This is a genomic window from Massilia sp., from assembly GCF_031995545.1.
GTDB lineage: Bacteria > Pseudomonadota > Gammaproteobacteria > Burkholderiales > Burkholderiaceae_D > Telluria.
The window spans coordinates 1-55609 of record NZ_DAMAGA010000001.1 but is presented as its reverse complement, the minus strand read 5'-3'; the positions used below and the strand labels follow the sequence as shown (position 1 = coordinate 55609).

Genomic DNA, 55609 nt, shown 5'->3' with positions numbered 1-55609 from the left:
GCGCTCCAGCCAGTTGCCGCGATTGGCACTGTCGGGCGCGGCGTGGCCGGTGGCCAGCAGCAAGGTGTCGGCCGCTGCCTGGTCGCCGGCATAGACCGAGACGATCACGTCGTCGCTGTCGAGCAGGCCGGCGCCGCCCAGCGAGGCGCGCACCAGTTCCTGGCCGCGGATCACGACTCCCGTGTCGCCCACCAGCTTGCCTTGCTTGTCGAGCACCGGCATCACCAGTTCGAAGCCGGGGCCGGCGCTTGCACCGTCCGCTCCCGGCGCCAGTGCGAACAAGGTGCTGGCGGCGGGCTGGCGCGAACTGCGCGCCAGCGCCAGGGCGCTCAGCACCGCTTCATGGTGGGACGGACCGACGCGCGGGATGGCGCTGCTAACGGCCAGCGGCTCGAAGAAATCGGCGTCATGGTGCTGCGCGGCCGCGTTCGGTCCCTGGGACGTGACGCGGTGGAAGCTGAACGACTGGATGAAACCGTGGCGCTGGCCGAGCGCGCGCGTGAAATCGGCGAAGCGTTCGCGTCCCACCGGCTCGCTGGCGGCGAACAGCTGGTTGGTCACGCTCAGCACTTCGACCGCCTGGTTCATGCCCTGGCTGACGGCGGCCACGCGCGCGTCGGCGCGCTGGGCAAAGGCGAGTGCCAGGTTACGGTATTCGAGGCTGCTGACGCCGAGGAACAGGGCGCAGGAAGCGACCAGCCCGCCCCCGAGCGTCAGGAATGCCGCGCGAGTCAGGTGTCTAGGCAGGCGGCTCGGCATCGTGTTCGGTCGTCCAGTGGGAAGGTAGCGCAAATAATGTCGGTTCGACTACCGGTCCCAGTATTGCTGGCATGAACAAGCTTGCCGGTAGGCATTAATGCGCGCCAGTGTGTCACAAACCAGGGGTTGCCGCAAATAAATCCTATCGTGCGCGCCGCGCCGGCGGCACGCTGTGGCATGCCTCAGACAGCGCGCGATGCCAGCCAGACAAGCAGGGCGCGTACCAGCAGGCGGTTGCTCCAGCCCCAGCCGAAGGCGCCGGGCCGCGCCAGGCCGGGCCGTGTCAACATTCTCCGGGTCCGCTCCGGAGCCGGGCCGGGGCGCCGTGCAAACAGGATGCGGTTGTTGCCGGCCACCGCGCGCGGCCAGATAACCTGTCCGTCGAATGCATCGTTCAGGCGCTGCAGCGCACCCGCGTAGTCGGGGTCATAGGTGAAGATGTTCGCCACCATGATCCCGCCCGGACGCAGCGCGCGCCGGCAGTCGGCGTAGAACGCGCGGCTGGACAGGGCGGACGGCAGGCCGGCGCTGTCGAAGCCGTCGGACAGCAGCACGTCGGCATCGTTGCGGTTGTGCGCCAGATAATCGGCGGCATCGACGTGCAGCACGCGCAGGCGCGCGTCGTCGGGCGGCACCAGGAAAACGTCGCGCAGGGCGATCACGTCGGCGCGCACCTCCAGCACGGTGATGCGCGCCCGGGGAAAGCAGCGGTGGCAGAACTTCACCAGCGACCCGCCACCCAGGCCGACCATGACGATGTGGCGCGGATCCGGGTTTACCAGCGCGAAGCCCATCATGGCGCGCGCGTAATCCAGCACCAGCGCGTGCGGGCGCGACAGCAGCATCTCGCTCTGGATGTCGCCGGGCGTGAATTCGAGCGTGCGGCGGTCGCCCACGGTGCGTACCAGCGGCGCCGCATCCGTAGTAGTGGCGTCGGACTGGTCGGCATTAGTGGTCGGGGCGGGCATGCGCAGAGTATATAGCGAGGCCGCTACGCTCCCGCGCCGGTTGCCGCTGCTTGTTCCAAAGCATCTCTTTCTGATAAGCTGGCTCCTTGGATGCAGACCCCCAGTGGCCCGGGCGTCGACGACCAGTTGATTCACCCGCCCAAGCCGGCAAGGTCGGCCATCTCGAACGTCGAACATGAATACTGAACTGACTATGCTGCTGGACGCGTCGACCATGGTGGTGGTACTGGCCCTTGGTAATCTGGCGCTGTGCGCACTGCTGACTTTTTTTGACCACGGCCCGGCCCGTCCGGCGGCGCTGAGCGTCTGGAGCCTGTCGAAACAGATCCAGGGCGGCGCCTGGTTGCTGCTGGCCCTGGGCGACGCCGGCGTGGTGCCGGCCCCGCTGGCGGTGCCGGGCGGTTACGCGCTGCTGTTCGCCGGCGTCGCGATCGAAGCCGGCGCCTCGTGGGAACTGGCGCGTCGCCCCGGCTGGCGCCGTCCGACCCTGGTAGCCGGCAGCCTGGCGATCCTGGCGTTCTTCCTGTGCTATCTGGTCGATGAGGAAGGCTTGCGCGGCCTGGCCGCCTCGCTGCTGCTCGGCGCCTTTTATCTGTCGGGTTCGGTGGCGCTGGCCTGGCGCTGGGCCGAGGCCAGCCTGCTGCGCCGCTTCCTAGCCGTGGCCAGTGCCGCGCTGGCCCTGCTGGTGGCCTCGCGCGGACTGTCGGTGCTGTTCCTGCAGGGCGGCTGGGGCTGGATGTCGAGCGAGCTGCTGGCCCAGCTCTCCAGCGGCGCGCTGTATCTGCTGATGCTGGGTAACGGTTTCGGCATGCTGCTGCTGGCGCGCGAACGCCTGCAGGAAGCGCTGGCGCGGCTGGAGACGGTCGATCCGCTGACCGACGTGCCCAACCGGCGCGGCTTCTTCCAGACCTTGGCGCCATGGATGGCGCTGGCGCGCCGTCCCGGCCTGCCGACCGCATTGGTGGTGCTGGACCTGGACCAGTTCAAGCGCATCAACGACGGCTACGGCCACCCGGCCGGCGACGCCGTGCTGCGCCACGTGGTCGAACTGACCCGGCGCCAGCTGCGCGACAGCGATCAACTGGGACGCCTGGTCGGAGTCGAGTTCGCGATCCTGCTGCCGCGCACCAACCTCGACGAAGCCACGCTGGTGGCCGAGCGCATCCGCGCCGCGATCGAGGCCACTCCGGTCAAGAGCGAGCGCGCCCTGATCAAGATGACGGCCAGCTTCGGCGTCACCACCATCCGCCCCGAGGACAGCACCACCACGCTGTTCGGGCGCGCCGACGAGGCGCTGCTGCGGGCCAAGAAGGAAGGCCGCAACCGCGTGGCCCAGGCGGGGGCAGCGCCGGCCGAGGTCTGATCGCTGCCGCGCTGGCGGCCTGCTGTCATCCGCCAGTCATCCAGCGAGCTTATGCTGCGTGCAGTTTTCGCAAGATTCACCCCCATGCCTGCATTCGTTGAACCACCCGTCTACGCCGCCATCGAACTCGGTTCCGACAGCTTCCGCCTGCACGTCGGGCGCTTTGAAAGCGGCTGCCTGCAGCTGGTCGCCAGCATGACCGAGCCGGTACGCCTGGCCGCCAGCATCGACGAAGACGGCATGTTGTGCCCGTCCGCGATGCGGCGCGCGCTGGCCTGCCTGGCTCAATTTCGCGCCGCGCTCGACGCCTGGCAGCCGCACGCCACGCGGGTGGTGGCCACCAGCGCGCTGCGCATGGCGCGCAATGCGTCGCTGTTCCTGCCGGCGGCCGGCCAGGCGCTCGGGCGTCCGGTCGAGATCATCGCCGGCGACGAGGCCGGGCGCCTGGTCTACCTGGGCGTGGCCAGCACGCTCGACGCCGGCGATGCGGCGCCGCGCCTGGTGCTCGACATCGGCAGCGGCGCCACCGAACTGGTCGCGGGGCAGGGCGCGGAGATTCGCCGCATCGAAACCTTTGCCGTCGGCGCGGTGCGCAAGAGCCTGACCTTCTTCCCCGGCGGCCGCATCGACGAGATCAGTTTCGAGGCCGCGGTGCGTTCGAGCCGTAGCCGCTTTGCCGAGGCCGCACTCGGGGCGCCAGGCTGGCCGCTGGCCTACGGCGCCTGCGGCACGGTGCGTGCGCTGGCCGAGATCGTACGGCAGGAAGAAGGCGAGGATGCGCGCCTGACCCGGCCCGCACTGGCGCGGCTGCGGCGGGCGTTCGTGGCCAGCGGCCATGTGGCGCGCTGCGCCTGGCGTGGGAACCGGCGGCGCGCGTGTCGCACCTGCCGGGCGGGCTGGCGATCCTGGTCGCCCTGATGGAGGAACTCGATATCGCCGAGGTGGCGCCGGTGCACGCCGGCCTGCGCGTCGGCGCGCTGTGGGACCTGCACCGGCGCACGGCGCTTGCCGCGTCAGTCGATCCGCTTGGCGTCGTCTGACGGGATCACCGGTGCTACGACCAGCGGCACCAGCTGCGGCTGACCGTCGCGCAGCCAGCCAAACAGGATCGCCATCATCAGCGGGCCGACGAACAGGCCGATCACGCCCAGGGTGGACACGCCGCCCAGCAGGCCGAACAACACCGCCAGGAACGGCAGATTGACCGCATGGCCGATCAGCTTCGGGCGGATGAATTTATCGACCAGGAACAGCTCCACCGCGCCCCAGGTGAACAGGCCCAGCGCCTCGGCCGAATGGCCCTGGCCGAACAGCAGCAGCGACACCATCGTGAACGACAGCGGCGCGCCGCCCGGGATCAGGGCCATGTAGCCGGTGATCACACCCAGCAGGGCCGGCGCCGGCGCACCGGCGATCCAGTAGGCAATGCCCAGCACGATCCCTTCCAGCACCGCGATCGAACCCAGGCCGAGCGCGGTGCCGCGTACCGACAGCGGCAGCACGCGGCGCAGCTTGGCGTACTGGCGCGGCAACAGGCGCGCGCCGGCGCGGTCCAGGTAATGCATCACCGCCGGGCCGTGCAGGTACAGCACGAACAGCGTCAGCAGGGTCAGGAACAGGTACAGGGCATTGGCCAGGATGGTCGAGCCCCAGACGCGCGCGGCGTCGGTCAGGTGCGGCATGAAGTCGCCCACCGTGGTGCGGATCAGGGCATTCAGGCCGCCCGGCACCGCCAGGTGCTCTTCCCACCATTTGACGGCCGGTTCGGCCACCATCGGCAGCCCGGCCAGCCAGGCCGGCACCGGCACCCCGGTTTCGTTGAAGGTGACCAGCATGCGCTGCAGCGCGGCCAGCTCGTAGCTCAGGGTATGGAACAGCAGCACCGAAGGGCCGACGAAGCTGACGATCAGCAGGACCAGCATGAAGCTGGCGCTGGCCAGCGGCGGCCAGCCGCGCGCCACCAGGCGCGCGTGCAGCGGCCAGGTGATCACCGCCAGCAGGCCGGCCCAGGCGATCGAACCGAGGAAATGCTGCAGCAGCAGGGCCAGCGCGGCTGCGAACAGCAACGGCAAAATCAGTTGAACATTCTTGCGCATGCCAGCCCGTTCTTCTTTCCTAAAATGGTTGCGCGCTCGAACGCGCCGCAGGAGTTTACAGCAGAGTTGTTCCTTTCGAAGAATAATTCAAGACGCATTCCTATAAAAGAGGAGTTTGCGGAAGAATTACTTCGTAAAAACGGAAGACGGGCAGAATGCGGGAACGGTGTGTGCATGGACCGTGCAAATCGTTTATATTGTTCGCCATTTTCACGACGGAGTTGCAGATGCCCCGCAAGATTGCCGCAGCAGAGCCGGCCAAGACAGCCCGCGCGCCGCGCGCGGCAGCCAGTGCCGCCAAGACCGCAACCAAACCCGCACCGAAACCGGTGGTCAAGGCAGCAGCCAAGGCGCCGGCCGGTCCCGCGACCACGAGTTCGGCCAAGGCCGGCGTAAAGACCGGCGCCAGGGCGGGTGCCAAGCCCGCTGCGAAGCCGGCCTCCGGCAGCGCAGCGAAAGTCGTGGCCAAACCCGCAGCCAAGCCCGCGGCGAAATCCGCCGCCCCGGGCAAGAGCGGCGTCGCCGCCGTCGCCAGGAGCGCCGCGCGCACGCTGACCGCGCAGGCCGCTCCACAGCCGGCCGCCAAGCGCGCCGGCCGCAAGGCGCCGGCCGCCGCGGCGCAACGCGCTCCGGTGCAGGACGCGCGTCCGGTGCTGGTACGCGACAGTTTTACCATGCCGGAAGGGGAGTATGCGGTGCTGGCCGACGTGAAGGCGGCTTGTCTGCGCGCCGGTGTGGACGTCAAGAAGAGCGAACTGCTGCGCATCGGCGTGGCCCTGCTGGGCCAGCTCGATGTTCCTACCCTGCAGGCCGTGCTGGCGGCGCTGCCCCAGCTCAAGACCGGACGGCCGCCGGCGCAATCCTGACTCGCGGTGCTGACTAGTGAATCGCCGAGGCGCTGGTCAGTTCCTTCAGTTCGCGGATCGGGATGTTCGACTTCTCGTGCATCCGCAGCAGGATAGTGGCGCCGACGTTCAGCTTGCGGTGCCGGATCTTGCTGATGATCGGCGGCTGCACTTCCAGCACGCGGCACAGCTCGGCATCGTTCTTCAGCTGCATGCGCTCGATCAGCGTGTCGAGCAGTTTGTTGGGCACGAAACTCGAGGGCTCCAGTGCGCGGGCGCGATGCATCGCCTCGAGCATTTCCTGTTTTTTCTGTCGTACGCTCATGTTGAATTCTCCAAAAATAATGCATGAATTCAAGACAGATCGACTGTTCTGGAGAATACCCGCCTGTTGTGTTGGCTTATCCGTGGCGGTCGTTGTGATATTACTACGACTGTGTTGCGCACGATTAGGGTTATTTAACTAAATCCGTGCTAAATGAGCGTTTCTTCTGGGAATTTACGCTAATTTCAATCCGGAATTAGTGAGTAGAAGAACTTTGTCGGCCATAGCGGCCGCGGCGTGGGAGTGGGTGACCATGATCGCGCCGGCGCCATGCTGGCGGGTTTCGGCGCGCAGCAGCTGCAGGATGCCGTCGGCAGTGTCGGGGTCGAGGTTGCCGGTCGGTTCATCGGCCAGCAGCAGGGCCGGGCGGTGCACCAGGGCGCGTGCAATGGCCACCCGCTGCAGTTCGCCGCCCGACAGCTGGCGCGGGAAGTCGCCGCCGCGCCCCTGCAGGCCGACCGCAGCGAGCATGGCGTCAGCGCGTGTGCCGGCATCGCCATTGAGCAGCAGCGGCAGCGCGACGTTCTGGCGCAGCGTCAGGTGCGGCAGCACGTGGAATGCCTGGAAGATGAAGCCCATGCGGGTGCGGCGCAGGCGGGTGGCGGCATCGTCGTCGAGCGCCGACATCGGCACGCCGTCGACCAGCACCCGCCCGCTGTCGGGCGCGTCCAGGCCCGCGATCAGGTTCAGCAGGGTCGACTTGCCGACCCCGGATTCGCCCATGATGGCGACGAACTCGCCCGGCTGGAACACATGCGACAGCTGCGACAGCACGCGGCGGCCGCCGTAAATCTTGGTGAGCTGGTCGAGTTCGAGCATCCGGTCCTGTGAGATCAAGTCAGTGGGGTCATCGGGTGAGCGCGCGCCGCAGCGCATAGCTGACCGCGTCGACCAGTGCCACCAGCACCAGCATCGCGATCACCACCGTCGCCGCGCTCGGCATCTGGAACAGCGACAGGTGGTACTTCAGCATCTGGCCCAGGCCACCGGCGCCGACCACGCCCAGCACGGCGGCGGCGCGGATATTGTTCTCCCAGCGGTACAGCGTGTACGACAGCATCTGCGGCAGCGCCTGCGGCAGGGTAGCGTACAGGAAGGCCGCCAGCGGCCGCGCGCCATTGGTGCGCAGGCTCTGCTCGGCCAGTGGCTCGACGTTTTCCAGCGCATCGGCGAACAGGCGACCGAGCACGCCGGCGGTGTGCGCGGCCAGGGCCAGCGTGCCGGCCATCGGCCCCAGGCCGGCCAGCACCAGCAGCACCGCAGCCCACACCAGTTCCGGAATCGAACGCAGCACGTTCAGTACCAGGCGCACCGCGGCGCGCGCCACGCGGCCCATGCGGCCGGCGCCGGCCAGCGCCAGCGGCAGGCCGAGGACAGCCGCCAGCAGGGTGCCGAGCGCCGACATCGCCAGTGTTTCGCCCAGCGCGCCCAGCGTCTTTTGCAGGAAGGCGGGGCCCGTCTCGGGCGGCGCGAAACCTTCCAGGAATTCGCGCGCCGAGGTCACCGCTTCGGCGGTGAAAAAGGCGCTCCAGGCCAGCGGCAGCGAGGCGAAGCTGGCCACCACCAGCGCCACGATGCCGGTCAACAGCAGCCAGGTGCCGAGGGAGCGGCGCGGCGGCGCGGGTATCGTGCTCACCGGCCGCGTCATCCGAGCCTGCCGCGCAGGAATTTCGACACCAGGTCGGCCGCGGCCACCAGCAGCACGAACATGATCAGCATGGTGGCCACTTCGCCGCCGGCCATCATCCTGGTCGACTCATCCAGGCGCTGGCCCAGGCCGCCGGCGCCGACGAAGCCCATCACCGCCGAGCCGCGGATCGCGCACTCCCAGCGGTACACGGTGTACGACACCAGTTCGGCGCTCGACTCGGGCAGGGCGCCGTACAGCAGCGCCGGCAGGCGTCCGCCGCCATTGGCCAGCAGGACGTCGGTGGCGTGGGCGTCGCCCGACTCGAGAATCTCGGCATACACCTTGGCCAGCATGCCGCTGTACGACAGGGCGATCGCCAGCACGCCGGCGGTCGGCCCCAGGCCGACGATGCGCACGAACAGCAGCGCCCACACCAGCTCGGGCACCGAGCGCAGCACCACCAGCACCCAGCGCAGCAGCTGGCGCACGCCGGCCGCCAATGGATGCATGCGGCCGGTGCCCAGGCGCGAGATCGACAGCCGTTCGCTGATGACGAAGGTGGCGGGAATCGCGGCCAGCAAGGCCAAGGTGAGGCCGGCGCTGGCGATGGCGACGGTCTGCCAGGTCTCGCGCAGCACCATCGCCAGGAATTCGGGTTCGATCGACGGGGTGAGGAAGTCGCGCAGGAACATCCAGGCGGCGCGCAGGCTCTGGGCGTCGAACAGCGTCCACGGCTTGAATTCGCTCGCCACCAGCATCGGGTACAGCAGCAGCAGGAACACGACGGCTGCGGTGACGCGCGTGCGCCAGGCCGGATCGGGATGCAGGACTTTCGTCATCGGTAAAACAGGGCGGCGCAGATCAGAAGCAGGCGCCGACCGCGATCCGCTCGGGCGAATCGTGCAGGACCTCGGGCTGCGGCTGCACCGTTTCGTTGGCGTACAGGTCGGCGATCATGGCGTCGGTCACCTGTTCGCGCGGCGCGTCGAACACGATGCGGCCGTCGCGCAGGCCGATCAGGCGCCCGAATCCTTCGCGCGCCAGTTCGACCTGGTGCAGGCTGCAGATCAGCGTCGCATTGCGCCTGGCCGCTTCCTGGCGCAGCGTGGCCAGCGTGTGGCGCGCCAGTGCCGGGTCGAGGGCGGAAATCGGCTCGTCCACCAGCAGTGCCTCGGCATAGGATAACAATAGGCGTGCCAGGCCGCAGCGCTGGCGCTCGCCGCCCGACAGGCGGTCGACGCGCGCATACAGCTTGTCGCCCAGGCCGAAGCGCGCCAGGGCCGCGTGGGCTGCATCGGGATCCTGGGGGCGGATCAGCGAAGCGATCGCCTGCCACAGGCTCCAGTGCGGCAGGCGCGCGGCCAGCACCGCCGTCACCACGCGCTGGCGCGGCGGCAGCGGCGGCGTCTGCGGCGCCAGGAACAGGTGGCTGCGCAGGCGGTGGCGCTGGCCCTGGGGCAGGACCCAGGGATCGCGCCCGAACACTTCCAGACTGCCCGCGGCCGGGCGATGGGCGCAGGCCAGTGTCGCCAGCAGCGTGGTCTTGCCGGCGCCCGATGGACCAATGAGTGCCACCTGCTCGCCGGCCTTGACGTCGAGATCGAGCGCATGCAGCGCGGGTGCGCGGCTGCCCGTCAAATGACGCACGGTCAGCTGGCGCAGGCGGTAGGTCGGCATCGGGCGCTTCAGCCGGTAATTACTTCAGCAGGCCGGCGTTGCGTGCGGCGGCTTCGATCGCGCCGTAATTGGCGGTCTTGGTCGGCACGAACCTGGTGGCGCGCTGCAGTTCCAGGATTTCCTTGCCCTGCGGGGTCGATTCGTCCAGCGCCAGGAAGGCATCGGTAATCTTCTTCTTCAGCGCCGGGTCCATGTCGCTGCGCACGGTCCAGTTGTAGTCGAAGTAGCCCGGGGTGGTGTAGAACACGCGCACCTGCTTCGGATCGACCTTCTTGCCTTCGACCAGCTTTTCCCAGACCGAGATGTTCAGCGCGCCGGCATCGACCTTGCCGCCGGCCACGGCCGCCACGGTGGCGTCGTGCGCGCCCGAGAAGGCGATGCGCTTGAGGTCGGTGTCAGGATTGATCTTGGCCTGCAGCAGGAACGAGCGCGGCATCAGGTGGCCCGAGGTCGACGATTCCGAACCGAACGCCAGGGTCTTGCCCTTCAGGTCTTCCAGCTTGTTGATCGATGGCGAGGTGGTGACGAACACCGAACGGAATTTTTCGTCTTCGGCGCGCTGTACCAGCGGGGTGACCTGGCCCTTGCTTCGCACATTGGCCTGGACGAAGGTGAAGCCGCCAAACCAGACCATGTCGATCTTGCGGTTGATCAGGCCTTCCACCGAAGCGGCGTAGTCGGTCACCGGGGTGAACTCGACCTTCAGTCCGGTCTGCTTGGCCAGGTACTCGCCCAGCGGCTTGAACTTGCGCTGCAGTTCGGTCGGGGCTTCGTCGGGGATGGCCGAGACGCGCAGCACGCCGGCGCTCGATTGCGCGTGGGCGGCGCCTGCGATCGTCAAGGTGCCGACGGCGGCGGCGATCAGGTGCTTGAGGATTTGGCGGCGGAAGGACTGGGTCATGGGGGCTCTTAGAAAAAGTTGAAAACGGGCATTGCTGGGGCGTGCACGCTTGAAGCGAAGCGAAAGCGGCGTTTCGCGCTAATCCGCTATGATAGCAAAAACGGCAACAGAATCAGGCGCCTGGCCTGGCCATCTCGCATGGTGCGGTGTGGCGGCACGAATGATAAACCTTATGCTGACCTCCTGTACATCCGAAATGACGCCCGCCGGTGTATCCGCATCGCACGGCAATGCCCACGTGGCCGATGAGCTGCACGCTTCGCTCGGCGCTGTCGAAGCCTGGATTTCGCCCAAGTTCCTCTACGATTCGCTCGGCTCCAAGCTGTTCGAAGCCATCTGCGAGCTGCCCGAATACTATCCGACCCGCACCGAGGCGGCCATCTTCGAGCGCCACGGCGCCGAGATCGCGCGCGTGGCGGGCAAGGGCGCGACCCTGATCGACCTCGGCGCCGGCAACTGCGCCAAGGCGGCTTCGCTGTTCCCGCTGCTGCAGCCGGCACAGTATGTGGCGATCGACATCTCGAGCGAATTCCTGCACGACGCCCTGGGCCGCCTGCGCCAGCGTTTCCCGCAGATCGCGATGGAAGCGCTGGGCATGGACTTCTCGCAGCAGTTCGCATTGCCGCAGCAGGTACGCGCAGCGCGCCGCCTCTTCTTCTATCCCGGTTCGTCGATCGGCAACTTCACGCCGGACGAAGCCGAAGCTTTCCTGCGCCGCCTGCGCGCGCAGTGCGGCAACGACGGCGGCATCCTGATCGGCATCGACCTGGCCAAGGACAAGGCCGTGCTCGACGCCGCTTACGACGACGCGTTGGGCGTGACCGCCGCCTTCAACCTGAACATCCTGCGCCACGTGAACACGCTGCTGGGCGCCGACTTCGACATCCGCGCCTGGCGCCATCACGGCTTCTACAACGCCGCGCGCAGCCGCGTCGAGATGCACCTGGAAGCCGTGCGCGACCAGGAAGTGCGCTGGCCGGGCGGGGCGCGCCGTTTCGAGGCGGGCGACTGCATCCACACCGAGAACAGCTACAAGTACCAGCAGGCCGACGCCGTCAAGCTGCTGGAGCGCTCGGGCTTCGAAGCGACGCGGATCTGGACCGATCCGCAGTGCCCGTTCGCCGTGATCCACGCCCAGGCGATTGCGCAATGAACATGCTGCGCGACGACAGCCTGCAGCGCCGCTTCGGCGCGGTGCGCGCCCGTTCGCTGCAGCTGGCCGCGTCCCTGTCGAACGAGGATTGCTGCGCCCAGTCGATGCCGGACGCCAGCCCGATCAAGTGGCACCTGGCGCACACCACCTGGTTCTTCGAAACCTTCATCCTCGAGCCGCGCGAGGAGGGCTTCACGCCTTTCCATAGCGCCTTCCGGGTGCTGTTCAATTCCTATTACAACGGCGTCGGCGCCAAGCATCCGCGGCCGCAGCGCGGGCTGCTCACGCGGCCCTCGCTGGACGAGGTCAAGGCGTACCGCGCCGACGTCGACCGGCGCATGGCGCTGCTGCTCGGCCACGCGGTGGACGAAACGCTGGCCGCGCTGGTCGAGCTCGGCCTGCAGCACGAGCAGCAGCACCAGGAGCTGATGCTCACCGACATCAAGCACCTGCTGTCGTGCAATCCGCTGTATCCCGCGTATGCCCATGACGCGCTTATCGACGGCGCGCCGGCGCCGGCCCTGGCGTGGCTGGACTTCGACGGCGGACTGGCCGAGATCGGCTACAACGGGCGCGGCTTCTGCTTCGACAACGAACTGCCGCGCCACCGCACCTACGTGGCGCCGTTCGCGCTGGCCTCGCGCCTGGTGACCAACGGCGAGTATCTCGCCTTCATCGAGGCCGGTGGCTACCGCGATCCGGCGCTGTGGCTGGCCGAGGGCTGGGACAAGGTCTGCGCAGGCGAGATCGTTCATCCGCTGTACTGGTTCGAGGACGGGGGCGGCTGGCACGAATTCACCCTGCACGGCGCGCGTCCGCTCGACCGCGAGCGCCCGGTGACCCATGTTTCGCTGTACGAGGCCGACGCCTATGCGCGCTGGGCCGGGGCGCGCCTGCCGACCGAGGCGGAATGGGAATTCGCCGCGCGTCAGGCCAGCCTGGGCGGCAAGCCGGCGCACCATCCGGCCGCCGCCAACGGCCACGGCCTGCAGCAGATGTTCGGCGCCTGCTGGCAGTGGACCAGCAGCAGCTACGCGCCGTATCCGGGCTATGCCCCGGCGCCGGGCGCCATCGGCGAATACAACGGCAAGTTCATGGTCAACCAGTACGTTCTGCGCGGCTCGTCCTGCGCTACGCCGGATGGCCACGCGCGTGCGAGCTATCGCAACTTCTTCCCGTCCGGCGCGCGCTGGCAATTCAGCGGCATCCGGCTGGCAAGATGAGCCGCCGGCGTGACTGGCGCGCGCGCCTGCTGGACCAGCGCGCCAACCTCTACATCCTGTCGCACCCGCTGGCGTTCGCACTGCAGGTGATCAAGGGCTTCCGCGCCAACCAGGGCCTGCTGCTGGCCGGCGCCGTCGCCTATTACGCGCTGCTGTCGATCGTGCCGTTCCTGATGCTGGTAGTGGTGGTGCTGTCGCACTTCATCGACCAGGCCGAGCTGCTCGACACGCTGCGCCGCTACCTCGAACTGCTGGTGCCAGGCCAGTCGCGCCCGATCGTCACCGAGGTCGCCACTTTCCTGGAGGACCGCCAATTGATCACCTGGGTGCTGGCGGTCACCATGCTGTTCTTCAGTTCGCTCGCGTTCACGGTGCTGGAAAACGCGATGAGCGTGATCTTCGTGCACCGGGTGGCGGTGCGGCGGCGCCACTTCGCGGTGTCGGCGCTGCTGCCGTACTGCTACATCGTGGCGCTCGGCTTCGGGATCATGATCGTGACCCTAGTGGCGGGCGCGCTGCAGGTGATGGGCACCGAGAGCGTGTGGCTGTTTAACTATCACTGGTCGCTGGGCGGCGTCTCGGGCGCGCTGCTGTATCTGCTGGGGCTGGTCGGCGAGATCCTGGTGCTGACCTCGATCTACCTGGTGATGCCGGTCGGGCGCCTGTCGCTGTGGCACGCCACCATCGGCGGCGTCACCGCGGCCCTGCTGTGGGAACTGGCGCGCCACGTGCTGGTCTGGTATTTCTCGACCCTGTCGCAGGTGAACCTGGTGTACGGCTCGATGACCACCGCCATCGTGGTCATGTTCAGCCTCGAGATCGCGGCCACGCTGCTGCTGCTCGGGGCCCAGGTGATCGCCGAATACGAGCGGGTCGGGCAGGCCGGTGCCGGCGTGCCGCCGACGGACACCGGGGTGCCGCCGCTGGCGCAACATGGCTGAACGCGGCTGAACGCGGCGCCGCTGCAACGCCGGGCCGGCACCCGGCGACCGGATTGCGGCCGGTCAAATTAACCGGTTTGAGGCGGTGGCACAGTACGGTCTTGCGCGAAACCAATCTAGCGCGCCATGTAACTGACCGGGAGATGTCATGAGCCAAGATCTCGCTGTCGTATTCCCATTGCCGGTTGCGCTGGCGCTGGTGGCGGTATTGCTGCTGTTGCTGGTGGTGGCGCCGCTGCTGCTGGCGCTGCGGCGGCCGGTCACGGTGCGCCATCCGGCCGACGAGCACGCGCTGCATCCCGGCGCCGACCGGGCCTGAGGGGGAAATGATGGGCACGCTGAAGGGATTCGACACGCCGCTCGACATGGGCCGGCATGCGCCGGTGCTGCGCCGGCGCGGCTACGATTTCGTGATACGCAGCTATAGCCGCGACCCGGGCCGCAATCTGAGCCCGCTGGAGGCGCGCCAGCTGTCCGACGCCGGGTTGCGCATCGGCGCGCTGTGGGAGCACGGCGCTACCCATGCCGGCTACTTCACCCGCCAGCAGGGCTTGCTCGACGGCGCCGACGCGCTGCGCTGCGCGCGTGCGGTGGGCCAGCCGGCGGGCAGCGCGATCTATATCGCGGTCGGGCACGATGCCACGCGCGACGAAGTCGACGGCCCGATCGCCGCGTATTTCATGGGCATCCGCGCCACCCTGGGCGGTCCGGCCGGCTACCGTGTCGGCGTGCATGGCTCGGGCCGCTGCTGCGGCGCGATGCTCGATCGCGGCCTGGCCACGCTGAGCTGGCTGTCGCAGGCGCGCGGTTTCGCCGGCACCCAGAGTTACGCGTATGCGATGCGCTACGACCTGCTGCAATGGATGGCGACCCGTATCGCGCTCGACGGCGGGATGGTCGAAATCATGCCGGACATCGGCAATCCGGGACGCGATCCGGGGCTGTTCCAGCTCGGCGCGCATGATGCGCCGGCGCCGCTGCGCCGCGAGCTGGAGCACAAGGGCTGATGCCGGCGGCCGCGCCCGCGCCGGCCGTCAGGCCTTGACCGTGACGCCGGCCGCGCCGGCATCCATGCGGCCGATCACGGCGGCGTCGCCGAAACCTTCGCGCGCGAAGAGCGCCAGCACCTCGTCCACCGACGCCGGGTCGCACGACACCAGCAGGCCGCCCGAGGTCTGCGGATCGGTCAGCAGGTGGCGCTGGGCCGGGGTGATGGCGCTGTCCAGCGCCACGTCCTTGCCGTAGGCATCCCAGTTGCGGCCCGAGGCACCGGTGAAGTAGCCGTCGTGCGCCAGCTGCAGCACGCCCGGCAGCAGAGGGATTGCGTGCATGTCCAGCTGCGCCGACAGTTGCGCGCCGCGCGCCAGTTCCAGCAGGTGGCCCAGGAGGCCAAAGCCGGTGACGTCGGTCAGCGCGTGCACGCCGGCCATCTCGGCCAGCAGCCGGCCCGGCTTGTTCAGCTTGGTTGTGTTGGCGATCATGGCGTCGTAGCCTTCCCGGCCCAGCACGTCCTTCTTGAGCGCGGCCGACAGCACCCCCACGCCCAGCGGCTTACCGAGCACCAGCACGTCGCCGGCTTTGGCATCGGCGTTGCGCTTGACCTTCGACGGATGCACCAGGCCCATCACCACCAGGCCATAGATCGGTTCGACCGAATCGATGGTATGGCCGCCGGCGATCGGGATCCCGGCTTCGGCGCAGATCGACTCGCCGCCGCGGATGATCTGGCCGATCGTCTCGAGCGGCAGCTTGTTGACCGGCATGCCGACCAGGGCCAGCGCCATGATCGGGGTGCCGCCCATCGCGTACACGTCCGAAATCGCGTTGGTGGCGGCGATGCGGCCGAAGTCGAACGGATCGTCGACGATCGGCATGAAGAAATCGGTGGTGGCGATCAGCGCCTGCTCGTCGTTGAGCTTGTAGACCGCGGCGTCGTCGGCGGTCTCGATGCCGACCATCAGCTCTTTCGGCAGCGGGAAGCCGGTCGACGATTTCAGGATCTCGGCCAGCACGCCGGGCGCGATCTTGCAGCCGCAGCCGCCGCCGTGGGAGAACGAGGTGAGTTTGATCGGTTGGTCGCTGGTGCTCATAGGGTTTTCCGGTAAGTGATATTCAACGCAGAAGATTATCCACCAAGTCGCGCAGCAGCGCTTGCTCCCGGCTCGGGGCGAATAGTGGCGCGCGCGCCGCGCACTGGCGCTGCAGCAGGGCGTGGAAGGCGGGATCGCGCACGCTGCGTTCGGCCAGGCGCGCCAGTCCATGCGCATCGCCCGCCGTGAAATAGCCGGCATAGTCGCGGCCGAGCATGCCGACGTTGCCGCCGATATCGGAGGCCAGCACCGGCACGCCGCAGGTGACGGCTTCGATGATCACATTCGCGCCGCCTTCCATCAGCGAGGCGATCGCCATCGCGTCGCTGCGCTTGAGGATCTGGCGCGTGCGGCTGCGCGGCAAGGCGCCCAGCCAGCGGTAGCGAGGATTGGTGCGCGCCTCTTCCTCGGCGGCCTGGCCCAGCGCCGGATCGAGCACGCCGCCGACGTGGGTCAGGTGCAGGCCGGGCATGTCGATCAGGCTTGCGGCGCGCATGAAGGTCAGCGGATCTTTTTCCGGGCGCAGGTGGCCGATCATGCAGATCTCGCGCACCCGGCGCGTTGGTCCGGCATAAGGCGCCAGTGGTGGTGCCGACTGGTGGATGACAGTCGCTTTGTCGCGGACGTGCGCCGGCAAGCGCTCCAGCGCATCGTCCTGCAGCACCACGATGGCGTCGGCCAGTTCGAGCGAGGTGCGCGCCGACGCATCGTGCTCGATGTCCCGATAGACGTCGGTCCCGGTCAGTACCAGCACGGCAGGGCGCTGCGGATGCGCGGCTTTGAACACCGCCAGCGCCGCCGCCGAACGGCGCGCGTGCAGCGCGACCAGCAGGTCGGGCGCGGCGTCTTCGCCGAACCAGCCGGACGCGATGTCGACCCGGCAGTCCGCGCGCAGGAAACGCGCCCAGCGGCTGGCGCTTTGCCAGTTGCCGTTGTTGTCGCGGGCGGAGGCGGGGCTGACGATCAGGATGCGGGGACGCGGCATTGCGGGGAGGGGATGGTGGCTATGCGGACAGGGTAGGGATTATAGCGGCCAAAAAAAACGGCTGCCGAAGCAGCCGTTTCCGTATCACGCCGAAGCGGATTTACTCGCCGAAGGTGCGGCGCGAGCCTTCCATCGAGCGCGGGTGCGCGCCCTTGTAGCCACCCTCGCGGCGCTGACCGTCGCGCGGTGCGCGGTCCGCTGCCGGACGGCCGGCATAGCCGCCGCCTTCACGCGGGGCGCGGTCGGCGTAACCGCCGCTGCGCTGGCCCTGGTAGCCGCCTTCGCGCGGTGCGCTGTCGCGCGGACCACGGTCGGCGTAACGGCTTTCGCTCGGAGCGCGGTCACCGTATGGACGCGGTGCGTACGCTTCGCGCGGTGCGCGGTCGCCGTAGCCGCCGCCTTCACGCGGGCTGCCCGAGCCAGGCTTGCTGAAGCTGCGCTGGCCCGGCTTGGCTGCATTGCGGCCATCGCCTGGCTTCCAGCCCGGACGGGCGCCGGCGCGCGAGGTCGGCGCACTGCGCTTCGGCTCGAAGCCTTCGACCACGCCGACCGGGATCGGCTGGCGGGTGAAGCGCTCGATGCGGCGCATGTTCATGCCTTCGGCGTGGTTCACCAGCGAGATCGCGGTGCCGTTGCGGCCGGCGCGGCCGGTACGGCCGATGCGGTGCACGTAGTCTTCCGGGAACTTCGGCAGGTCGTAGTTCACCACGTGGGTGATGTTCGGCACGTCGATGCCGCGCGCGGCGACGTCGGTTGCCACCAGCACCTTGACGCTACCGCGGCGCAGGCTGTCCAGGGTGCGGTTGCGCGCGCCCTGGTGCATGTCGCCATGCAGTGCGGCAGCGGCGAAGCCGGCGATGTTCAGGCGGTCGGCGATCATGTCGGCGTCGCGCTTGGTGGCAGTGAACACCACGGCCTGGTCCAGCGACTCGTCGCGCAGCAGGTGGTCGAGCAGGCGGTTCTTGTGCGACAGGTCGTCCACGAAGTGCACCTTCTGCACGATGTTCTCGTGGCGGTTGGTGGCGCTGGCGATCTGGATCGTCAGCGGATCGGTGGTGATGCGGCGCGCCATGTTGCCGACGACGCCATCCAGCGTGGCCGAGAACAGCATGGTCTGGCGGGTGGTCGGGGTGGCGGCGACGATCTTTTCGATGTCGTCGATGAAGCCCATGTCCAGCATGCGGTCGGCTTCGTCCAGCACCAGGATCTGCAGCTGCGAGAAGTCGATCTTGCCCGACTCCATGTGGTCGATCAGGCGGCCCGGGGTAGCGACCAGGATTTCAGGATTCTTGGCCAGCAGTTGCATCTGCTTCGGGTACGGCATGCCGCCCAGGATCGACACGCAACGCAGGCGGCGCATCTCGGTGGTGTACTGGTCGGTGGCGCTGGTGACCTGCAGGGCCAGTTCGCGGGTCGGGGTCAGCACCAGCATCTTCGGCTGGGCTGGCTTGAAACGGACGCGCTCGCCACGGGCGCGGGCGGCCTGCGCTTCCTGCGCAGGGGTTTTGCCGGCCGGGGCCGGTTCGATATTGGCCAGCTGATGCAGGGCCGGCAGCATGAAGGCTGCGGTCTTGCCCGAACCGGTCTGCGACGACACCAGCAGATCGCGGCCTGCGATGGCGGCTGGGATGGCTTGCGCCTGGACCGGGGTCGGGGCGGTGTAGCCGGCGGCGGCGACTGCCTTGACGATGGACGCGTGGAGGCCTAGTGCTTCAAAACTCATTGTTATTACTTTCGGAATAAATCATGCACGCTCGCACGAAGGGCGCGAACGTAAAAAATGCAACGCGAACCGACAAACGAAATGACTCAGTATTGAAAGAAATTTCGGCACAAAAGCTTTGCGCCGGGATGGTGTCTGGTTGCTGACACCTGAAGGCGGAGGGCTTTTTGGAGGCGCTCAGGAACGAGCTGCCTGGGTTTGCGTAGCTGCTAATTACTACTGGGGTACTGCCTCAGCGAAAACGCTGTATGTATGTCGTACACTGCTGTTGGCGGCCTCGATTGACCGGGATGACGCAGCGCACAAACCGTACTATACAGGTTTTTTGTACAGTGTGCACGCGGCCGTCCAAAACGCCACAGGCGCCGCCCGGAAAGTCCGGTGGCGCCTGCATCACTGCCAAGGCAGCGCGGCTGCGATCAGCGGTGCTTGCGCTGGGACGAGGTGTTGCGCGCGATGCGCTTGCTCTTGCCGGCGTCTGCTTTCGCCTTGAAGCGCGAGCTGCGCTTGGCGCTGCTGCGTTCGGCTTCGAATGCGACCACGGCGTTCTCGATGATGTTCTCGGCGATGTCGCTGTGGCTGGAAGCCGAGGTCTTCGGCACCAGGATGGTCGAGCCGGCCTTGAGCTGCGTCTTGGCGGGGATATTGTTGGCCTGGCGGATGATTTCCGGCGTGGTGCCGAATTTCGATGCCAGCGACGCGATACTGACGCGCGCGCTGGTGATCTTGTGCGTGGTCCAGCTCGACAGCGCGTGGCCCCACGACGCCAGGTTCAGGTGGAACTTCTCGGCGTTTTCCTTCGGCAGCAGGATCTTGGTCTCGGAACCGGTGATCACCGGCTTCTTGAACTGCGGATTCAGCGCCTTGAATTCGTCGAGAGACATTTCCGCCAGCTGGGCGGCGACGGTCAGGTCCATGTCGCTGGTCTTGTCGATCGTGGTGAAGTAGGGCTGGTTGTCGATCGCCGGCAGGGTGATGCCGAACTGCGAAGGATTGGCCACCACGTTCTTGACCGCTTGCAGCTTCGGCACGTAGTTACGGGTCTCGGCCGGCATCAGGTCGGCCAGGCTGTCGAAGTCGGTCGGTTTGCCCAGTTCCTGGTTTTTCTTGATGGCGCGCTGGACATTGCCTTCGCCCCAGTTATACGCCGCCAGCGCCAGCTGCCAGTCGCCGAACATGGTGTACAGGCGCTGCAGATAGGTCAATGCGGCGTCGGTCGAGGCCAGCACGCCGCGGCGCTCGTCCTTGAACATGTTCTGCTTGAGGTCGAAATCCTTGCCAGTGCCTGGCACGAACTGCCACAAGCCGGCGGCGTTCGCGCTCGACATCGCCTGCGGGTTGAACGCCGATTCGATCACCGGCAGCAGCGCCAGTTCGGTCGGCATGCCGCGCTTTTCGAGTTCCGAGACCACGTGGTACAGGTAGGGGGAGGCGCGGCCGGAGATGCGGGCCAGGTTGCCGGGGTGATTGGCGTAGGCCTGGGCATGGCGGGTGACCAGCGCGTTGTTCAGGTCGGGAATGGCGTAGCCGCTGCGGATGCGGCCCCAGACGTCGGTTTCGCGATATTCATCGACCTTGAGGGGATCCGCCTTGAGTGGTGCCTGGGCGGCCGAGCGGGTGGTCTGGAGAGTCTGGGTCTGGATCGTGGCCTGAACGGCCGTCAGCGGGGCGGTGTCCATGGCGTGGCTCAGGGGCGCGGTGCCCAGAAGTGCCAGAACTGCCAACGCGGCGGTGGTGCGGGTCGTATGGTGCATAGCTTTCCAATGTTGCGTTCAGGAACGAACGGACCGAGGACAAGGGGGCAGTGTACGGATCAACGGTCGAGCGCGTCAAGAATTATGTCGCCGCCGTTACAATTTAATTCCGCGAGGTAATCGCATCCGTTGGCATCATGAAGCGCAGCGATGCCAGCATGATCATGAGAATTGCCGTAATGTCCCGCTTGGGATTGTCAAACCGATATGCCATGTGCGCCGGCTGCAAGGATGATTGCCGGACGCGGCTGTCTGGGTTCCACTTTATGCCGGGCGGGAGGGTTACCTATGAGCGTGCGCAAAGAGTGCGTACAATCCGGGGTTTGCTGTCCGCGCTCGCGAAGCGCATTCAAGAAAGTCATTCCATGAGCACTGCCAACATGAACGCCGACGACGATGCGATCGTCGCCGCCACCCGCCAGTGGCTGGAGCGCGCCGTCATCGGCCTGAACCTGTGTCCGTTTGCCAAATCGGTGTACGTCAAGGAACAGGTACGCTACGTCGTCTCCAACGCCACCACCCCCGAAGCGCTGCTGGAAACGTTGATGGACGAGCTGCAGCGCCTGTCCGATACGCCCGCTGAAGCGGTCGACACCACGCTGCTGATCCATCCTTTCGTCCTGACCGACTTCGAGGACTACAACGAATTCCTGGACGTGGCCGACGCCGCCGTCGAGGACATGCAGCTCGACGGCGAACTGCAGGTGGCCAGCTTCCACCCGGACTACCAGTTCGCCGACACCGACGTCAACGACATCTCGAACTACACCAACCGCGCGCCGTACCCGATCCTGCACCTGCTGCGCGAAGACAGCATCGCGCGCGCGGTGGAAGCATTCCCGGACGCGGCCGACATCTTCGAGAAAAATATCGACACCATGGAAAGGCTCGGCCACGACGGCTGGGACAAGCTCGATGTCGGCCCCGCGCGCTGACGGCAAGGATGGGCCGCAGCGCTGCGCCCTGACCGACCTGCCGGTGCGCCCCGACACGCCGTGCGTGGCGGTGTGCTCGACCACCTTCGACGAAGTCTGCCGCGGCTGCGGGCGCACCGTGGCCGAAGTGGCGAACTGGGTCTCGATGAACGCCGAGCAGAAAGAAGTGGTATGGCAGCGCATCCTGGCCCAGGGCTACCCGCGCCGCAACACCTGAATCTGCGCGACATTGCGGGCCTGGCCCGCAATCCCTTCTGTTTCAATACGACCCGATAAAGTCTTTCTTGCCGATCGGCGCCCCGTTGTGGCGCAGGATCGCGTATGCGGTCGTCACGTGAAAATAGAAGTTCGGCAGCGCGAAGTGGGTCAGGTACACCTGGCCGCTGTCGAAGTGGCGTGCGCGTTCGCCGCTGCCGTGGGTGATCGGACGGCTGACGCCGGCTTCGATGTCGGCGCGCGCCACGCTGTCGATGAAGCCGAGGGTCTTGGTGATGCGCTGCTGCAGCTCGGTGAAGGTGCGTTCGCCATCCTCGTAGCGCGGCGGCTCGCTGCCTGCCAGGCGCGCGGTGGTGCCCTTGGCGAAATCGGTCGCGATCTGGATCTGGCGCGCCAGCGGGAACATGTCCGGATACAGGCGCGCCTGCAGCAGCGCGTCCGGCTCGATGCGGCGCTCCAGCGCCCAGGCTTCGCTTTGCTCCAGTACCGCGGCCAGGCTGCCCAGCAGCTGGCGGAATACGGGCACCGAGGCGGTGTACAGGTCATACGTGTTGCTCATGCATTTCTCCTTTTGTAGAGCTCGATCGTCACATTCCATCATATCCATTTTGCGTGCGCGGCGGGCCGGCCGGGTGACGTGGCGCCGCCTCGACGACTGTGCCGGTATTCTTGTCGGATATTGTTGGTTACTATTTTAATGACGTAAAGCAATCGTATGGGCATAATCCCCCATCCAGACTGCATCAACTGAACCCGACCTGCCAGGCCCGCCCACTTCATGCCGATCGCCCGCTTCGCCGCCCGTACCATGCCGTCCCGTCTGCGCAAACTGTATGGACGTTCGATCTACGGCGCCTTGCTGCTGGCGGTTTTCGGCGCGCTGGCATTGCCGGCACTGGTCGGCAGCTACCTGCTGGTCGGGGTGCAGGAGCGCGCCGCCGCCCGCGACGCGCTGGACGAGTCGCTGCGGCGCAATGCCGACATCCTGGCGCTGGGGCTGCAGGACGCGTTGTGGAATATGAACATGGACGCCGCCCGTCCGCTGCTCGATTCGATGCTGCGCGACCCGTCGGTGGTGCAGGTCGAGGTGCGCGACCCGGCCGGCGCGCGTGCACTCGACCTGCGTTCGAAGGCGCGCCCGCTGGGCGAAATTGTGCGCACCGAGCGCGTCCTGACCGTGCGCGGCGAACGCATCGGCAGCGTGATGCTGGCAATGGACGACTACCGCAGCCAGCAGGAGCTGGGCGCCAAGCAGCGCCGCTACGCGCTGGTACTCGTGCTGCAGGCGGCGGTGTCGTTGCTGCTGATTGCGCTTTTGATCCGGCGCCGCCTGCTGGCGCCGCTGCGCGGCCTGATGCGGTTCTCCGACCGCCTGGCGCGTGGCGACTTCGACACCCCGCTGGCGGTGTCGGCGCACGACGAGCTGGGGCGCCTGGGCGAGCAGATGGAGCGCATGCGCCTGGCGATCCGCGACCTGTTCGCCGACGTCGCGCGGCGCGAGGAGCGATTCCGCACCATCGTGACCCAGGTGCCGGGCGCGGTGTTCCGGGTGCGCGCCGGCGCCGAGGTGGAATTCGTCAGCGACGCCATCGAAGCCATCACCGGCTATCCGGCCGCGCGCTTCATGCGCGCCACCACCGAAGACTGGGCCGACATCGTGCACCCGGAAGACCGGCGCCACTACCGCAAGCTGGCCAAGGACGCGGTGCTGGGCGGGCGCGCCTACGAGATCGAATACCGCATCGTCGACGCCCACGGCATCGAGCGCTGGGTGCTGGAAAACGGCCAGCCGCAGGGCGTGGCCGGCGAAGAGCGGCTGCGGGTGGACGGCATCCTGTACGACATCAGCGAGCGCAAACACAATGAAATGCGCATCGAGGCGCTGCTGACCGAACAGGGCGCGATCCTCGACAACGTGATGTTCGGCGTGCTGTTCGTGCGCCAGCGCCGTATCGTATCAAGCAACCGGCGCGCCGAAGAGCTGTTCGGCTACGCCGAGGGCATGCTCGACGGCGCCTCGACCGAGGTCCTGTATCCGGACCGCGCCGCCTACGGGCACCTGGCCGAGGTGATGTACCCGCGCATGAGCGGAGGCGGCAACGTCAGCGCCGACATGGGCACCGAGTGCCAGGGGCGCCGCGCCGACGGCAGCACCTTCTGGTGCGCGGTCAGCGGCTGCGCGCTCGATCCGGCGCGGCCCGACGATGGCAGCATCTGGGTGTTCGCCGACATCAGCGAACGCAAGCAGGCCGAGGAAAGGCTGCGCCTGTCGGCCACGGTGCTCGAGCACATCGCCGACGGCGTGATGGTGCTCGATATCGAAGGCCGGATCATCGCCGTCAACCCGGCCTTCACTGCCATCACCGGCTATGCCGAGCACGAAGCCGTCGGCCTGCAGTCGACCCTGACGCGCGGCACCCGCAATGACGAAGGCTTCTACGCCGCACTGTGGCGCGAGCTGGACGATACCGGCTTCTGGCAGGGCGAGATCTGGGACACGCGCAAGGACGGCGAAGCCTATCTCGAATGGCTGACCGTATCTGCGGTGCGCGCCGATGCCGGCGCCGCCGTCAGCCATTATGTGTGCGTGTTCAGCGACATCACCCGCGCCAAGGAATCGCAGGCCCAGCTCGACCACCTGGCGCACCACGATTCCCTCACGTCGCTGCCGAACCGCCTGCTGTACCAGGACCGGCTACAGCACGCGCTGGTGCGCGCCGCGCGCAGCGGCGAACAGCTGGCGGTGCTGTTCATCGACCTCGATCGCTTCAAGAACGTCAACGACACGCTCGGCCACCACGTCGGCGACGAGCTGCTCAAGCAGGCCGCGACTCAGCTGGCCGGCTGCCTGCGCGAAGGCGACACCCTGGCGCGCCTGGGCGGCGACGAATTCATCGTGCTGCTGGAGGATATCGACGGCGCCACCGGGGCGGCGATTGTTGCGGCCAAGCTGGTGGCGATGTTCGAACAGCCGTTCACCGTCTCCGGCTACGAGCTGTTCGTCACCGGCAGCGTCGGCATCGCGCTGTTCCCGCAGGACGGCCAGGACATGCACCTGTTGATCCGCAACGCCGACGTCGCCATGTACCAGGCCAAGGCGCGCGGGCGCAACGGCTACCAGTTCTACGCGCCGTCGATGAGCGGCGAGGGCGTCGAGCGGCTGCGCCTGGAAGCGATGCTGCGCCGCTCGATCGAAAAGCACGAGATCTTCCTGGTCTACCAGCCGCAGGTCGAGATCGACAGCGGCCGCCTGATCGGGGTCGAGGCGCTGGTGCGCTGGCGCCATCCCGAACTCGGACTGGTGACGCCGGACCGCTTCATTCCGCTGGCCGAGGACACGGGCTTCATCGCTCCGCTCGGGCAATGGGTGCTGGAAGAAGCCTGCCGCCAGATGGTGGCTTGGGAGGCGGAAGGACTGGTGGTGCCGAAGATGGCGGTCAACCTGTCGGTGCGCCAGTTCGAGCGCGGCGGTGTTGCGGCCAGCGTGGCATCGACACTGAGCGCGGCCGGGCTGGCGCCGGGGCGGCTGCAATTGGAAGTGACCGAATCGGTGATCATGAACACCGGCGACGCGCTACAGTACATCAACGACCTGCACGCGATCGGCGTCGGCCTGGCGATCGACGACTTCGGCACCGGCTATTCGTCGCTGGCCTACCTGAAGCAGCTGCCAGTGCAGACCCTCAAGATCGACCGCAGCTTCATCAAGGACATCCCGCAGGATCCGGACGACGAGGCGATCGCGATCGCCATCATCCAGCTGGGTAAGAGCATGAATCTGTCGGTGATCGCGGAGGGTGTCGAGCGCGAGGACCAGGCAGAATTCCTGCTGCGCCATGGCTGTAATCGGGCGCAGGGGTATTTGTATGGCAAGCCACTGGCGCCGGAAGACGTGCTGGTACAGTGGGGCGCAAAGGAAGTGTCGAAAGCGTAGCCTGGACAGCGAGTTGCTTGCGAAAAATCTCTCATCGCGTTGCGCGTGCCGGGGAAACTAGACCGTTTCCAACCACGAGGGCCGCCATGAATTCGAACCGTGTATTTCTCGCATTAGCAGCCGGACTGCTGACCGTTCCCGAGCGTCACCTCCATGAATCCTGGACCAAGGCGGGCGAGTTTTGCAAGCTCGATGCAGTCAATCTTGAAACCGGGGTGGGGGCAGCGATCGGCGATGGCGGCAACAGCAGGATCGCGTTTCGCCAATGGATCGAAAAGCGGCGTGCGGAGGGTGTGATTGCGGTCTTTGCTGCCGTTCCCCAGATGCAGGCCCGTCCGGCGGTTTGCCATGAAGACGATGCCGATTTCGAAGACGAAAACGAGGACGAGGACGAGGACTATTGTGAGGATGGCGACGATCAGCGTCCCGCGCACATGATGGCCGGCTTCGCCGGTGGAATGCCGATGCTGTTGGGCTTGAGGACACATCGGGCCAGCGACTTGTACGCGCAAGGCACTGTCTCCGGTCCCCGCCTGTTGTTATCTCATCAGCTGTTTGTTCGCTTGGTGCAGGAACAAGACTCGCCCGCCTTCCACTGGTCGACTGTCTTGTCAGAACTAAATCAATTTCGTGCTTGTAATGGTCGCGCCGAGATTGCCTCGACCGATTTGATCGAGCACCTGGCGTCACCGGAGGCTGAGCGGGAGTGGGAATTCATGGGGGATCAAATTTTCCGCGAAGTCCAGGTCGAGGCGCTCACCTTCGATGAGCCATTCGTCATTCCGCCCGAGTTCGCACACCTTGTCGAGCGGGTCACGCCATTTCTGGACCGGTTCGAGCCGCGCATCTGGCTCGAGGCCTGCGATGCCGATCCGAGCGGCCCGCAGTTGTTGCAGCTGATCGAAGCACAAGGATTCGGCGACCGGATATGGCAGATCGTCGGAAACAGGCAGCTGGTGCAAGACACTTTGCAAGACGACTACGACCTCGCCAAGTTTCCGGATATTGCACCAGCCGAGTGGCCGGACTATCTTGCGAGAATGTCCGACGAGGAAAGCTGGGAGATAGGCCAGGAACTGGTTGAACTCGTGCGGCTCGAATGCGAACGCACCGGAACGCAGCCGTGCATTCCGGATAACCTCAAAGAGGTGTTCGGTCCGGATGACCAAGAGCGGCGCCGCTTGTATTTTCGGCAACGGCTTCAGCATGATCTTGGCTGGAGGATCGGCGTGACACACGCGCCTTGGATGTTGTATGTCCTCGACCGCGTCGATACCGCCATGCCCCTCGACGCAAGGCGGGAACTGAGCCAGTCCAGGCAGGAATTCTTTGCGGCACTGTATGCAATCAGGGATTTCGCCGTCCATGTGGAATCGCCGTTCGTCGCCGCGTTCGAATTCGCACTGCATCTCGCGGCGCATGCTGAAGGTCAGGGCAGTCCCGATCTTGCAGCCATGCGGCGCAGCGACGCCGATCGGCCGCCGCAATGGTGGAAGTCGGCAGAGCAGATTGTCGGGCTGTTCAGCCCATTCGGATGGGGAGCCGACAGGCTGCTGGGACTGGCGGCAATTTCAAGTGCCGATGTCTTTGGCGCGATGGGGTCGTGGAACGACCAGGGGTTCGACGGCGACGATGACGTCACGTTCCGCGCGGTGTCAAAACGCTTGTTCGCGGCCTTGAACCGCTATTACGAATCCATCGTGTCGTTCGAGACCGGCGAGCAGGATCGCCGCTGAAGGCACGGCCCACTGCATGTCCTGCCGGCCGCCGTTTTACGCGCCGCCCAGCAGCACGCGCAGATTGCACTCGCGCTGCCACTCGCGCCGTTCGTCGGTCGACGCGGCCAGGCGCGCCAGGTCTTGCGGCGACTGCTCGGCCTGGGCCTGGACCAGGCGGTCGGCCACGCCGCCGTCCGGGACCATGGTGCCGAAGAAGGCGACCGTGTCGCCATGCTGCAGCAGCAGGGTCGGGAAGTTCTCGACGTCGAGGTCGCCGACCAGGTCGGCCTGGTCTTCGATGTCGATCCAGACGAACTGCTTGTCCGGGTGGCGCGTGGCGAGGTCTTCGAAGGTGGCGCGGTAGGTCGAGCAGGTGCCGCACCATGCGGCGCACAGGCAGGCGACCGTCCAGCCGTTGCCGTTCAGCGTGGCGACAACCTGGTCGCGGGTGGTGGAATCGAGGGTCAGGCTATGCATGAGCGGCATTCTACAGCGAAAGCGGACCGGGTTTGCGTGAACACGCTCGCCCGGGCCTGAACCGGTGGGCCAGCGCGGCGGCATGGATGCGGCCCGGCCGAGCGGGTAAAATACCGGAATGCCTATTATCCTTGCCATTGAAACCTCGGCCGAGCTGGCGTCGTGCGCGCTGCTGACCGGGGAGCACGTCCTTGCACGCGAATCGTCCGGCGTGCGCACCCATTCGCAATCGGTCCTGCCCATGGTGCAGGAACTGCTGGCTGAAGCGAACCTCACGCTGTCCCAGGTCGATGCGATCGCCTTCGGCGCAGGTCCCGGCTCGTTCACCGGCGTGCGCACCGCCTGCGGCGTGGCCCAGGGCCTGGCCTATGGCGCCAACCTGCCCGTGCTGCCGCTGGTGACGCTGGAGGCGATGGCCGAAGCCTGCCGTGCCCGCACCGGTGCCGTGGATGTGCTGGCGGTGCTGGACGCGCGCATGGGCGAAGTGTATTGGGCCCAGTACCAATACGACAACGGCTGGCGCGAAGTCGTGGCGCCGACGCTGTCGGCTCCGCAGGACGTGGCGCCGCTGCCGGCCGACGGCTTGCGCTCCTGCGGCAACGGCTTCATCGAATACGCCGACGCCTTCGCCGGCAAGCCGTTCGCGCCGGATGCCGTGACCGACATCGTGCCGCATGCGCGCGAGCTGGCGCTGCTGTCCGGCGCCGCGCTGGCGGCCGGGCAGGGCGTGCCGGCTGCCCAGGCCCAGCCGATCTACCTGCGCAACAAGGTCGCCTACACCAGCGCCGAGCGCCAGGCGATCAATGCCGCCAAGGGTGGTGCATGAGCGAGGTGCTGGAACACGGCCTGACGGCGGCGCCGATGACGGATGCCGACGTCGACGAGGTCTGGGCGCTCGAATGCAGTGTCTTCCCGTATCCGTGGAGCCGCAAGAACTTCGCCGACTCGGTCGCCAGCGGCTACGACTGCTGGACCGTGCGGGACGCCGGCGGCGGCCTGGCCGGCTATTACCTGCTGATGTACGCGGTCGACGAAGCGCACCTGCTCGACGTCGCCGTGGCCGCGCCGCTGCAGCGCCAGGGCCTGGGTCGGCGTCTGATGGACCGCATCAGTGCGCGCGCCCGCGCCCAGGGCATGACCTCGATCCTGCTCGAAGTGCGGCCCTCGAATGAACGCGCGCTGGCGGTGTACCGCCGCTACGGCTACGGCGAGATCGGCCGGCGCAAGGGATATTACCCGGCCGGTCCAGGCGGCCGCGAAGACGCCATCGTGATGAGGCTCGAACTATGAAGAACGTGAGCCAGCGCGACGCGCTTTTCCTGGCCGAGATGGGCATTGGGCCGCTGTGGCAGATGCGCACTGCGCCCGAGAGCGAGGCGACGGAGGCGCCGGCCGATGCCGGCGCCGCAGCAGTTGTCGAGGAGCCGCCCGCGCAGCCGGCAGCGGTGCAGGCCGAAGCCGACGCATTTGCACCGCAACCTGCACTAGCGCCGGCACCAGCGCCGGCGCCGCGCGCCCATACGCCGCTGTCGGCGCCGCCGTACCGCAATCCGCCCGCCGAACCGGTCGAAGCGGCCTGGGACGACGACACCCCGGTCGAGGAAGCCGCACCCGACGTCTCGACCATGGACTGGACAGCCTTGCGTGCCGCGATCCTGGACTGCAAGCACTGCAGCGCCTGCGGTGAAGGCCGCAAGCCGGTGCTGGGCAGTGGCCCGCGCCAGGCGCGCTGGCTGGTGGCCGCCGGCACGCCGAACACGGTCGACGAGGCGGCCGGCCAGCTGCTCAGCGGCGATCCCGGCAAGCTGCTCGACAACATGCTGCATGCGGTCGGTCTGTCGCGCGAGCGCGATGTGTACGTCACGCCGCTGGTCAAGTGCCGGCCCACGAATGCGAAAGGCGGCGAACGCGCCCCGAGCGCCGAGGAAGTGGCGGCTTGCCGCCCATTCCTGGAACGCGAACTGGCCCTGAGCGGCGCGCGCACCGTGCTGACGCTGGGTCAGGTCGCGGCCAACGGCCTGCTCGGCCGCCCGCTGCAAGAGCCGCTGGCCGGGCTGCGCGGCCAGACGCATCGCTTCGGCGCCAAGCCTTTGGTGACGACGCTGCATCCGGGCGAACTGCTGCGACGCGGCGCCGACAAGGCGCTGGCCTGGGCCGACCTGTGCCGGGCGCGTTCGCTCGATGCCGGCGACTGACAGCTACCAGCAACGCTTCCACCGCCGCTGGGGACACCTGCGGCGCGCGCCAGTGCGCGCCCTGGCCTGGCTACTCGACTCGCCTGACCTGCTCGATGTTCACGCGCCGCCGTGGGCCGGCCGCGTCGCCACCCTGGGCGCGGTGACGCCGGAGGTCGCCGACTGGCTGGCGCGCCTCGACGCCGATCCCGCCGCGCTCGACGCCGCGCTGGGAACGCGCAACTACACCCGGCTCGGCCTGTACGCCGAAAAGCTGATGGCCTTTTACTTCGAACAGCAGGGCCGCCTGGTGGCGCACGGCCTGCAGGTGCGCGCCGCGCGCAACGACACGGTCGGGGAATTCGACTTTTTGCTCGCTGATGAAGGGACCGGCCCGGACGCGCTCGTGCACATCGAGTTCGCCACCAAGTTCTACCTGCTCGACGGCGAAGCCGGCCAGCAGTTCGACGCGCTGGTTGGCCCGAATCTGGCCGATAGCCTGGGCGTCAAGATGCGCAAGGTGTTCGAGCGCCAGCTGGCGCTCGGCGCGCATCCGGCTGCGCAGCCGTTGCTGCCGCGTCCCGTGACGCAGGCGCAGGCGCTGGTCAAGGGATGGCTGTTCTACCCGTCCGGCAGCTGGCCGGCGATGCAGGGCATCGCGGCGGGACACTGCCGTGGCTTCTGGTGCGCGCTCGACGAATTCGGCCAGCAGGCGGGCGAGGAATTTTTGGTGCTGCCCAAGCTGGAGTGGCTGGCGCCATTGCGCACCTGGTCCGACGCCCCGATACGCGGTCGCGCCCAGCTGATACGGGAGCTGGAACAGCAGTTCACCACTTCAGGCACGCCGGTGCTGGTGGCGATCATGCGCCGCAACGGCGCAGTGATCGAGGAAATCGAACGCGGCTTCGTCGTATCGAACGACTGGCGCGAAAGGGCGGCTGAAGTGCGGATGGTGAAGCCGGTCTGAAACCCGGTTCGGACGCATGCCGGAAGGTAGCGCTGCAGGCCGGTATGCCGACTGAATAATTATTATATTTGCAATTTCTATCGAGGATTGCTGGCATAATTTGCCTCCTTTTCAACCACGATAGAGAGCGCGATGGATTACGCCGATCAGCAGAACACATCTTCGCCGCCCGGCAATCATGACCGGCGCGGCGGCAAGAGGGATCTTTTCAATCACGTTGTCATTGTCGCAGTCGTCACTGCGGTACTGATGTTCGGACTGTACGCGCTCAGTTACCGCATCGTCGGTGCAAAAGCTGCGCTGACTGACCAGTCGATCGCGAACTATATCGGCATCGTGTTCGGCACCGCCGTGGCGCTTGCCGGTTCGTTCGTGGCGATCGAGCTGGCCAAGCGAGCACTGGAGTCGGCGGACGTGCAACTGCAGTTGTCCAGGCTATCGAACGAGATTGCCGATCGCCAGTCGACCGAGGCCGCGCTGGCGGTAGACGGCACCGCGCGTTACCAGCAGCTCAAGGGCATGTTGCTGACCGTACCGGCGATGCTGCGTCGTGCCCAGCGCGACCGCCTGTTCGATGATCCGGCCAAGTCGCCGCTCGTCGCCGAGATGGTCAGGATCGTGGGCACCGCCATCGATGCCCTGATGGCGTCCAACGTACCGTCCACTGTAGTGGAACTGGCTTCGCAGATCGAAGGCCAGCAGGTGCCCGGGCAGCCGCGTCCCGAGCGGACGACCGTGCAGTCCCAGCGCTACTTCGAATATGCGATGTCGTCGCTGCAGTACGACCTGTCGGTCGCGCGCGTGACGCTGGAGGTGGAGTCCGAAGGAGGCGCGCAGGATGCCATGCGCCTGCAGATCATGCGCCTGCTGCAGGCCACCTATGCGCTGGTGCGCGAACTGGACGACCTGTTCGTGTTCGCTGCCGCGCTGAAGATAGAGCGGCCGGGGATGTTCACGGAACTGCAGAAGAAATTCATCGGCTACGTCGGCCCGGTCGCCACACTGAACCGCGGGCTCGATCTGCCGGACGACTTCGGCAACTTCGCCGATGAGATCAGCTTCGGGCACCTGCCGCGGCTGGGCAGTGTCGGCCCGCTGGTGCATGAAGCCGTGCGCGGCGAGGCGCCGGGCGGGCTTCTGCTGTCGCTGCATGACTCGGGTTACGTGGAAGCGCTGGCAGGTATTCAGCGTCTGCTGGCGGACAAAAGCGACGCGGGCAAGCCGGGCGAACGCTCGAAAGTAATCCGGCTCGATGGCGGCGCCTGGATCGCGCAGGCGCGCCAACTGGAAGCCGACGTGCTCCCGGTTTTCTTCATTACCGAAAAATACGCGGATCGCCTGCTGCAGTTGCATCATTTCCTGGCCGAGGCGGGCGGCAAATGGCGGCGGCGGATCGTCGTGCTCGATCAGGTGGAGCGGGCGCCGGCGCAGAGCGTGTCCTCGAGCCGGCTGTCGCTCGAGGAATCGATCGTCTGCTGGCGCCTGTTTTCGGCAGCCGCCGAGATCGTACGCAACGCGGAAAGGAGCATGCTGATACACCGTGAACTCGATCTGCGCGATCTGGTGCTCCGCTCGCGGCCAGTGGTCATGCGGCACCTGGACGATAACGACTGGCGCACGATCCTGCGTGACAAGCGCCTGGCGGTGCTCGAGGCGATCGCAAGTGCCGCGGCCAGCCTCGCGCTGCGCCCGGACGACCTGACGCTGCACGCCGCGGACGTGCTGTCGTGGACCGAGAAGATGGTGTGCGCGGTGCAGGACGATGCCAGCGATGAAGATCTGCTCGACGCAGCGTTTCCCTCGTTCGACCTGGACGACGGGCCGCACATGGCGATGTCGGCCACCATTCGTCTTCTCGGCGAACTGCCGCTGCTGGAGCGGCCGCTGTTCGGTTTTGCGAACGTGGAAGGCGGACTGCATACGCCAGGCGATACGATCGACTTTTCCCTGCCCCGTACCACCGTGTTTGGCATAGCCTATCTCGATTCGAGCTTCGGTCTGCCGTTGACGCCCTGGCTGGCATTACTGGCCGAACGCCGTACCTGCCGGTTGTTCTGACCGACGCGGCGTGCACGCCGGCCCGGCGCGCGCCGGGCAGCGGACCGGCCCTGCCGGGCGGCCTGCCCAGTATCGGCTCAGTGCTTGCCTTCGCCGATCAGTCCCAGCGAATCGTGCTCGCGCTGATTCAGCGTATGACGGCGCTGGATCAGCAGCATGATCCCGGCCACCGATAGTCCGAAGATGACGATGATGATGTCGAGGTCGAGGTTCAGCGTGATCATGATCGCGTAGGCCGCCAGCATGGTCAGGATCGACAGGTTCTCATTGAAGTTCTGCACCGCGATCGAGTGGCCGGCGCTCATCAGGACGTGGCCGCGGTGCTGCAGCAGTGCGTTCATCGGCACCACGAAGAAGCCCGACAGGAAGCCGATCAGGGCCAGCAGCGGGTAGGCCAGCGAGACCGAGGTGACGAACACCATGCTGGTCACGACCAGGCCCATGATGATGCCCATCGGGATCACGGTGAGCGACTTGCGCAGCGGAACCATGCGCGCCGCCATCGCCGCGCCCAGCGCGACGCCGATCGCGACCACGCCGATCAGGGTGGTGGCCTTGTCGAGCGGCAGGTGCAGCGAGCGTTCGGCCCATTTCAGCACGATGAATTGCAGTGTGGCGCCGGCGCCCCAGAACAGGGTCGTCACGGCCAGCGAAATCTGGCCCAGCTTGTCGCGCCACAGCGTGGCCGAGCAATTGGCGAAGTCGGTGATCAGCTTGATCGGATTGCGTTCCTGGTGCTCGTAGCGGGCGCCGGTGTCGGGGATGCGCAGGTTGAACAGGGCCGCCATCGTGTAGATGCCGACCACCACCGCCATCGCGGCGCTGGCGCCGGTGTCGATGCCGAGATTGCGCAGCAGGCCGAACGACAGCAGGAATTCGGCGCCGCGCTCGCTCACCAGGGCGCCACCGAGGACGGTGCCGAGGATGATCGACATCACGGTCAGGCCTTCGATCCAGCCATTGGCCGGCACCAGCTTCTCGGGCGGCAGCAGCTCGGTCAGGATGCCGTACTTGGCGGGCGAATACACGGCCGCGCCGAAGCCAACCACGGCGTAGGAGAGCAGGGGATGGATGGTGAAGAACATCAGCGCGCAGCCGAACACCTTGATCACGTTGGCGATGAACATCACGCGGCCCTTGGGCAGCGAATCGGCGAAGGCGCCCACGAACGCGGCCAGCAGCACGTAGAACAGCACGAATGACAATTTAAGCATCGGAGTCAGCGACGCCGGCGCGTTCATCGCCGTCAGCAGGCTGATGGCGACGATCAGGAGCGCGTTGTCCGCCAGCGACGAGAAGAACTGCGCCGCCATGATGGTATAGAAACCACGGTTCATTCGAGAATTCTAAAATCTGGTCCGGGTTGCTTTATACCATGAATGGCTGGCGCGACGAAGCGGAGAACGACCGGCGAACGCGTGGAACGCGCCTGCAGAGCCGGTTTGCCGCCGAGTTGCAGTCGGGTTGCAGCCGATTTTGCGCCAGTTATCCGGCAGCGGCGCGGGCCGTGCTCCGGTAAAATACGCCTTCACGCAGAACCCGGAAATATCATCATGCCGCGCCCGCTTTTCGCCACCATCCACCTCGACTCGATGCAGCACAATCTGTCGCAGGCGCGTACCTGCGCGCCCAGCGCCAAGATCTGGGCCGTGGTCAAGGCCGACGCCTATGGCCACGGCCTGGAGCGCGCCATGCGCGGCTTCGCCACCGCCGACGGCCTGGCACTGGTCGAGCAGGACGCGGCGCTGCGCCTGCGCGAACTCGGCTGGATCAAGCCGATTCTTTTATTAGAGGGTTTCTTCGAGGCGGCCGACTTGCCGCAGCTGGGCGAGCACAATATCAGCACCGCGATCCATTGCATCGAGCAGATCAAGATGCTGGAGTACACGCCGCTGTACCGTCCGATCGACGTCTACCTGAAGATGAATACCGGGATGAACCGGCTGGGTTTCCGTCCGCACGACTACGCGGCCGCCTATGAACGCCTGCGCGCGATCCGCGACGTGCGCAGCATCACCCACATGACCCACTTCGCCAACGCCGACGAGCTCGAACATCCGCGCCTGACTATCGGCGCGCAGGTGCGCTGCTTCAAGGAAGGCGCGGGCGACCTGCCGGGCGAGCGCAGCCTGTCGAATTCGGGCGGCGTGCTGCACCAGGCCGAACTCGCCGAGCAGCTGTCGAACGACTGGGTCCGCCCCGGCATCATGCTGTACGGCGGCACCCCGGGCGGGCGCAGCGCGCTCGAGTTCGGGTTGCGTCCGACCATGACGCTGCGCTCGGAAGTGATCGGGATCCAGGAAATCGAGGCCGGCGAGACGGTCGGCTACGGCAGTCGTTTCGAGGCGCCGGGCCGGATGAAGATCGGCGTGGTGGCCTGCGGCTATGCCGACGGCTATCCGCGCAGCGCGCCGCACGGCACGCCGGTGATCGTCGACGGCGTGCGCACCACGCTGATCGGCCGGGTGTCGATGGACATGATGACGGTCGACCTGAGCCCGATCCCCAATGCGCGGGTGGGCAGCAAGGTGACGCTGTGGGGCGACGGCCTGCCGATCGATGAAGTGGCGCACGCCGCCGGCACCATCGGCTATGAGCTGATGTGCGCACTGGCGCCGCGCGTGCGCGTGACCGAAGGCCGGCTTGGAAGCGACGGCTGAGCCCCCATATATAGAACATCATGGCTAAAGCAAAAACCAATTTCACCTGCAGCGAGTGCGGCGCGATCGCCACTCGCTGGACCGGCCAGTGCGCCGACTGTAAAGCCTGGAACACGATGGTCGAAACCGTCGTCGACACGCCGGGCGTGAACCGCATGTCGCAGACCCAGCACCGCAGCCTGGCGCAGACCGCGCCGGTGCTGTCCCTGGCCGACATCGAAGCGATCGACGTGCCGCGCTTCGGCACCGGCATCGAGGAATTCGACCGCGTGCTCGGTGGCGGCCTGGTGGCGGGCGGCGTGGTGCTGATCGGCGGCGACCCCGGCATCGGCAAATCGACCCTGCTGCTGCAGGCGTTATCCAGCCTGTCCGCCACGCGCAGCACCTTGTATGTCAGCGGCGAGGAATCGGGCGCCCAGATCGCGCTGCGTGCCAAGCGCCTGGCGGTCGATGCGAAAGATCTGAAACTGCAGGCCGAAATCCAGCTCGAGAAGATCCTCGGCACCATCGCCGACCTGAAACCGGACGTGGTGGTGATCGACTCGATCCAGACCATGTATTCGGATGCGCTCACCGCGGCCCCGGGTTCGGTGTCGCAGGTGCGCGAATGCGCGGCGCAGCTCACGCGCGTGGCCAAGCAGACCGGCGTCACCATCATCCTGGTCGGTCACGTCACGAAAGAGGGTGCGCTGGCCGGGCCGCGCGTGCTGGAGCACATCGTCGATACCGTGCTGTATTTCGAGGGCGATACCCAGTCGAGCTTCCGCCTGGTGCGCGCGATTAAAAACCGCTTCGGCGCGGTCAATGAGCTGGGCGTGTTCGCGATGAGCGAGAAGGGCCTGAAGGGCGTGTCGAATCCGTCGGCGCTGTTCCTGTCGCAGCACGACAGCCAGGTGCCGGGATCGTGCGTGATGGTCACGCAGGAGGGCACGCGCCCGCTGCTGGTCGAGATCCAGGCGCTGGTCGATACCAGCCACCTGCCCAACGCGCGCCGGCTGTCGGTCGGCCTGGAACAGAACCGGCTGGCGATGCTGTTGGCCGTGCTGCACCGCCACGCCGGCATCGCGGCCTTCGACCAGGACGTGTTCATCAACGCGGTCGGCGGCGTCAAGATCGCCGAACCGGCGGCCGACCTGGCGGTGCTGTTGGCGATCAACTCGTCGATGCGCAACAAGCCGCTGCCGCGCGGGCTGGTGGTGTTCGGCGAAGTCGGCCTGGCCGGCGAGATCCGCCCGGCGCCGCGCGGCCAGGAACGCTTGCGCGAAGCGGCCAAGCTGGGCTTCTCGGTGGCGGTGATCCCGAAGGCGAATGCGCCCAAGCAGAAGGTCGAGGGCATGACCATCGTCGCCGTCGAGCGCATCGAGGAAGCATTCACCAAGCTGCGCGAGCTGGACTGACGGCACTACGCTGACACGCGCTCAGTCCCCGAGCGCTGCACCGTCTTCACGGCGCGTTCCATATTCGCCTTGACGATCAGCCGGTGAAACGGCGCGATCGCGGCCAGGTAGAGGCGGCCGAAGCGGTTATGGCAATGCACGGTCGTCACCGCGAACAGTTCGCGCCGTCCGCTGCCATCTGCCCGCACGCCGATCAAAGCGCGAAAATCCAGGTGGCGGTCGTCGGCGCCCAGCACGATGTCGGTCGGCGTCGTCGCCAGCACCGGGAAGAAGCCGATCACGCGTCCCTGCCCGGCGGACGCCGCGATCGTGCGCGTCGACTTGACGCCGGCAATCGCCACCAGTGCGTCGCGCGTCCAGGTCAGGGCGCGGATCCACCACGCCTGCTGTTCGCAGGCGATGCGGGCCAGGGCTTCGACATCGTCGCCCGCATCTTCCGGCAGCACGATCGCAAAGGCGTCCAGCAGGTCAGCATCCGGATACAACAGTGATAACGATGTGGGCGGCGGTTCGATGGCGCGCGCCTTGCCTGTGACTGCACTTGAAGCGTCTGCCATCGCCGGCTCTCCTCGGGTCGGATGCGTCATGGTCAACAATGTCAGCCCCATGGTAACTCAGCCTTAGCAGTCGGTCACCTTGACCGGGCCACTGTTAATTGTGTCGAAATTGCCTATAATAAACATTCGTTTTTCACAGTCCGGACTCATCGTGCAACAAGAACAACGACAATCCGCGCGCAAGGTCGTGCGCACCAAGATCGCCCTGGCCATGGACGGGCGCCCGCCGGTGATAGGCAAGACCACCGACGTCGGCGCCAACGGCGTGAGCGTCAACCTGCCGGACCCGCTGCCGGCGGGACTGGCCGGCCAGGTCGGCTTCGACCTGCTGGTGGACGGCGCCTTCGTGCCGATCCAGGCTCGCGCCAAGGTCATGTACTGCATCTTCAGCGGCGGCGAATTCAAGATCGGCTTCCAGTTCCTGAACCTGGAACTGGCCGCGGTGACGGCGCTGGCGCGCTACATGCGCTGACGGGGCGGGGCGGTCACGATCCGTGCCCCGGAATGACAAGCGGCGAGCACCATGGCTCGCCGCTTGCGTATCTACCCACTGAGCGGGTCGTTCGCTATTCGTGATAGCGGTCTTGCAGTGACTTGGCACTGCCGCGTACTTCCTGGAATATCTCGAACGCGACCAGGCCAGCCAATCCGCTCAAAATCCCCATCACCATCAGATCAAACACCATACATATCAAACGCTTTTCAGCATCCCCTCCATCTCTGTGACGACACCTTCAGGGTAGCAGAACCGGGTGTATTTACAAGCAGGCTCGGGCGCGCAAAATATTTCCGGGCAGGGCTCGCGCCCAGCCGCGCGCCGGGTTTCACGGCGCCGATGCATTCTGGCGCGCGTGTCATGTTCATGTCATATTCGCCAATATGTCATGAACCTGTCATAAACGCCCGTTAGACTGCGCAGCATCGTCAGCGGGGCTGTCCCGAGCTTTCACTTCCAGAGGATCTGATATGCGCATGAAGCAAGTTTTCGTTTCCATCGCCTTGGCCGCATCGGCCTTCGCCGCCTCCGCACAGGCCGCCAACATCACCGGCGCCGGCGCCACCTTCCCGTATCCGATCTACGCCAAGTGGGCCGAGATGTACAAGGCCGCTTCCGGCAATGGCCTGAACTACCAGTCGGTCGGTTCGGGCGCCGGCATCAAGCAGATCAAGGCCAAGACGGTCGACTTCGGCGCCTCGGACATGCCGCTGGCTGCCGATGAACTCAACAGCGCGGGCCTGATCCAGTTCCCGGCCATCATGGGCGGCGTGGTGCCGATCGTGAACCTGCCGGGCATCGCCCCGGGCCAGATGAAACTGACCGGCGCCGTGATCGCCGACATCTACCTGGGCAAGATCACCAAGTGGAACGCGCCGCAGATCGCCGCGCTGAACCCGGGCGTCAAGCTGCCGGATACGGACATCACCGTGGTGCGCCGCGCCGACAGCTCGGGCACCTCGTTCCTGTGGACCGACTTCCTGTCGAAGACCAGCCCAGAATGGAAAAAAGCGATTGGTGCAGGCACCACCGTCAAGTGGGCGGTCGGCGTGGGCGGCAAGGGCAACGAAGGCGTGGCCGCCAACGTGCAGCGCATCAAGGGCGGCATCGGCTACGTCGAGTGGGCCTACGCCAAGAAGAACAAGATGTCACACACCCAGCTCCAGAACAAGGACGGCGCCTTCCTGCAGCCGAGCGACGACGCCTTCATGGCGGCCGCCAGCGGCGCCAACTGGGCCGGCACCCCGGGCTTCGGCGTGGTCCTGACCGACCAGGCCGGCAAGGGCAGCTGGCCGATCACCGGCGCCTCGTACATCCTGGTGCACAGGTCGCAGGCCGACGCCGCCAAGGGCAAAGAGGTGCTGAAGTTCTTCGACTGGGCTTATAAAAACGGCGACGCCGCAGCGGCCGAGCTGGACTACGTGCCGATGCCGGACGCCGTCACCAAGCTGGTGCAGGACGCATGGAAGGCCAACATGAAAGACGCGGCCGGCAAGGCGCTCTGGTAAAACTATCAGCGACACGAGGTGGGCCGGCGCGTTCCGGCCCTTTCGTTCGCCAGTGTGATTGACAAAAAAGCTATTAAACACTCAGTGACGACACTATGAGCGCCCACCCATCCGCGACCCTGAACAAGCTGCCCGCGCAAGCGACAGCCGACATTGAGGCGCGTCAGTACGCCGCCCTGCACAAGACCATGCGCAACCAGCGCATGCAGGATTTCTTCTTCCACAAGATCACGCTGCTGTTCGCGGTCTCGGTGCTGGCGGCACTGGTCGGCATCATCATCTCGCTGGCGATCGGCGCCGCGCCGGCCTTCGAGAAGTTCGGCGCGGCATTCATCACGCGCGTCGAATGGGATCCGGTGGGCGACGAATTCGGCGCCATGATCGCCATCTACGGCACCCTGGCCACCTCGTTCATCGCACTGGCGGTGGCGTTCCCGATCAGCTTCGGCATCGCGCTGTTCCTGACCGAGATCTGCCCGACCTGGCTGCGCCGTCCGCTCGGCACCGCGGTCGAACTGCTGGCCGGCGTGCCGTCGATCATCTACGGCATGTGGGGCCTGTTCGTGTTCGCGCCGCTGTTCGCCGACCACATCCAGCCGTTCCTGAAAGCCACGCTGGGCCAGGTGCCGGTGCTGGGTGCGCTGTTCCAGGGCCCGACCATGGGCATCGGCATCCTGACCGCCGGTCTGATCCTGGCGATCATGATCATCCCGTTCATCGCTTCGGTGATGCGCGACGTGTTCGAGATCGTGCCGACCGTGCTCAAGGAATCCGCATACGGCCTCGGCTGCACCAAGTGGGAAGTGGTGCGCAAGGTGGTGCTGCCGTACACCCGTACCGGCGTGGTCGGCGGCGTGATGCTGGGCCTGGGCCGCGCGCTGGGCGAAACCATGGCCGTGACCTTCGTGATCGGCAATGCGCATGCGCTGTCGGGCTCGCTGTTCATGCCGGGTAACTCGATCTCGTCGACCCTGGCCAACGAATTCGCCGAAGCGGCAACGCCCGAGCACGTGGCTTCGCTGTTCGCCCTGGCGCTGATCCTGTTCGGCATCACCTTCCTGGTGCTGTCGGCCGCGAAACTGATGTTGGCGGGTATGTCCCGCAAGGAAGGTACGAAATGAACGTGACGAATCCCGTCTACCGCAAGCGCCTGCTGGCGCACCGCGTCGGCATCATGCTGTCGGTGGTGGCGATGGCCATCGGCCTGGGCTTCCTGGCCTGGATCCTGTGGACCCTCTTGGCCAATGGCCTGGGCGCGTTGACCGGCACCTTCTTCACCGGCGACACCCCGGCGCCGGGCAGCGAAGGCGGCGGTCTGCGCAACGCCATCGTCGGCAGCCTGATGATCGTCGGCCTGTCGACCCTGGTCAGCACCCCGATCGGTATCCTGGCCGGCATCTACCTGGCCGAATACGGCGACACCAACCGCTTCGGCCAGGTGACCCGCTTCGTGACCGACATCATGCTGTCGGCGCCGTCGATCGTGATCGGCCTGTTCGTCTACGCCCTGTACGTGGCCAAGGTGCAGCACTTCGCGGGCTATGCCGGCAGTATCGCGCTGACCCTGATCGCGGTGCCGGTGGTGGTGCGTACCACCGACAACATGCTGCGCCTGGTGCCGAACAGCCTGCTCGAAGCCGCGTTCGCCCTCGGCGCCCCGCGCTGGAAGGTGGCCCTGATGGTGCGCCTGCGCGCCGTGAAGGCCGGCGTGATCACCGGCGTGTTGCTGGCCCTGGCCCGTATCTCGGGCGAGACCGCGCCGCTGCTGTTCACCGCGCTCGACAACCAGTTCTTCAGCACCGACATGAACGCGCCGATGGCCAACCTGCCGTCCGTGATCTACAAGTTCGCGATGAGCCCGTATGACGACTGGCGTTCGCTGGCCTGGGGCGGCGCACTGCTGGTGACCTTCACCGTGCTGTTCCTGAACATCCTGTCGCGCACCGTCTTCACCCAGAAGACGCCACGTTAATTTATTCTGACGAAACCATGACCCAAGCTATGGCAAACCCGATCCCGGCCACGGCCGCAGCCGCGAAGACCAAGACCATCGAGATCTCCGGCCTGAATTTCTTCTACGGTAAAACGCAGAGCCTGAAGAACGTGTCGCTCGACATCCACGACAAGCAGGTGACGGCCTTCATCGGCCCGTCGGGCTGCGGCAAGTCGACCCTGCTGCGCACCCTGAACCGCATGTACGACCTGTACCCGGGCCAGCGCGCCGAGGGTTCGATCCAGTACCGCGGCCGCAACATCCTGGAGCCGGGCGTCGACGTCAACATGCTGCGCGCCAAGATCGGCATGGTGTTCCAGAAGCCGACCCCGTTCCCGATGTCGATCTACGACAACATCGCCTTCGGCGTGCGCCTGTACGAGAACCTCTCCAAGGGCGAGATGGACGAGCGCGTCGAATGGGCGCTGAAAAAGGCGGCGCTGTGGGAAGAAGCCAAGGACAAGCTGGGCAAGAGCGGCCTGTCGCTGTCGGGCGGCCAGCAGCAGCGCCTGTGCATCGCGCGCGGCGTGGCGGTCAAGCCGGACGTGCTGCTGCTCGACGAACCGACCTCGGCGCTGGACCCGATTTCGACCGCCAAGATCGAAGAACTGATCAGCGAGCTGAAGCAGGACTACACGATCACCATCGTGACCCACAATATGCAACAGGCGGCGCGTTGCTCGGATTACACTGCGTACATGTACCTGGGGGAACTGGTCGAATTCGGCGAGACCGACCAGATCTTCATGAAGCCGGCGCGCAAGGAAACCCAGGATTACATTACCGGCCGCTTCGGCTGATCCTGGACCGCATAGTACCGCAATCAGACCCATTCACAAGAATATCAGACGGAGAGTTGTATGACAGGCGAGCATTCATCCAAGCAGTACGACCATGAGCTGGAAGGCATCCGTTCCAAGGTCCTGCTGATGGGCGGCATGGTGGAAACCCAGTTCGAGGAAGCGATCGAGTGCTTCCGCGTCGGCGACACGGCGCGCGCCGAGCGCGTGATGGCCGAAGACCAGGCGGTAAACCAGCTCGAGGTTTCGCTCGACGACGCCTGCAGCCACCTGATCGTCAAGCGCCAGCCGACCGCCAATGACCTGCGCACCGTGATGGCCACCATCAAGGTGATCACCGACCTCGAACGCATCGGCGACGAAGCGACCAAGATCGCGCGCACCGCCAAGAGCCTGCACGAGCGTGGCGTGGTCGGCATCGCCCACTTCGACACCATCCGCACCATCGCGCGCGCCACCGGCGACCTGCTGCACGATGCGCTGGACGCGTTCGCCCGTCTCGACGGTAAGCAGGCGCTGCAGCTGATCGCGGCCGACGAAGTGGTCGACCACGAGTTCCGCACCATCCTGCGCAGCACCATTACCTTCATGATGGAAGACCCGCGCACGATCTCGTCGGCGCTGGATACGCTGTGGGTGGCGAAAGCCATCGAACGCATCGGCGACCATGCCAAGAACATCGCCGAATACGTGATCTACGTGGTCGAGGGGCGCGACATCCGCCACACCAACGTGGCGCTGGATCAGACCCAGGCACAGGCGAACTGAGGATGGCAGACACGACTTCCGTCCTCGTGGTCGAGGACGAGCCGGCGATCGTCGAGCTGGTGACGTATTCGTTGCGCGAAGCGGGCTGGGACATCCGCACGGCCGATACCACGGCCGGCGCCTGGGACAGCATCAGCCGCGGCAAGCCCGACCTGATCCTGCTGGACTGGATGCTGCCCGACCAGAGCGGCCTGCGCCTGCTGTCGCGCCTGCGCGCCGACCGCGACTTCCAGGACCTGCCGGTGATCATGCTGACCGCCAAGAGCATGGAAGAGGACAAGCTGGCCGGCCTGAATAACGGCGCCGACGACTACATCACCAAGCCGTTCTCGCCGCGCGAACTGCTGGCCCGTTCGCGCGCGCTGCTGCGCCGCAAGAGCCCGCACCTGGCCGAGGCGCCGCTGCGCGCCGGCGCGGTGACGCTCGATCCGAACAGCTGCACCGTCACCGTCGAAGGGCAGCAGATCGACATCGGCAATGCGGAGTACAAGCTGCTCAAGTACCTGATGGCGCACCGCGAACGGGTGTTCTCGCGCGCCCAGCTGCTCGACAAGGTGTGGGGCGACCACGCCGTGATCGAAGAGCGCACGGTCGACGTGCACGTGCTGCGGCTGAGGAAGGCGCTGAAATCGGCCGATGGGCTGATCCGCACCGTGCGCAGCGTGGGCTACATGCTGTCCGAGAAATGACGCTTCTGTTCGGGTCACGATGAATCCCAAATTGCTGTTCTGGGTCCCGGCGCTGCTGCGTCTGGCCTTGCTGTTCGCCGGTGCCGGCGTGGTGTGGTGGATGGCCGGCCCGGTTGCCGGACTGGTGATCGCGCTGCTGGCGCTGGTGGTGGCGGTGTTCGTGCAGCTGAATTACCTGTACCGGCTGGGCCAGTGGCTGGACGAGCCGCAAAGCACGCGGCTGCCGGACGGGTGGGGCGCCTGGACCGACGCGTTCGCGCGCCTGTATCGCCTGCGGCGCGACGACGAACGGCATCAGCTCGAGCTGACCGAATGGCTGGCGCGCTTCCGCCAGGCCATGCAGCTGCTGCCGGAAGGCGTGGCGATCATGGACGACGTACTGTTCCTGGAGTGGTGCAATCCGGCCGCCGAAAAGCACCTGGGCATGACGATGGAGCGCGACAAGGGGCTGCGCGTCACTAACCTGGTGCGCCATCCGGACTTCATCGACTACATCATCCTGGGGCGCTACGAGCAGCCGCTGACGCTGTCCTTCCGCGGCCGCAAGCTCGAGTGCCGCATCATCCCGTTCGAGAACCGGAGGCAGATTTTGGTGACCCACGACGCCACCGACACCGAGCGCATCGAAGCGATGCGGCGCGACTTCATCGCCAACGCCTCGCACGAGTTGAGGACGCCGCTGACGGTGATCGTCGGCTTCCTCGAAATCGCGATGTCCGATCCGGGCATCGATGTCGCCACCCGCATGTCGCACCTGACGTTGATGACGGAACAGGCGCACCGCATGCAGCGCCTGATCCAGGACATGCTGACGCTGTCGCGGCTGGAGTCGGACGAGTATCCGCTCAAGCGCGAGCGGGTTGACATCCATGGCCTGGTCGATTCGATCGCAGCGGAAGCGCGCGCGCTGTCGGGCGGCCGGCACCAGATCGAGGTCGAGGTCGACGGTCCGGACGTGATGGGCAGCATGGAAGAACTGCGCAGCGCTTTTGCCAACCTGGCTTCGAACGCGGTGCGCTACTCGCCGAACGGCGGCACCATCCGCCTGAAATGGGCACGCGGCCAGGATGCGCTGAGCTTCTCGGTGACCGACTGCGGCATCGGCATCGACCCCGAGCACATCCCGCGCCTGACCGAGCGCTTCTACCGCGTCGACAAGAGCCGTTCGCGCGAAACGCAAGGCACGGGCCTGGGCTTGGCGATCGTCAAGCACGTCCTGCTGCGCCACGGCGGTCGCCTGACGATCACCTCGATCCCCGGCAAGGGCAGCACCTTCTCCGCCTCGCTCCCGAACACCTCGCTGCCCGGCTAATCCTTCCCTGACCCCAATTACTTTTCAATTGGGGTCAGAGTCGAATTGTTTGACAACTTTGAAATACTTGGGCGACAAAGCTGAACAGTAATAGCCTGATTGAATCTTACCCAGCGGATAATTAGGGTCAGAGTCGAATTGTTGGCAATTCTGAGAAATTGCTCAACAATTTGACTCTGACCCCAATTATTTTTGGGGCAATTGTTGGGCTAAGAGATATTGATCGGGCCGCGCCCGCTGTCGCTGAATGGTTTTTTGTCTCAGGCTGTGCAGCAAGGATATTTTCGGCGCCGATTTCGTTGCAAATTAATTAGGGTCAGAGTCGATTTAACGAGCAACTTTAAAACGACTCTGACCCTAATTGTCTTTTCGGAAAGTTGATCTGCATAATTGGCTGTGCATGGCGAGTGAGCAATTGACAGAAGAAATTGCTCAATAATTTGACTCTGACCCTAATTATTTGGGGTGCAGTCAGCGGAGCAGGAGCCAGATGAAGGCAGCAATCGCGAGGGCGATGGCGCCGAGGTAGGTCCAGCCAAGCCGTTTAGCCCGGGCCGGGTCGGTGTAGAGCAGCATCGATTGGGCTTCGCGGCGTCGGATCTTTTTCAAGGCATCGAGGCGTGACTGGACCTGGTCGACCAGTTGCAGGCGCTGCAGTCCGCCGCTGGCGCCGGCATTGGCGCGCATGCGCCGGCGCGTGGCGGCGAAATCGGCGGGGGTGACGATCTCGAACAAGATCAGCTCGTACAGCAGGTCAGCCGCGTTGTTGTTGTGCAGGCCGGATGGGTCGCGGCGGGCGGCGGCATGTTGAGTGGGGGTGATGATGCCGTCCTTCAGTAACGCATCGAGGAGGCGGCCGTTGCGCAGGTCGTTGGCGCGCTCGATTTCCTGCATCGCGGCTTGCAGGATCGCCTCGCGCTCGGATGGCTCATCATCGAAACGCATCATGTCGTCGAGCTCGTCTTCGGTGACGATCTTGTGCTCGTGCATCCAGAGCAGTTGCTGCACCGGATCGTGCAGCGCCAGGAAGGCGGCGCACGCCGGATGGCGTTCAATCGCCATGCGCTGGCGTGCGGTCATCAGCTCGAGCGCCGCCAGACTGGCGAACGCACCGGCAATCGAAGTGGTCATGATAGTCTCAGAAAAATTCCAGATGGAATTTTAACTGAAAGTATCACGTGTAGTTACAGGAAATGGCCGCAGCCAGCGACAACTGGCAGCCACCTCGCTTCAACGGACGATCAGAAGCCCGGCCGCCAGCAGCGCCGCCGGAATGCCGATCCAGACGCCCACCAGCACCTTGCGCGGCGCATACTGCAGCAGCAGCGTCACCGTCCACGCCGCAATCGACAGCACCCCGCACCACAGCACCGGCCCGATGTGCCAGCCACTGGCGCCAATACAGGCGATGAACGACAGCGTCAGCGCCAACCAGCCGAGCAGCCGCATGCGCAGCCGGGTGGCGGAGTCCGGCTCCTTGCCGCGGCCGTGGATGTCGGAATAGTGGCGGTCCATCACCACGCCCTTGGCGGCGAAGCCGCTAAAGGCGAGGGCAACGCCGCTCAGAATCAGCATGTTCATGCGGCCTCCAGTGGTGCGGGTGGATTGGCGGCGGCAGCCGGCGCGGCCGGTTTGGCCGCCGCCTGCTTCTTGCCCTTGCGGCCCAGCCACCAGGCGGCCCAGCCGAGCAGCAGGCCGAGTGCCAGCGTGACGAGGTCGAAGCCGGCCACCGGACGCAGTCCCGGGCCCCCGAACAGACTGACGCCCAGATGGGTATTGGTGGTCACGGCATTCAGTAGCGGCAGCCCGCCCAGCAGCACGGCGCCCAGCGTCAGCTGGAAACGCCACATGCCGCGCGTCGGCCGGATCTGGGCCAGGATCGCGCACGCGGCCCAGGCGGCGAAGAAGCAGTTGGCCTCCGCATTGGTACGCTGTGCCAGGTCCAGCGGCAGCAGCCGGTTCGACCAGAAGTAGACGGCAAAGGCCACCGGCAGGCCGGCGATGGCGCCGATGTTGAGGGCGTCGACCAGGCGCACGCCGAAGCCGACCTTGCCGCCCTGGGCCACGACCTTGGCGTACTTCTGGCGCTCCTTCACGCCCCACAGCAGCGCGCCGGTGGCGACCATCGCGCAGCCGGCCAGGCCGCAGATGAAGAACAGGGCGCGTAGCAGCGAATCGGCGAAGTGCGCCACGTGCAGGCCGTAGATCGCGGCGCGTGCCGACAGCGTGGTGCTCATGTCCCCGGTGGACGAGATCAGCGCGCCGGTGGCGCCATTGAAGGTCATCGACGGCTCGATGTTCGACAGCTGCTGGCCCGAAGAACGGAACAGTTCGACCTTGGCATTGGCGTCGTTCGGATGGCTGACCACGACCCGGGTCGGCGCTTCGCCCCAGGCGCGTTCGGCCTGCTGCAGCATCGGCGCGATGTCGACCAGCGGCGCCGCCGCCCGCGCCGGCTTGGTGCGGTCGACGTTCATGAAGACTTCGGCGAACATGGCGTTCTGGTCTTCGCCATACACTGCCTTGGTCGGCGACGGCATGTACATGAACATCAGCGTCACCAGGCCGGTATAGGTGATCATCAGGTGGAACGGCAGCGCCAGCACCGCGGTGGCATTGTGCGCGTCGAGCCACGAACGCTGGCCCTTCTTGGGACGGAAGGTAAAGAAGTCCTTGAAGATGCGCTTATGCGTGATCACGCCGCTGATGATCGCCACCAGCATGAACATGGCCGCGATACCAACGATCCAGCGGCCCCAGAGCGCCGACATGTAGTACAGGTCGAAGTGCAGGCGGTACAGGAACTCGCCGCCGCGGGTGTCGCGCGGGGCGGCGGTGTCCAGGCCCGTCATCGGATCGAGCACGAAGTTCTGCTGGCGGAAGGCGTTGCGGCGCTCTTCGCGGCTCATGCCTTTCTTGGGCGGATTGGTCCAGCTGGCGCTGATCAGCGGATTGCGCTCGGACGGCAGGTCGATGAACCAGCCGCTCGCCTTCGGTGCGCGCTCCTGCAGGCCGCGCACGGCGAGGGCTGCGGCGTCGGCATTGGCGATCTTCGACGGCGCGTCGGCCGCCTTGTGCAGCTCGGGCTTCATCCAGAACGTGATCTCGTGCCGGTAATAGGCCGCGGTGCCGGCCATGAATACCAGCAGCAGCAGCCAGCACACCAGCAAACCGGCCCAGGTATGCACCCACGACATCGACTGGCGCAGGCCTTCCTTCACCACCACGCCTTCTTTCATGACGTCCTCCCGGCCAGCCACAGTACGGCGTACAGCAGCGCGCTGACGCCGATGATGCCGACCCAGGCGCGGGTCGCGCTATGGGTGGCGAACACCCACAGGATGGCGCAGGTGTAGATGACGAAGGAGAGCAGGGTGGCGAGGGTGACGGCGTCGGCGCGCGGCAGCGGCAGCGCCAGCGCGATCAGGGCGATCGCGCTCGACGTCAGCACGTAGCCGCCGCCGATTGCGGCCACAGCGCGCGAGGCGACGGCGCCGCGGTAGCGCCAGGTGGTGGGAGTCATGGTGTTCGGCCTTTCTGGTGGAGCGCGATACAACGTCGGATAAAAAAACAATCGGCCGGCGGCGCGCCGTCGTGGCCGCGCCGCCGGAAGTTCAGGCGATCAGTGCTTCGGGTTCGGCGCCATCACCGGGCCGGCCGCCATCGCCGCCAGGCCGGTCGGGTTCACGAACGACAGCGAGGTCACGTAGGTGGCGCTGGCGTACGGCTTGCCGGCGCGCTCGCCCGGGGTCTTGTCCACGTGCTCCGCTTCCAGCACGTAGGCGCCTTTCCACGGCAGGTCGAATTTGACGGCGCCGGCGGCGTCCGACTCGGCTTCCTTGGTCCAGCCGTTCGGGATCACGGCGTGCACCTTCACCTTCGGCATCGGCTGGCCTTTGTAGAACACCTTGAATTCGCCCAGCTTGCCGGTCGGGACGATGTCGAAGGCCAGCTTCGGCTGGCGCGCGGCGAAGCCGTTCACCAGGCGCGCGGCCGGGGCCCAAACGTGGGTCAGGGTCTTGCCGTCTTCCTTGGTTTCCCAGGTCGGATAAGCGTTGTCTTCGGCGACGATCGACTCGCCCGTAGCCGGCACGCCGGACAGCACGAAGCCCTTGGCGGTCTTGTCCAGCGTCAGTGCCTGTTCGCCTTTGGCGCCGACCAGGGTCGCCTTCGGCGCCACGAACATGTCGAGCAGGCCGGGCGTGGTTTCGCGCTGGTTGTCGCCGAATTCGCCGAACTGCAGCTTGACGGCCTTGCCATCCTGCTCGAGCCAGACGTGGTGCGCCTGCGCGGCAGGGGCGGCGAAGGCAAGGGCGAGGGAAGCGAGCAGGATCTTGTTCATGTGTTGTTTCTCTTTCTCTTTTTAATGAATGAGGTTGGTAACGCAGGCCACGCCGGGATCGTGGAAAGGCACGCATTGTTCGGTGCGGATTCGACTGCGCCGTTCAATATGTGCATTGCATCAACTTTAGAATGCGAATTATAATGCGAATCATTCTCATTTCCAAACATTCATTTTACCATTCCAAAGGGAGTCTTCATGTTGCGTCCAGTGCCATCTGTTGTATCCAACCCAACGCCTGTCGCGCGCCTCGCGCGCCAGGCGGCCGCACTGTGCGCAACCGCTGCGTTGCTGGCTCCGATGGGTGCAGTGGCGGCCGATGCCGCACTAGCCGCGCCGGACGAACTGGCGCAGGATGGCGTCTCGACCGTCAACGTGATCGGCAAGCACGACGCCACCACCGAGAAGAGCAAATCCTTCACCACCCGCTCCTCGACCCTGTTCAAGGGCGAGCAGGCGATCCGCGACACGCCGCAGCCGGTCACTGTGATCACGCGCCAGTTCTTCGACGAGCGCAACCTGCTCGACCTGACCGATGTGCTGAACAACACCCCGGGCGTGCAGGTCGACTACACCGACAGCGAGCGCCTGAGCTACAACTCGCGCGGCTTCTCGATCGACGCGCTGCAGGTCGATGGCCTGACCTTCAGCCAGTCCGGCGCCGCCTTCGTGCAACCGGATACCGCGGTGCTGGACCGGGTCGAAGTGCTGCGCGGCGCCTCGGGCATGCTGCGCGGCTCGGGCAATCCGTCGGCCACCGTCAACATGGTGCGCAAGCGCCCGACCAAAGAATTCCAGGCGAATGGCGCGATCACGGTCGGCTCGTGGGAACGCCGCCGCGTCGAAGCCGATGTCTCGGCGCCGCTCAATGAAAGCGGTTCGATCCGCGGCCGCCTGGTGGCGGTCAAGGACAAGAAGGAGTTCTTCCAGGACGTCAAGCGCGAAGACCGCGAAGTGCTGTACGGCGTGGTGCAGGCCGACCTGACCCCGAACACCACCGTCACCGCTTCGCTCCAGCACACCGACATGGATGCCACCGGCGCCTGGGGCGGCCTGCCGGGCAATATCGACGGCTCGGCGCTGAACCTGCCGAAAGAGACCTACCTCGGCGTCGACTGGAACAAGTGGAACCGCTACAACGACCAGGCCCAGCTCGAAGTCGAGCACCGCTTCGCCAACGAGTGGACGGTGCGTGCCAACGCCGGCTACACCGCGCTGCGCCTGAAGGACGGCGCCTTCAAGCAGACCTTCGTCTCGCGCGCCGCCAACGCGACCAATCCCTACCTGATGACGATCACCACCGCCCAGTACACCGGCGACGACAGCCGCCAGCAGGCCATGAACCTGGTGGCCGACGGTCCGTTCATGCTGTTCGGCCGCAAGCACCAGCTGGTGCTGGGCGCCGAGCGCGTGCACAACCGCTCGATCGGCACCCGCGGCGCCGGCAACCTGTACCCGCAGCTGATCGACATCCGCGACTTCGATCCGTACACCGACTATCCGGAACGCGACGTCACGCTGCCCGCGACCGGCATCCCGCCGGTGGAAACCACCACCGAAGGCGCCTACGCTACCGCGCGCCTGTCGCTGGCCAATCCGCTCACCGCCATCATCGGCGGCCGTTTGAGCTGGTGGGAAAACGATTCCCAGGTCAATGCTTCGGCCAGCTACAAGGTGACGCGCGAAGTCACACCGTATCTGGGCCTGGTTTACGACATCTCGAACGAGTTGAGCGCCTACGCCAGCTACACCGAGATCTTCACGCCGCAGAACGTGCGCGGCGCCGACGGCCAGATCCTCGATCCGATCACCGGCGAAGACTATGAACTGGGCGTGAAGGGCGAATTCTTCGGCGGGCGCCTGAATGGTTCGCTCGGCCTGTTCCGCATCGAGAACGTGGGCCGCGCGATCGAGGACAGTACCTCGATCAACCCGTGCGTGCCGTACTTCACCACCGGCTTCTGCCGCATCGCCGGCGGCAAGCAGAGGAGCGAAGGCTTCGAGGCCGAACTCTCGGGCGAGATCCTGACCGGCTGGCAGATGATGGCCGGTTACACCAACACCCGCACCAAATACCTGGTCGACTCCAGCGCCGCGAATGTCGGCCAGCCGCTGCGCAGCCAGGACCCGAAACACCAGCTGCGCGTGTTCACCAGCTATAGCCCGAACCGCTCGGGTCCGGGTTGGACCGTCGGTGGCGGGGTGCAGGTGCAGAGCGATAACTACGTGCGCGCCGGTGCACTGACCTCGCGCCAGGGCGGGTACGGGATTGCGAATGCGATGCTGGCCTACCGCTTCAGCGACACGTTGTCGCTGCAGGCGAACGTGAACAACCTGTTCGACAAGACCTATTACAAGAAGATCGGTCCATCGAGCGTGTCGTTCTATTACGGCGACCCACGCAATGTGTCGCTGACGCTGCGCGGTAGTCTGTAAGCGCTGCGGAGGGGGGGTATCGGCGGCGGCCGGAACCGGGCGATGTGCAGCCGATGTACAATCGCGTCTCGTTCTTTCCGGCCCCCTTTATGTTCTCTCGTCGTTCCTCCTTATTGGCCTGCGCGGCCCTGTTCCTGACCGCCTGCGGCAGCACCCCGACTCCACCGCCGGCCGCCCCGGCTCCGGTCGCGCAAGCGGCCCCCGTCCAACCGAAGAAAGTCCGCATCGGCCTGGCCCTGGGCGGCGGCGCCGCGCGCGGTTTCGCCCACATCGGCGTGATCAAGGCGCTGGAAGCGCAGGGCATCGTGCCCGAGATCGTCGTCGGCACCAGCGCCGGCTCGGTGGTCGGTTCGCTGTACGCCTCGGGCCTGAACGGCTTCGCGCTGCAAAAGACCGCGCTGGCGATGGACGAAGCGACCATCTCGGACTGGGCGCTGCCGCTGTTCTCCAAATCGACCGGCCTGCTCAAGGGCGAGGCGCTGCAGAACTACGTCAACAAGGCGATCGGCAACGTGCCGATGGAAAAGCTCAAGCTGCGCTTCGGCGCCGTCGCCACCGACCTCAAGACCGGCCAGCCCATCCTGTTCAACAAGGGCAATACCGGCATGGCGGTGCGAGCCTCGTCCTCGGTGCCGAGCGTGTTCCAGCCGGTGGTCATCGGGGGCAAGACCTATGTCGACGGCGGCCTGGTGGCGCCGGTGCCGGTGCGCTTCGTGCGCGAGATGGGGGCCGACTTCATTATCGCGGTGAATATATCGAGTGCAACGGAGGGCGCGGCCACGGCCAGTTCGCTCGACGTGCTGATGCAGACCTTCAGCATCATGGGCCAGCGCCTGAACCACTTCGAGCTGAAAGACGCCGACATCGTCATCACGCCGGCGCTCGGCAATATGGGCTCGAGCGACTTCGCCGGCCGCAACCTGGCGATCCTGGCCGGCGAGCAGGCCGCCGCCGCCGTCATGCCGCAGATTAAGGCCAAGCTCAAACTCAAGCAGTATCCGGTCGTACCTGCACCGGCACCACGTTAATCCACCAGCACTGAACAACACATGAACACCAAACCTTACCTGACCCTCCAGGACGCCAAGACCATCGGCGCCGCCGCAGAAGCCGAAGCTGTCAACAACGGCTGGAACGTCTCGATCGCCATTGTCGACGACGGCGGCCACCTGCTGTGGCAGCAGCGCCTGGACGGCGCGCCGCCGGTGTCGTCGTACATCGCGCCGGCCAAGGCCAACACCGCCGCGCTGGGCCGTCGTGAATCGAAGATCTACGAGGACGTGGTCAACAACGGCCGCATGTCGTTCCTGAGCGCGCCGAAGCTGGAAGGCATGCTGGAAGGCGGCGTGCCGGTGATCGTCGACGGTCACGTGATCGGCGCGGTCGGCGTCTCGGGCGTGAAGTCGGAGCAGGACGTGCAGATCGCACGCGCCGGCATCGCGGCGCTGGGCGCATGAGCTGATCAGCGCTTCCGGTAGTACCCCGACATCGGCCTGCCGTGCTCTGCACGCAGGCCGATGTTGCATTGCAAAGCAATGTTTCGTCAGGGAAGCAAGAGGGCAGAGCGCGGCCTTCCGGATGTCATGCAAGGAAACAATGGCCTCGAATTTGTGGCGACGCCGCATTGCCGAACAGCCCGATCCGCGCTATAATTTGGAAGTTTAACTAATTCAAACCTCAGCCGTAGCGCATACCACCATCCCTCATTCAACATGGCCTCCAACCCCCGGCGAGATGGTATCGCCCTGGTGTGTTGGATGTCGGTCTGACGTGGCGCAGCTACGGTAACTTTTTCGGGAGTTACCCTTGCCGCCATTTTTTTCTGGCTCAGCCGTCCCGGCCATCCTGGCCCTTGCCGACGGAACGATTTTCAAAGGATATTCCATTGGCGCCACCGGTCACACGACCGGCGAAGTGGTCTTTAATACCGCTATCACTGGCTACCAGGAAATCCTCACCGACCCCAGCTACTCGCGTCAAATCGTCACCCTGACGTACCCGCACATCGGCAACTACGGCGTCAACAGCGCCGACGTGGAAGCATCGAAAGTCCACGCCGCCGGCCTGATCATCCGCGACCTGCCGCTGCTGGCGTCGAACTTCCGTTCCACGCAATCGCTGTCGGACTACCTGAAGCAAGAAAACGTGGTCGCCATCGCCGGCATCGATACCCGCAAACTCACCCGCATCCTGCGCGAGAAGGGCGCCCAGGCCGGCGCCATCCTGACCGCATCGCAAGGCGTCGAGCCAAGCGAAGCGCAGGCGCTGGAACTGGCGCGTTCGTTCCCGGGCCTCTCGGGCATGGACCTGGCCAAGGTGGTGTCGGTGAAAGAACCGTACGTGTTCACCGAGACCGAATGGAAGCTGGGCGAAGGCTTCGGCAAGCAGGAGAATCCGCAGTACCACGTGGTCGCCTTCGACTACGGCGTGAAGCGTAACATCCTGCGCATGCTGGCCGAACGCGGCTGCAAGGTTACTGTGCTGCCGGCGCAGTCGACCGCCGCCGATGCACTGGCACTCAACCCGGACGGCATCTTCCTGGCCAACGGTCCGGGCGACCCGCAGCCGTGCGACTACGCGATCAAGGCGTCCGCCGAGCTGATCGAAAAAGGCATCCCGACCTTCGGCATCTGCCTCGGTCACCAGATCATGGCGCTGGCTTCCGGCGCCAAGACCTTCAAGATGAACTTCGGCCACCACGGCGCCAACCACCCGGTGCAGGACCTGGATTCGAAGAAGGTGCTCATCACCTCGCAGAACCACGGCTTCGCGGTCGATCCGGAGTCGCTGCCGGATAACTGCCGCGTGACCCACGTCTCGCTGTTCGACGGCTCGCTGCAAGGCTTCGAGCGCACCGACAAACCGGCGTTCTGCTTCCAGGGCCACCCGGAAGCCTCGCCCGGCCCGACCGACGTCGCCTACCTGTTCGACCGTTTCATCAGCCTCATGCAAGCACCGGAGAAGAAATAAATGCCAAAGCGTTCTGATATCAAAAGCATCCTGATCATCGGCGCGGGTCCGATCGTCATCGGCCAGGCGGTCGAATTCGACTACTCCGGCGCCCAGGCCTGCAAGGCCCTGCGCGAAGAAGGCTACAAGGTCATCCTGGTCAATTCGAATCCGGCGACCATCATGACCGACCCGGAAACGGCCGACGTCACCTACATCGAGCCGATCACCTGGAAGGTGGTCGAGCGCATCATCGAGAAAGAGCGTCCGGACGCGATCCTGCCGACCATGGGCGGCCAGACCGCACTGAACTGCGCGCTCGATCTGCACCGCGAAGGCGTGCTCGATAAATACAAGGTCGAACTGATCGGCGCCTCGCCGGAAGCGATCGACAAGGCCGAAGACCGTTCCAAGTTCAAGGACGCGATGACCAAGATCGGTCTCGGTTCGGCGCGCTCGGGCGTGGCCCACTCGATGGATGAAGCGTGGACCGTGCAGCGCGAGCTGGGCTTCCCGACCATCATCCGTCCGTCGTTCACGATGGGCGGCAGCGGCGGCGGCATCGCCTACAACGCCGAAGAATTCGAACAGATCTGCAAGCGCGGCCTGGAAGCCTCGCCCACCAACGAGCTGCTGATCGAAGAGTCGCTGCTGGGCTGGAAAGAGTACGAGATGGAAGTCGTGCGCGACAAGAACGACAACTGCATCATCATCTGCTCGATCGAAAACCTGGATCCGATGGGCGTGCACACCGGTGACTCGATCACCGTGGCTCCGGCACAGACCCTGA

The 55609-nt window shown here is 66.0% G+C and carries 54 protein-coding genes and 1 pseudogene (1 of these 55 cut by a window edge); 33 read left to right on the top strand and 22 right to left on the bottom strand.

Annotated elements, in window-relative coordinates:
* On the bottom strand, window positions 1-759 hold the start of the coding sequence (locus RTQ83_RS00275; RefSeq protein WP_312510508.1) for an EAL domain-containing protein. It extends 2028 nt beyond the left edge of the window; 759 of the gene's 2787 nt are visible here — the first part of the coding sequence; it begins with the start codon at window positions 757-759; the stop codon falls past the left edge of the window.
* A 182-nt stretch (window positions 760-941) separates the two neighbouring features.
* Window positions 942-1727 carry a fused MFS/spermidine synthase gene (locus RTQ83_RS00270; protein ID WP_312510507.1) on the bottom strand — a complete coding sequence of 262 codons (786 nt, stop codon included), beginning with the start codon at window positions 1725-1727 and terminating at the stop codon, window positions 942-944.
* A 175-nt stretch (window positions 1728-1902) separates the two neighbouring features.
* Here RTQ83_RS00270 and RTQ83_RS00265 point away from each other — a divergent pair, with 175 nt between their 5' ends.
* The 3 genes from RTQ83_RS00265 to RTQ83_RS00255 all read left to right on the top strand — a co-directional run bounded on the left by RTQ83_RS00265 (window position 1903) and on the right by RTQ83_RS00255 (window position 4130).
* Window positions 1903-3090, top strand: coding sequence for a GGDEF domain-containing protein (locus RTQ83_RS00265; protein WP_312510506.1), 1188 nt, complete (start codon window positions 1903-1905; stop codon window positions 3088-3090).
* Window positions 3091-3174: 84 nt separating this feature from the next.
* Window positions 3175-4008: a hypothetical protein gene (locus RTQ83_RS00260; RefSeq protein ID WP_312510504.1), complete on the top strand. Its 834-nt coding sequence runs from the start codon at window positions 3175-3177 to the stop codon at window positions 4006-4008.
* Window positions 3966-4130, top strand: a complete 165-nt coding sequence (locus RTQ83_RS00255) for a hypothetical protein (RefSeq protein WP_312510502.1) — start codon at window positions 3966-3968, stop codon at window positions 4128-4130. Before RTQ83_RS00260 ends, RTQ83_RS00255 begins: the two co-directional genes overlap by 43 nt.
* Here RTQ83_RS00255 and RTQ83_RS00250 read toward each other — a convergent pair.
* On the bottom strand, window positions 4104-5186 hold the full coding sequence (locus RTQ83_RS00250) for an AI-2E family transporter (protein WP_312510501.1): 1083 nt from the start codon (window positions 5184-5186) through the stop codon (window positions 4104-4106). The two genes, RTQ83_RS00255 and RTQ83_RS00250, sit on opposite strands and share 27 nt — an antisense overlap.
* Before the next feature lie 227 nt (window positions 5187-5413).
* On the opposite strand from RTQ83_RS00250, the gene RTQ83_RS00245 reads away from it, so the two are divergent.
* The gene (locus RTQ83_RS00245) at window positions 5414-6052 is read left to right on the top strand and encodes a hypothetical protein (RefSeq protein ID WP_312510500.1); all 639 of its coding nucleotides are present in this window, start codon (window positions 5414-5416) and stop codon (window positions 6050-6052) included.
* 13 nt (window positions 6053-6065) lie between these two features.
* Here the strand turns inward: RTQ83_RS00245 and RTQ83_RS00240 are convergent, their stop codons facing one another.
* From RTQ83_RS00240 to RTQ83_RS00215, 6 genes are all read right to left on the bottom strand, one after another.
* Window positions 6066-6356, bottom strand: coding sequence for a hypothetical protein (locus RTQ83_RS00240; protein WP_290418956.1), 291 nt, complete (start codon window positions 6354-6356; stop codon window positions 6066-6068).
* 174 nt (window positions 6357-6530) lie between these two features.
* Window positions 6531-7175, bottom strand: coding sequence for an ABC transporter ATP-binding protein (locus RTQ83_RS00235; RefSeq protein ID WP_312510499.1), 645 nt, complete (start codon window positions 7173-7175; stop codon window positions 6531-6533).
* 28 nt (window positions 7176-7203) lie between these two features.
* Window positions 7204-8004, bottom strand: coding sequence for a phosphonate ABC transporter, permease protein PhnE (gene phnE / locus RTQ83_RS00230; protein WP_312510498.1), 801 nt, complete (start codon window positions 8002-8004; stop codon window positions 7204-7206).
* A complete protein-coding gene (locus RTQ83_RS00225; RefSeq protein WP_312510497.1) occupies window positions 8001-8825 on the bottom strand; it encodes an ABC transporter permease in 825 nt (274 codons plus the stop codon). Before RTQ83_RS00225 ends, phnE begins: the two co-directional genes overlap by 4 nt.
* Before the next feature lie 22 nt (window positions 8826-8847).
* Window positions 8848-9663, bottom strand: coding sequence for an ATP-binding cassette domain-containing protein (locus RTQ83_RS00220; RefSeq protein ID WP_312510495.1), 816 nt, complete (start codon window positions 9661-9663; stop codon window positions 8848-8850).
* Between the two features lie 19 nt (window positions 9664-9682).
* Window positions 9683-10564, bottom strand: coding sequence for a putative selenate ABC transporter substrate-binding protein (locus RTQ83_RS00215; protein WP_312510493.1), 882 nt, complete (start codon window positions 10562-10564; stop codon window positions 9683-9685).
* 172 nt (window positions 10565-10736) lie between these two features.
* Here RTQ83_RS00215 and egtD point away from each other — a divergent pair, with 172 nt between their 5' ends.
* The 5 genes from egtD (at window position 10737) to RTQ83_RS00190 (ending at window position 14888) form a co-directional block, all read left to right on the top strand.
* On the top strand, window positions 10737-11717 hold the full coding sequence (egtD, locus tag RTQ83_RS00210) for an L-histidine N(alpha)-methyltransferase (RefSeq protein WP_312510492.1): 981 nt from the start codon (window positions 10737-10739) through the stop codon (window positions 11715-11717).
* Entirely contained in the window at window positions 11714-12940 is a 1227-nt protein-coding gene (gene egtB, locus RTQ83_RS00205) for an ergothioneine biosynthesis protein EgtB (protein WP_312510491.1), read from the top strand. The genes egtD and egtB overlap by 4 nt, the downstream gene beginning before the upstream one ends.
* Window positions 12937-13881, top strand: a complete 945-nt coding sequence (locus RTQ83_RS00200; protein ID WP_312510490.1) for a YihY/virulence factor BrkB family protein — start codon at window positions 12937-12939, stop codon at window positions 13879-13881. The genes egtB and RTQ83_RS00200 overlap by 4 nt, the downstream gene beginning before the upstream one ends.
* Window positions 13882-14029: 148 nt before the next feature.
* Window positions 14030-14200, top strand: coding sequence for a hypothetical protein (locus tag RTQ83_RS00195; protein ID WP_312510489.1), 171 nt, complete (start codon window positions 14030-14032; stop codon window positions 14198-14200).
* 7 nt (window positions 14201-14207) lie between these two features.
* Window positions 14208-14888: a glycoside hydrolase domain-containing protein gene (locus tag RTQ83_RS00190; RefSeq protein WP_312510488.1), complete on the top strand. Its 681-nt coding sequence runs from the start codon at window positions 14208-14210 to the stop codon at window positions 14886-14888.
* A 27-nt stretch (window positions 14889-14915) separates the two neighbouring features.
* On the opposite strand, the gene selD is transcribed toward RTQ83_RS00190, so the two are convergent.
* The 4 genes from selD to RTQ83_RS00170 all read right to left on the bottom strand — a co-directional run bounded on the left by selD (window position 14916) and on the right by RTQ83_RS00170 (window position 20433).
* Window positions 14916-15971, bottom strand: a complete 1056-nt coding sequence (gene selD, locus RTQ83_RS00185) for a selenide, water dikinase SelD (RefSeq protein WP_312510486.1) — start codon at window positions 15969-15971, stop codon at window positions 14916-14918.
* Between the two features lie 22 nt (window positions 15972-15993).
* Window positions 15994-16956 (bottom strand): selenoneine biosynthesis selenosugar synthase SenB, encoded by a 963-nt coding sequence (senB, locus tag RTQ83_RS00180; RefSeq protein WP_312510485.1) that lies wholly within the window; start codon window positions 16954-16956, stop codon window positions 15994-15996.
* A gap of 100 nt (window positions 16957-17056) precedes the next feature.
* On the bottom strand, window positions 17057-18679 hold the full coding sequence (locus RTQ83_RS00175; protein ID WP_312510484.1) for a DEAD/DEAH box helicase: 1623 nt from the start codon (window positions 18677-18679) through the stop codon (window positions 17057-17059).
* Between the two features lie 419 nt (window positions 18680-19098).
* A complete protein-coding gene (locus tag RTQ83_RS00170; protein ID WP_312510482.1) occupies window positions 19099-20433 on the bottom strand; it encodes a transglycosylase SLT domain-containing protein in 1335 nt (444 codons plus the stop codon).
* Between the two features lie 365 nt (window positions 20434-20798).
* On the opposite strand from RTQ83_RS00170, the gene RTQ83_RS00165 reads away from it, so the two are divergent.
* Together RTQ83_RS00165 and RTQ83_RS00160 are read left to right on the top strand one after the other, a co-directional pair.
* Window positions 20799-21368: a DUF1415 domain-containing protein gene (locus RTQ83_RS00165; protein ID WP_312510481.1), complete on the top strand. Its 570-nt coding sequence runs from the start codon at window positions 20799-20801 to the stop codon at window positions 21366-21368.
* Window positions 21349-21585, top strand: a complete 237-nt coding sequence (locus tag RTQ83_RS00160; protein ID WP_312510480.1) for a DUF1289 domain-containing protein — start codon at window positions 21349-21351, stop codon at window positions 21583-21585. The genes RTQ83_RS00165 and RTQ83_RS00160 overlap by 20 nt, the downstream gene beginning before the upstream one ends.
* Window positions 21586-21627: 42 nt before the next feature.
* Here the strand turns inward: RTQ83_RS00160 and RTQ83_RS00155 are convergent, their stop codons facing one another.
* A complete protein-coding gene (locus tag RTQ83_RS00155; protein ID WP_312510479.1) occupies window positions 21628-22143 on the bottom strand; it encodes a DUF1993 domain-containing protein in 516 nt (171 codons plus the stop codon).
* Window positions 22144-22362: 219 nt separating this feature from the next.
* Here RTQ83_RS00155 and RTQ83_RS00150 point away from each other — a divergent pair, with 219 nt between their 5' ends.
* Both RTQ83_RS00150 and RTQ83_RS00145 read left to right on the top strand, forming a co-directional pair.
* Entirely contained in the window at window positions 22363-25518 is a 3156-nt protein-coding gene (locus tag RTQ83_RS00150) for an EAL domain-containing protein (protein WP_312510478.1), read from the top strand.
* Window positions 25519-25604: 86 nt separating this feature from the next.
* Window positions 25605-27254 (top strand): hypothetical protein, encoded by a 1650-nt coding sequence (locus RTQ83_RS00145; protein ID WP_312510477.1) that lies wholly within the window; start codon window positions 25605-25607, stop codon window positions 27252-27254.
* A 36-nt stretch (window positions 27255-27290) separates the two neighbouring features.
* Here the strand turns inward: RTQ83_RS00145 and RTQ83_RS00140 are convergent, their stop codons facing one another.
* Window positions 27291-27713 (bottom strand): thioredoxin family protein, encoded by a 423-nt coding sequence (locus RTQ83_RS00140; protein WP_312510475.1) that lies wholly within the window; start codon window positions 27711-27713, stop codon window positions 27291-27293.
* A gap of 118 nt (window positions 27714-27831) precedes the next feature.
* Between RTQ83_RS00140 and tsaB the strand changes: the two genes are divergently transcribed.
* From tsaB to RTQ83_RS00115, 5 genes are all read left to right on the top strand, one after another.
* Entirely contained in the window at window positions 27832-28539 is a 708-nt protein-coding gene (gene tsaB, locus RTQ83_RS00135; protein ID WP_312510474.1) for a tRNA (adenosine(37)-N6)-threonylcarbamoyltransferase complex dimerization subunit type 1 TsaB, read from the top strand.
* Window positions 28536-29003, top strand: coding sequence for a ribosomal protein S18-alanine N-acetyltransferase (gene rimI / locus RTQ83_RS00130; RefSeq protein ID WP_312510472.1), 468 nt, complete (start codon window positions 28536-28538; stop codon window positions 29001-29003). The genes tsaB and rimI overlap by 4 nt, the downstream gene beginning before the upstream one ends.
* Window positions 29000-29908 (top strand): uracil-DNA glycosylase, encoded by a 909-nt coding sequence (locus RTQ83_RS00125; RefSeq protein ID WP_312510470.1) that lies wholly within the window; start codon window positions 29000-29002, stop codon window positions 29906-29908. The genes rimI and RTQ83_RS00125 overlap by 4 nt, the downstream gene beginning before the upstream one ends.
* Complete coding sequence (locus RTQ83_RS00120; protein ID WP_312510469.1) at window positions 29895-30854, top strand: DUF1853 family protein; 960 nt, start codon at window positions 29895-29897, stop codon at window positions 30852-30854. The genes RTQ83_RS00125 and RTQ83_RS00120 overlap by 14 nt, the downstream gene beginning before the upstream one ends.
* 132 nt (window positions 30855-30986) lie before the next feature.
* Entirely contained in the window at window positions 30987-32912 is a 1926-nt protein-coding gene (locus tag RTQ83_RS00115; RefSeq protein ID WP_312510468.1) for a hypothetical protein, read from the top strand.
* A gap of 77 nt (window positions 32913-32989) precedes the next feature.
* Here the strand turns inward: RTQ83_RS00115 and lplT are convergent, their stop codons facing one another.
* A complete protein-coding gene (gene lplT, locus RTQ83_RS00110) occupies window positions 32990-34249 on the bottom strand; it encodes a lysophospholipid transporter LplT (RefSeq protein WP_312510467.1) in 1260 nt (419 codons plus the stop codon).
* Between the two features lie 216 nt (window positions 34250-34465).
* Between lplT and alr the strand changes: the two genes are divergently transcribed.
* Both alr and radA read left to right on the top strand, forming a co-directional pair.
* The gene (alr, locus tag RTQ83_RS00105; protein ID WP_312510466.1) at window positions 34466-35572 is read left to right on the top strand and encodes an alanine racemase; all 1107 of its coding nucleotides are present in this window, start codon (window positions 34466-34468) and stop codon (window positions 35570-35572) included.
* Between the two features lie 20 nt (window positions 35573-35592).
* Entirely contained in the window at window positions 35593-36969 is a 1377-nt protein-coding gene (radA, locus tag RTQ83_RS00100) for a DNA repair protein RadA (RefSeq protein ID WP_312510465.1), read from the top strand.
* Between the two features lie 5 nt (window positions 36970-36974).
* Here radA and RTQ83_RS00095 read toward each other — a convergent pair whose 3' ends face one another.
* Window positions 36975-37526, bottom strand: a complete 552-nt coding sequence (locus RTQ83_RS00095; protein ID WP_312510464.1) for a DUF2867 domain-containing protein — start codon at window positions 37524-37526, stop codon at window positions 36975-36977.
* Between the two features lie 151 nt (window positions 37527-37677).
* Here RTQ83_RS00095 and RTQ83_RS00090 point away from each other — a divergent pair, with 151 nt between their 5' ends.
* The 8 genes from RTQ83_RS00090 to phoR all read left to right on the top strand — a co-directional run bounded on the left by RTQ83_RS00090 (window position 37678) and on the right by phoR (window position 45092).
* Complete coding sequence (locus tag RTQ83_RS00090) at window positions 37678-37998, top strand: PilZ domain-containing protein (RefSeq protein ID WP_312510462.1); 321 nt, start codon at window positions 37678-37680, stop codon at window positions 37996-37998.
* Window positions 37999-38492: 494 nt separating this feature from the next.
* The gene (pstS, locus tag RTQ83_RS00085) at window positions 38493-39530 is read left to right on the top strand and encodes a phosphate ABC transporter substrate-binding protein PstS (RefSeq protein WP_312510460.1); all 1038 of its coding nucleotides are present in this window, start codon (window positions 38493-38495) and stop codon (window positions 39528-39530) included.
* 95 nt (window positions 39531-39625) lie between these two features.
* A complete protein-coding gene (gene pstC, locus RTQ83_RS00080; RefSeq protein WP_312510459.1) occupies window positions 39626-40651 on the top strand; it encodes a phosphate ABC transporter permease subunit PstC in 1026 nt (341 codons plus the stop codon).
* Window positions 40652-40704: 53 nt separating this feature from the next.
* Window positions 40705-41502, top strand: a complete 798-nt coding sequence (gene pstA / locus RTQ83_RS00075) for a phosphate ABC transporter permease PstA (RefSeq protein ID WP_409456068.1) — start codon at window positions 40705-40707, stop codon at window positions 41500-41502.
* A gap of 17 nt (window positions 41503-41519) precedes the next feature.
* Window positions 41520-42323 (top strand): phosphate ABC transporter ATP-binding protein PstB, encoded by an 804-nt coding sequence (pstB, locus tag RTQ83_RS00070; protein ID WP_312510457.1) that lies wholly within the window; start codon window positions 41520-41522, stop codon window positions 42321-42323.
* Window positions 42324-42383: 60 nt separating this feature from the next.
* On the top strand, window positions 42384-43091 hold the full coding sequence (gene phoU, locus RTQ83_RS00065) for a phosphate signaling complex protein PhoU (protein ID WP_312510456.1): 708 nt from the start codon (window positions 42384-42386) through the stop codon (window positions 43089-43091).
* 2 nt (window positions 43092-43093) lie between these two features.
* The gene (locus tag RTQ83_RS00060; RefSeq protein WP_312510455.1) at window positions 43094-43780 is read left to right on the top strand and encodes a response regulator; all 687 of its coding nucleotides are present in this window, start codon (window positions 43094-43096) and stop codon (window positions 43778-43780) included.
* 19 nt (window positions 43781-43799) lie between these two features.
* Window positions 43800-45092, top strand: coding sequence for a phosphate regulon sensor histidine kinase PhoR (phoR, locus tag RTQ83_RS00055; RefSeq protein ID WP_312510454.1), 1293 nt, complete (start codon window positions 43800-43802; stop codon window positions 45090-45092).
* Between the two features lie 471 nt (window positions 45093-45563).
* Here phoR and RTQ83_RS00050 read toward each other — a convergent pair whose 3' ends face one another.
* The 5 genes from RTQ83_RS00050 to RTQ83_RS00030 all read right to left on the bottom strand — a co-directional run bounded on the left by RTQ83_RS00050 (window position 45564) and on the right by RTQ83_RS00030 (window position 49434).
* Window positions 45564-46223, bottom strand: coding sequence for a hypothetical protein (locus RTQ83_RS00050; protein ID WP_312510453.1), 660 nt, complete (start codon window positions 46221-46223; stop codon window positions 45564-45566).
* A 99-nt stretch (window positions 46224-46322) separates the two neighbouring features.
* Window positions 46323-46673, bottom strand: a complete 351-nt coding sequence (locus RTQ83_RS00045) for a DUF3325 domain-containing protein (RefSeq protein WP_312510452.1) — start codon at window positions 46671-46673, stop codon at window positions 46323-46325.
* Complete coding sequence (locus RTQ83_RS00040; RefSeq protein WP_312510451.1) at window positions 46670-48331, bottom strand: PepSY-associated TM helix domain-containing protein; 1662 nt, start codon at window positions 48329-48331, stop codon at window positions 46670-46672. Before RTQ83_RS00040 ends, RTQ83_RS00045 begins: the two co-directional genes overlap by 4 nt.
* Window positions 48328-48615 (bottom strand): DUF3649 domain-containing protein, encoded by a 288-nt coding sequence (locus tag RTQ83_RS00035; RefSeq protein ID WP_312510450.1) that lies wholly within the window; start codon window positions 48613-48615, stop codon window positions 48328-48330. Before RTQ83_RS00035 ends, RTQ83_RS00040 begins: the two co-directional genes overlap by 4 nt.
* A 99-nt stretch (window positions 48616-48714) precedes the next feature.
* Window positions 48715-49434: a DUF4198 domain-containing protein gene (locus RTQ83_RS00030; protein WP_312510449.1), complete on the bottom strand. Its 720-nt coding sequence runs from the start codon at window positions 49432-49434 to the stop codon at window positions 48715-48717.
* Between the two features lie 288 nt (window positions 49435-49722).
* Between RTQ83_RS00030 and RTQ83_RS00025 the strand changes: the two genes are divergently transcribed.
* The 5 genes and pseudogenes from RTQ83_RS00025 to carB all read left to right on the top strand — a co-directional run.
* Window positions 49723-51870 (top strand): TonB-dependent siderophore receptor, encoded by a 2148-nt coding sequence (locus tag RTQ83_RS00025; RefSeq protein WP_312510447.1) that lies wholly within the window; start codon window positions 49723-49725, stop codon window positions 51868-51870.
* An 89-nt stretch (window positions 51871-51959) separates the two neighbouring features.
* The gene (locus RTQ83_RS00020; RefSeq protein WP_312510446.1) at window positions 51960-52898 is read left to right on the top strand and encodes a patatin-like phospholipase family protein; all 939 of its coding nucleotides are present in this window, start codon (window positions 51960-51962) and stop codon (window positions 52896-52898) included.
* A gap of 21 nt (window positions 52899-52919) precedes the next feature.
* Complete coding sequence (locus RTQ83_RS00015; RefSeq protein WP_312510445.1) at window positions 52920-53327, top strand: heme-binding protein; 408 nt, start codon at window positions 52920-52922, stop codon at window positions 53325-53327.
* A gap of 349 nt (window positions 53328-53676) precedes the next feature.
* A complete protein-coding gene (carA, locus tag RTQ83_RS00010) occupies window positions 53677-54840 on the top strand; it encodes a glutamine-hydrolyzing carbamoyl-phosphate synthase small subunit (RefSeq protein ID WP_312510444.1) in 1164 nt (387 codons plus the stop codon).
* Window positions 54841-55609: pseudogene (gene carB, locus RTQ83_RS00005) on the top strand (carbamoyl phosphate synthase large subunit); the annotation flags it as partial. It lies immediately after the preceding gene.

What these genes read in the sequence shown, in the direction of transcription:
- RTQ83_RS00270 (WP_312510507.1), bottom strand. Translation starts at nt 1,727, where the DNA reads ATGCCCGCCCCGACCACTAATGCCGACCAGTCCGACGCCACTACTACG.
- RTQ83_RS00265 (WP_312510506.1), top strand. Translation starts at nt 1,903, where the DNA reads ATGAATACTGAACTGACTATGCTGCTGGACGCGTCGACCATGGTGGTG.
- RTQ83_RS00260 (WP_312510504.1), top strand. Translation starts at nt 3,175, where the DNA reads ATGCCTGCATTCGTTGAACCACCCGTCTACGCCGCCATCGAACTCGGT.
- RTQ83_RS00250 (WP_312510501.1), bottom strand. Translation starts at nt 5,186, where the DNA reads ATGCGCAAGAATGTTCAACTGATTTTGCCGTTGCTGTTCGCAGCCGCG.
- RTQ83_RS00245 (WP_312510500.1), top strand. Translation starts at nt 5,414, where the DNA reads ATGCCCCGCAAGATTGCCGCAGCAGAGCCGGCCAAGACAGCCCGCGCG.
- RTQ83_RS00240 (WP_290418956.1), bottom strand. Translation starts at nt 6,356, where the DNA reads ATGAGCGTACGACAGAAAAAACAGGAAATGCTCGAGGCGATGCATCGC.
- RTQ83_RS00235 (WP_312510499.1), bottom strand. Translation starts at nt 7,175, where the DNA reads ATGCTCGAACTCGACCAGCTCACCAAGATTTACGGCGGCCGCCGCGTG.
- phnE (WP_312510498.1), bottom strand. Translation starts at nt 8,004, where the DNA reads ATGACGCGGCCGGTGAGCACGATACCCGCGCCGCCGCGCCGCTCCCTC.
- RTQ83_RS00225 (WP_312510497.1), bottom strand. Translation starts at nt 8,825, where the DNA reads ATGACGAAAGTCCTGCATCCCGATCCGGCCTGGCGCACGCGCGTCACC.
- RTQ83_RS00220 (WP_312510495.1), bottom strand. Translation starts at nt 9,663, where the DNA reads ATGCCGACCTACCGCCTGCGCCAGCTGACCGTGCGTCATTTGACGGGC.
- RTQ83_RS00215 (WP_312510493.1), bottom strand. Translation starts at nt 10,564, where the DNA reads ATGACCCAGTCCTTCCGCCGCCAAATCCTCAAGCACCTGATCGCCGCC.
- egtD (WP_312510492.1), top strand. Translation starts at nt 10,737, where the DNA reads ATGCTGACCTCCTGTACATCCGAAATGACGCCCGCCGGTGTATCCGCA.
- egtB (WP_312510491.1), top strand. Translation starts at nt 11,714, where the DNA reads ATGAACATGCTGCGCGACGACAGCCTGCAGCGCCGCTTCGGCGCGGTG.
- RTQ83_RS00200 (WP_312510490.1), top strand. Translation starts at nt 12,937, where the DNA reads ATGAGCCGCCGGCGTGACTGGCGCGCGCGCCTGCTGGACCAGCGCGCC.
- RTQ83_RS00195 (WP_312510489.1), top strand. Translation starts at nt 14,030, where the DNA reads ATGAGCCAAGATCTCGCTGTCGTATTCCCATTGCCGGTTGCGCTGGCG.
- RTQ83_RS00190 (WP_312510488.1), top strand. Translation starts at nt 14,208, where the DNA reads ATGATGGGCACGCTGAAGGGATTCGACACGCCGCTCGACATGGGCCGG.
- selD (WP_312510486.1), bottom strand. Translation starts at nt 15,971, where the DNA reads ATGAGCACCAGCGACCAACCGATCAAACTCACCTCGTTCTCCCACGGC.
- senB (WP_312510485.1), bottom strand. Translation starts at nt 16,956, where the DNA reads ATGCCGCGTCCCCGCATCCTGATCGTCAGCCCCGCCTCCGCCCGCGAC.
- RTQ83_RS00175 (WP_312510484.1), bottom strand. Translation starts at nt 18,679, where the DNA reads ATGAGTTTTGAAGCACTAGGCCTCCACGCGTCCATCGTCAAGGCAGTC.
- RTQ83_RS00170 (WP_312510482.1), bottom strand. Translation starts at nt 20,433, where the DNA reads ATGCACCATACGACCCGCACCACCGCCGCGTTGGCAGTTCTGGCACTT.
- RTQ83_RS00165 (WP_312510481.1), top strand. Translation starts at nt 20,799, where the DNA reads ATGAGCACTGCCAACATGAACGCCGACGACGATGCGATCGTCGCCGCC.
- RTQ83_RS00160 (WP_312510480.1), top strand. Translation starts at nt 21,349, where the DNA reads ATGTCGGCCCCGCGCGCTGACGGCAAGGATGGGCCGCAGCGCTGCGCC.
- RTQ83_RS00155 (WP_312510479.1), bottom strand. Translation starts at nt 22,143, where the DNA reads ATGAGCAACACGTATGACCTGTACACCGCCTCGGTGCCCGTATTCCGC.
- RTQ83_RS00150 (WP_312510478.1), top strand. Translation starts at nt 22,363, where the DNA reads ATGCCGATCGCCCGCTTCGCCGCCCGTACCATGCCGTCCCGTCTGCGC.
- RTQ83_RS00145 (WP_312510477.1), top strand. Translation starts at nt 25,605, where the DNA reads ATGAATTCGAACCGTGTATTTCTCGCATTAGCAGCCGGACTGCTGACC.
- RTQ83_RS00140 (WP_312510475.1), bottom strand. Translation starts at nt 27,713, where the DNA reads ATGCATAGCCTGACCCTCGATTCCACCACCCGCGACCAGGTTGTCGCC.
- tsaB (WP_312510474.1), top strand. Translation starts at nt 27,832, where the DNA reads ATGCCTATTATCCTTGCCATTGAAACCTCGGCCGAGCTGGCGTCGTGC.
- rimI (WP_312510472.1), top strand. Translation starts at nt 28,536, where the DNA reads ATGAGCGAGGTGCTGGAACACGGCCTGACGGCGGCGCCGATGACGGAT.
- RTQ83_RS00125 (WP_312510470.1), top strand. Translation starts at nt 29,000, where the DNA reads ATGAAGAACGTGAGCCAGCGCGACGCGCTTTTCCTGGCCGAGATGGGC.
- RTQ83_RS00120 (WP_312510469.1), top strand. Translation starts at nt 29,895, where the DNA reads ATGCCGGCGACTGACAGCTACCAGCAACGCTTCCACCGCCGCTGGGGA.
- RTQ83_RS00115 (WP_312510468.1), top strand. Translation starts at nt 30,987, where the DNA reads ATGGATTACGCCGATCAGCAGAACACATCTTCGCCGCCCGGCAATCAT.
- lplT (WP_312510467.1), bottom strand. Translation starts at nt 34,249, where the DNA reads ATGAACCGTGGTTTCTATACCATCATGGCGGCGCAGTTCTTCTCGTCG.
- alr (WP_312510466.1), top strand. Translation starts at nt 34,466, where the DNA reads ATGCCGCGCCCGCTTTTCGCCACCATCCACCTCGACTCGATGCAGCAC.
- radA (WP_312510465.1), top strand. Translation starts at nt 35,593, where the DNA reads ATGGCTAAAGCAAAAACCAATTTCACCTGCAGCGAGTGCGGCGCGATC.
- RTQ83_RS00095 (WP_312510464.1), bottom strand. Translation starts at nt 37,526, where the DNA reads ATGGCAGACGCTTCAAGTGCAGTCACAGGCAAGGCGCGCGCCATCGAA.
- pstS (WP_312510460.1), top strand. Translation starts at nt 38,493, where the DNA reads ATGCGCATGAAGCAAGTTTTCGTTTCCATCGCCTTGGCCGCATCGGCC.
- pstC (WP_312510459.1), top strand. Translation starts at nt 39,626, where the DNA reads ATGAGCGCCCACCCATCCGCGACCCTGAACAAGCTGCCCGCGCAAGCG.
- pstA (WP_409456068.1), top strand. Translation starts at nt 40,705, where the DNA reads ATGCTGTCGGTGGTGGCGATGGCCATCGGCCTGGGCTTCCTGGCCTGG.
- pstB (WP_312510457.1), top strand. Translation starts at nt 41,520, where the DNA reads ATGACCCAAGCTATGGCAAACCCGATCCCGGCCACGGCCGCAGCCGCG.
- phoU (WP_312510456.1), top strand. Translation starts at nt 42,384, where the DNA reads ATGACAGGCGAGCATTCATCCAAGCAGTACGACCATGAGCTGGAAGGC.
- RTQ83_RS00060 (WP_312510455.1), top strand. Translation starts at nt 43,094, where the DNA reads ATGGCAGACACGACTTCCGTCCTCGTGGTCGAGGACGAGCCGGCGATC.
- phoR (WP_312510454.1), top strand. Translation starts at nt 43,800, where the DNA reads ATGAATCCCAAATTGCTGTTCTGGGTCCCGGCGCTGCTGCGTCTGGCC.
- RTQ83_RS00050 (WP_312510453.1), bottom strand. Translation starts at nt 46,223, where the DNA reads ATGACCACTTCGATTGCCGGTGCGTTCGCCAGTCTGGCGGCGCTCGAG.
- RTQ83_RS00045 (WP_312510452.1), bottom strand. Translation starts at nt 46,673, where the DNA reads ATGAACATGCTGATTCTGAGCGGCGTTGCCCTCGCCTTTAGCGGCTTC.
- RTQ83_RS00040 (WP_312510451.1), bottom strand. Translation starts at nt 48,331, where the DNA reads ATGAAAGAAGGCGTGGTGGTGAAGGAAGGCCTGCGCCAGTCGATGTCG.
- RTQ83_RS00035 (WP_312510450.1), bottom strand. Translation starts at nt 48,615, where the DNA reads ATGACTCCCACCACCTGGCGCTACCGCGGCGCCGTCGCCTCGCGCGCT.
- RTQ83_RS00030 (WP_312510449.1), bottom strand. Translation starts at nt 49,434, where the DNA reads ATGAACAAGATCCTGCTCGCTTCCCTCGCCCTTGCCTTCGCCGCCCCT.
- RTQ83_RS00020 (WP_312510446.1), top strand. Translation starts at nt 51,960, where the DNA reads ATGTTCTCTCGTCGTTCCTCCTTATTGGCCTGCGCGGCCCTGTTCCTG.
- RTQ83_RS00015 (WP_312510445.1), top strand. Translation starts at nt 52,920, where the DNA reads ATGAACACCAAACCTTACCTGACCCTCCAGGACGCCAAGACCATCGGC.